A 41,192-nucleotide genomic window follows, 5' to 3' on the forward strand; every position below is an offset into this window, starting at 1 on the left:
CACACTGAGCGCCGAACGCTTCCAGTTGGCTAGGGCTGCGTATTCTACGCATTTCCCGTTTCGCGTCAAGGAGTATTTTCAACTTCTTGCTGCGATTGAATTAAGTGCCATTCTCAACAGAGAGTAACATACTCAATTCAACCTAACTCGCCAGCTTGCTTTCGCTGTCTGCCGTGTCAGTGGATGCGTATTATAGGGAGCAGGAGATTTTGTGCAAGGGCTTTTTAATGAAAAAAGATCGCATGGCGATCTTTTAAACGATGGTGATTCTTTTACGTGCAGAGTGCCGATTAATTGGGCTTTTTACTGCCTTTATCGATAAAACCTTGGATTAATGAGACAGCTTTGGCATCGTCCCAATCGACATAAGATCGAACAAAAGCTATCAATTGGCCCTGTTGATCGAGAATAAATGTCGCTGGAATCGTATCGAGCGGAAAAACATCCCCAAGACTTTGTGGCTGATCGTAGTAAGAGTTGAAATTTGGCATACCTAACGAGTTTAAGAACGGTTGAACCTGTTGCTTACCTTCTGCATCAATAGAGATAGGTAATAGTACGAAGTCTTCAGCTTTGAACTTAGTCGCTAGCCTTTCGATTGCTGGCAGCTCCCTTACACAGGGTGGACACCAGGTCGCCCACATGTTCACCATAATGATCTTACCTTTAAATTGACTGAAGTCGATGGTTTTACCATCGACGTCATTAAAGGTGACAGGCTCTATTGGGAAAGTCTTTGGCAAGACATTGATCAAATCAACGGTTGATTCCATCGGTTTAATCGTTTGCTGCATGCCGGGGTACGCATGCGCGACCCCACCAGCAAGTAACGAAAAGAGCGATGACAACATTAATGCCGTTATGACTTTATGCTTCATTTAGTATTACGCTTTAGCAAGGAATCTAACTCACGCTGATCTTCTTCGCTAATTTCATTCGGCACATTACCGCTGATGCGTTGTTTACGAATGAAGATAAAACCAATCACTAGCCCAATGAGTAACAAGCCAACGGGACCTAACCAAAGAATGTAGGTCTTGGTTTCCATCTTAGGCTTATAGAGTACAAACTCACCGTAACGGCTGGTCATAAACTCGATGATCTCATCATCTCCTTTGCCTTCGTCTACCATCTTGAACACTTCAAGACGCAGATCGCGCGCAACCGGTGAGTTTGAGTCGATCAAGTTTTGGTTTTGACACTGTGGGCAACGTAGTTCATGAGCCAAAGACAAACCGCGCTTTTGATTTTCAGGCGTTTTGAATTCGTAAGTATCAACCGGTGTTGCCATAACGGCGGTCGTCATGCTGAATAACAGCACTAGACTACTAATGATTTTTGTCAGCGTTCTCATGATGCGCCATCCTTCGCCGCTTCAGCTTGTAATTGTTGGATCATAGGGTAAAGGGTTTCGCTCCATACGCGTTGGTCGATTGGACCCGCATAACGGAAGCGGATAATACCGTTGTGATCAACCACAAAACTTTCAGGTGCACCATAGACGCCAAGGTCTAATCCTAAACGGCCATCTTTATCATAGATATTGACGTTGTAGGGGTCGCCCTGACGCTTCAACTCTTCTAATGCGGGAGCACGCTCATCGCGATAGTTGATCCCGTAAATTGGCAGAAGATTTTTACGCTTTAGCATCACTAAGAAAGGATGCTCATATTTACAAGATGGACACCAAGTCGCCCACACATTAAGTAATGACACCTTACCTTTTAATTGCTCATTCGTAATGATCTCAGCTGGTGTCTCTAAGCGTTCCAGTTGGAAAGCCGGAATAGGCTTTCCTTCCAGTGCCGAATCCAATTGCTGCGGATTCAGGAATAAACCTTTATATAGAAACACCCCCATGGCGAGAAATATGACCAATGGGATAAACAGAACCAACTTCTTCATACATTCCCCAATTATTGAGCCGTTGCCAATTTTGCCTTTTCGGCCGAAGGCGCGATGGCTGCAGTGACTTTCGCACGGTAACGTTTATCCGATGCCGCGAAGAATCCACCAATCATCATGAAAATTGCCCCAAACCATAACCAACGCACGAACGGCTTGTAGTTCAAACGAACCGCAAATTCAGTGCTGGTAATTGGATCGCCCATGGTCACATATAAGTCACGGAATAGACCCCAGTCGATACCCGCTTCTGTCATGTCCATAGTACGCACATTATATTGACGACGGTCTGGCTTGAGTAATGTCAGCAACTCATCACCTTTGTAGACTTCTATCTGTCCCTGCATTGCAGTGTAGTTAGGACCCACTACGTTTTTGGTCTCGAGATACTTAAAGGTATAACCCGCAAGCTCTTGGCTAATACCAGGTCCCATGCGAACACTTTTCTCAATCGAGTAATTCGACACCATAGTGGCGCCAATTACAGATACAGCAATACCAAGATGCGCGAAGATCATACCCAGCTGACTACGGCCCATACGGCTGATGCTGATATCACCTTCTTTCGACTTGACCATATTATAGGCCGCTCTAGCAGTCGCCAGGATAATCCAAGCCGCTGCCGCGATACCAAAGGCAACCCAAGTATTGAATACACCATCGACGATAAATGGCGTCACAATACCGATAGCCGCAGCAATCATTGCAGGGATCAATAGCTGACGCTTAAGCTCGCCTGCTTTCGATTTTTTCCAACGGATAATTGGACCAATACCCATAAAGCCGAATAAGACTAATACGATAGGCACAAACACAGCGTTGAAGTATGGAGGTCCTACAGAAATTTTACCCATGCCGAGTGCATCGATGAGCAATGGATAGAGCGTACCCAATAGCACAGTACCTGCGGCAACGGTCAGTAACACATTACAGACCAGTAGCATGGTTTCTTTAGACTTCAGCTCGAAACGGGCTGGACTGCTCATTTCACTGGCGCGGAAGGCAAACAGTGTCAATGAACCACCAATCGCTAAACCAAGTAACAACAGAATAAACATACCGCGGCTTGGATCGGCTGCGAATGAATGCACTGAGGTTAATACGCCAGAGCGAACAATAAAGGTACCAAGCAAACTTAAAGAGAAAGCGAAGATAGACAGTAATACCGTCCAGTTACGGAAGGCGCCGCGTTTCTCGGTCACAATCAAAGAGTGAACCAGCGCAGTACCCACTAACCAAGGCATGAAAGAAGCGTTCTCAACAGGATCCCAGAACCACCAACCGCCCCAGCCTAATTCATAATATGCCCACCAAGAACCTAACGCGATACCTCCTGTTAGGAAGATCCAAGCGGCTAAGGTCCAAGGACGCGTCCAACGAGCCCATGCAGAATCGAGACGACCGCTCATCAGCGCGGCAATCGCAAATGCAAAACTCACCGAGAAACCCACATAACCTAAATACAGCATAGGTGGATGGAAGATTAATCCCACATCCTGCAGCATTGGGTTCAAGTCACGGCCTTCGGCAGGGATCGGGAACAAACGTTCGAATGGACTAGAAGTAAGTAACATGAATAAGCTAAAGCCAATCACGATCAGCGCTAATACTGCCAGTACACGCGCAGTAAACACTTCCTCTAAACCTTTACTAAATAAGGCAACCGCTGCAGCCCAAGTCGATAAAGCAAACACCCAGAACAACAGTGACCCTTCATGACCGCCCCATACGGCCGAAATCTTAAAGAAGATAGGTAACTGAGAATTAGAGTGATGTGCCACATAGGCGACTGAGAAATCATCGACGGCAAAGCTATAGGCCAGCACGACAACCGATACAGTGATAAAAAAGAACATTCCGTACGTTAACGGCCAAGCATACCTAACAAGGTATTGATCTTTACGGGCAACACCTATTAGGGGGACGCTGATTAATAAGAAGGCAAAAGCCACCCCTATTATCAGCGCAAAGTGTCCAAGTTCTGGGATCATGGGTTTTCCTCAGTCTTCAATAATATGTTGATTTAGAAAGACTCTATCTCAACGCACAACATGTCATTCACGCAAATGCACGAAATTTTGCTCATTTTAGTATTTGCTATTGTTCCTGTCTGCCTCTTTCGTACAAAACTGGGTTACTTGTCTCATTCTCAATTTTAGAGGCTGATGAAAGTCACGGAAGAGGCTCAGTTCTGCATGTGACCGACAAATGACACTTAAGTTTCATACAAAATTTACAAGAAGAATCAATTTGTGAACCAGTGCCCAACTATAAGCTTTCAGTACTGGGATTACCTTATATTACTGTTCAATGAACAATCTTTACGTATAATCTTGCTTCCAAGCCTAGCGGTTACTCCGCTTTCTGCAAACTAAAGTGAATATAGAAACAATGACGACATTTTGGATTTTTATTGCGCTTGTTATGTTAGTCGGCCTTATGCTGATTTGGATCCCGCATTTCAGACAGCAGAAGTTGCTGAAAACTGAAGAAGCTGGAGTTCGTAAACAAACGAACCTTGAATTGTTCAATGAGCGCCTGGGCGTTCTTGAAAAAGAATTAAGCGAAGAGTTACTGGATCAAGCCGAATTCGATGCATTGAAAAAAGAGCTTGAAATCAGTCTACTCCAAGACATCAAACAAGCGAGCGATGATTCACTGGTCAACCAAATCAAGCCAAAGACGATTCTGTGGCCGTCGATCATGTCAGTTTGTTTGATTGTTATCTCAGGCTATCTCTATCAGCACTTAGGCGCCTTTGAGAATATTGAAACTGCCCAGCAACCTGCCAATCCCCATGCGGGAATGGATACGGCTCAAATCATGATGCAACGCGTGCAGATGATGGAGGCTCAAATTAAAGCCGAACCAGAGAACAGCCAACTGTGGTTCAGCTTAGGCCATGCTTATGTATCGGCAAACCAATATGATAAAGGGATTGCGGCTTTTGATAAAGTAATCGAATTGGTCGGAAAACATGCAGAATTGCTCGGTCCCAAAGCGACAGCTATGTATTACAAAGCGGGTCAACAAATGACACCGCAAATCCAAGCGATTATCGATGAATCTTTAGCTATGGATGCTCAAGATCCTTCAACGTTATTACTTGTAGGTATGGATGCCTTCTTTACGGCTGATTACAAGAAAGCCATCGCCTCTTGGCAAACTATCCTTGATAGCGATCGTGCCGATGTTGATCGCGCAGCCCTAATGAATGCTATCGAAACGGCTAACTTACGTATGCAGTCTGAAACGGCGGGCATGCCAAATGATGAAGCCCATAAGCAAGTGAAAGCAAGTGCGACCAAATCAGTCAATGTCACTATATCTATCTCTGCAGAACTTGCCGCTAAAGCCAGCCCTGAAGATACTATCTTTATCTTTGCCCGTGCAACTGAAGGACCAAAAGTCCCATTAGCGGCGACCAAAGTCAGTGCTAAGTCGCTCCCAATTACGGTGACATTAGATGACAGCAGCGGTATGGGTGGTGATAAGAAGTTGAGTGACGCTACCAATGTGGAAGTGATTGCTGTGCTTTCTAAACACGGTAATATCAAACCACAAGCTGGCGATCTTCAAGGTAAGATCAGCACAGTCGCTGTCGGCGATACCGCCAACCTAGTACTTGATACCCAAGTGCAATAAACCCAGTTTATTGCAGACATAAAAAAACCGGCTTTGGCCGGTTTTTTATTAACACTGAAAAAATTACTGAGCTTTAGACATAAACTCGATAGCTGCTTTGTAATCTTCGTCAGTACAATCGGTACACATACCGCCTGGTGGCATTGCGTTTAGACCAGTTTTCACACTGTGCAGTAGAGTATCCATACCCTTAGCTAAGCGTGGTTCCCATTCTGCAGCGTTATGCGCTTTTGGAGCACCAGCAACACCCATGCTGTGGCATACGGTACATGCCTTGTTGAAAATAGCTTCAGCTTCTTGAGCTGATACGTTGACTGACATAGTCAAAGCAGCGACTGCAGTCATTGCTAACAGTTTTTTCATGTTCAATGTTCCTAATGCAAATACGTACAAAGCTCGGCGCTGCCCTTACTTAGGCAGACTCATTATAGCCGACTAAGATTACTACAAACTTCAAGAAATCTCATCTTTTTGTGATTAGAATCTCAACACAAAATGAATCAGGCGACAAGGGTGACAAATTCGTTAATATATTAGCAAGTCGTAAAAAAGTTCGATAAATATTGCGGTTATTGGAACCACATCATATTGCTGACATCTAGTGCAAACCAAGGGTAAACCCCCAATAACGTTTGTGTTAGAATAACTTGTGTTTCCTTCCGGCTTGAGATAGAGGGTTCAGTGACAAATATAACTAAAGAAACCACATTAGTGTCAGCCAGCAAGCTGACCTGTATCCGCGAAGAACGCATCCTTTTTGATGAGTTAAGTTTTGATATTAATGCCGGTGATATTGTTCAAATTGAAGGCCCTAACGGCGCGGGCAAAACCAGTTTATTACGCATATTGGCAGGTCTTTCTCGCCCCTATGCCGGACAAACCTTTTACAGAAATGAAGACATAAACCGCAGCCGTGATGAATACAATGAAGATCTCTTGTATCTCGGCCATTTAGCGGGAGTGAAATGCGAGCTTACCGCCGAAGAAAACCTTAATTTCAATTTAAGAATCAGTGGCTATGATGACTTTGATACCTCAGCCATTTTAGCCAAAGTGAACTTAACTGGTTTTGAAGAGGCGCTTGCCGGACATTTATCCGCAGGCCAGCATCGCAGAACTGCGCTATCTAGATTGTGGCATAGCAATTGTAAAATTTGGATCCTTGACGAACCTTTTACCGCGATCGATAAAAAAGGCGTCGAAGAGCTGGAGCAATTATTTATTCAGCATGCGGATAATGGCGGGTGTGTGATCCTCACAACTCACCAAGATATGGGCATTATCAAAGATGATAGGCTTCGTAAAATTCGTCTAGATTATCGCTTCATATAAGGTCAGGCTAAATGAAAAGAGGCATCAGTTTTACCCAGGCATTTTTCACCTTGCTGCAGCGAGATCTTAAAATTGCCATTCGTCACCGCGGCGACATTTTTAACCCACTGCTATTTTTTATTATGGTTGTGACCTTATTCCCTCTGGGAATTGGCCCAGAGCCACAAATGTTAGCCCGTGTGGCTCCCGGGATAATTTGGGTTGCAGCGTTATTAGCCTCTATGTTGTCACTTGAAAGACTGTTCAAAGCGGACTTTAGTGATGGCAGCTTAGAGCAAATGTTATTGAGCCCACAGCCATTAGCCATTCTGGTATTAGCCAAAGTGTTAGCCCATTGGATTTTAACCGGTGTGCCACTGATTATTATTGCGCCACTGTTAGCGGTGCTACTCAATTTAGATGGCAATAGTTATGGTGCGTTAATATCGACCCTTGCGCTAGGCACGCCAGTATTGTCGCTATTAGGTGCCATTGGTGTGGCATTAACCGTCGGCCTTAGAAAAGGTGGCGTGTTACTCAGCTTACTTATTTTGCCCTTGTATATTCCGGTTCTCATTTTTGCAACGAGTGCCATAGACGCGGCAGGAATGAATTTACCCTATGACGGCCAGCTCGCTATAATAGGCGCTATGCTGGTCGGATCGTTAACCTTAGCACCTTTTGCAATTGGTGCATCTCTGCGAGTGAGTACTAACTAAAATGTGGAAATGGTTACACCCTTACGCGGATCCTGAACGCGCATATAAGTTATCAGGAACATTATTTCCATGGTTTGCGATCCTAGCAGGTCTGTTTATTGCTGTAGGCACAACATGGGGATTAGCCTTTGCGCCGACGGATTACCAACAGGGTGATAGCTATCGCATTATCTTTATCCATGTCCCCGCGGCCTCTATGTCGATGGCAGCTTACATGGGTATGGCGACAGCAGCCTTTATCGGTTTAGTGTGGCAGATCAAACTTGCCGACTGGGCTGCGGCTTCGATTGCGCCTATCGGTGCAGTAATCACCTTTATTGCCCTCTTTACCGGTGCTGCATGGGGTAAACCTATGTGGGGCGCTTGGTGGGTATGGGATGCACGCTTAACCTCTGAGCTAGTATTACTGTTCCTATATCTAGGTGTTATCTCACTCTATGCCTCATTTGAGGATAAAGTGCTCGCGGCTCGTGCTGCAGGGATCCTAGCGATCGTGGGTGTAATTAACATCCCTATTATCAAATACTCAGTTGAATGGTGGAGCTCATTACATCAGCCATCAACTATCCGCATTACCGAGAAATCGACTATGTCGACGGAAATGCTCTATCCACTGTTAATCAATATGCTTGGCTTCGGTCTCATGATTGGTGCCATCACTATTGTGCGATTCAGAGCAGAAATTTTAGCAAGAAATGGCATGCGCCCTTGGGTGCGTGAACTAGCTAAGGCTGAGGAGGTCAAATAATGCAATTCGATTCAATCAGTGATTTTTTTAATATGGGCGGCTATGCATTCTATGTGTGGCTATCCTACGGAGTGACCTTCTTCTGCCTCTCGACGCTTATCATTACCAGCGCACGCCAAAAGCGTAAGGTGTTAATTGAGATAGCGAAGAAGATGGATAGAGAAGAACGCCTAAAAGAAACTAGGAGTACTAAATCGTGAACCCAAGACGCAAAAAAAGACTGACGTTAGCAGTGGCATTAATCGGTGGTGTTGCCGCGATTACTTCGCTTTTGCTTTATGCGCTGAACTCCAACTTAAACTTATTCTATACACCGTCTGAAATTGTCCACGGCAAAACAGATACTGGCGTCAAACCAGAAATTGGCCAACGCATTCGTGTCGGCGGCATGGTAACAGTCGGTTCTATGGTGCGAGACCCTAAGAGCTTACATGTGCAGTTCGCAGTGCATGACTCTCTAGGCGGCGAAGTACTGGTCACCTATGACGATCTACTGCCCGATCTATTCCGTGAAGGACAAGGTATTGTGGCGCAAGGCGTGCTAAGTGCTGATGGTAAGCTAGAAGCGACTGAAGTACTGGCTAAGCATGATGAAAACTACATGCCGCCAGAAGTTGCCGAAGCCATGGGCCAAAAGCACGAAAAGTTGGATTACAGCCAACAAAAGGCACCAGACACTAAGTAAGCGATTGATGAAGTAGCAACAGCATACACAATAAGCCTCCTAGCCTAATAACTAGTGAGGCTTTTTTATTATCTCAATCTAGATAATTAAAGGTGAACTATACTCAAGGCAGCTTCTAAACCTAAGACTGCGTATGATTCAAATAAGACAACTAAACTCTAGTTTGCAACACATTCTAAGCTTCCTGATTATCTGCTTGGTAGGCATCTCTCATGAAGCCAATGCAGCTAAAGTCGTTGTCATCGAAAGCTATCATCAAGGCTATCAATGGGACCAAGAATATAGCCGAGCGATTAATGACACGCTCAGCCCTTTACACGATGTTAGCTATTTCGAAATGGATACCAAGCGCATACCAAAGGAGCAATTTGCCGAAAGAGCTGATTTAGCGTGGAAGTACATCCAAAGCCAAGTACCTCAACTGGTTATTCTCGCCGATGATAATGCGGTTAACCTGTTACATCAGCGCCTCAATGACAGCTTAATCCCTGTCGTATATCTCGGGGTGAATATGAACCCAAGGGCCTATCATCTCAACGAGCACAAGCGATTTACAGGGGTCATAGAAAGACCGCTGCTACGACGCTCTCTGCTGCTCATTCAACGCATACTCCCACAGACTATACACCGCAAAATACTCGTGCTGTTCGATCAAGGTGTGACTTCAGACTCAGCCGCAGAATACATCAGCAAGCAACACTCTAGTATTTTGGGTGATATCGAAGTGAATCTGGTGCAATTGTCACAGCTAGCAGATTGGCAGCAACAGGTATTGACGGCGAAGGAGCAAGGCTATAACGCCATTGTCGTGGCGCTCTACCAAACAGTGAGGGATGCAGAAAATCGTTCTGTGGATGCGGATCAGCTCCTAAAATGGATATCAGAACATACACCGGTACCGAATTTCGGATTTTGGGGATTTAGCGTCTCCTCCGAGGGCAATATTGGAGGTTACGTACTCGATGGCTATCATCATGGCGAATTAGCAGCGAATATAGCGTTAAAAATACTGGCTGGCGAGAAACCCGAAAACATCTTTCCAGTGACGGATGATCTTGGGAAATACATGTTTAGTCAGCAAGGGTTGGCCAAATGGAATATATCCCTACCGAAAGACATAGAGAAAAATACTCTTTGGGTGAAGTAACGAAAAAAAGACATAAAAAAGCCGGGCATTGCCCGGCTTTTTAAAAGTGTAACCTTAATTACTCAGCAGCTTCAACATCAACAGCTTGAGCAGCTTCTGGACGGCCAACTAGCTCGATGTAAGCCATAGGGGCTTTATCACCAGCACGTAAACCGCACTTAAGGATACGGGTATAGCCACCAGGACGTTCCTGGTAACGTGGACCCAACTCAGTAAATAACTTACCAACGACTTCAGCGTCGCGAGTACGTGCAAACGCTAAACGACGGTTTGCAACGCTGTCACTCTTAGCAAGTGTTATCAGAGGCTCAACTACGCGACGCAGTTCTTTCGCTTTAGCCACAGTTGTCTTGATGATCTCATGACGAACTAGTGAACCGGCCATGTTGCGAAACATGGCTTGGCGATGACTGCTGTTACGGTTTAGTTGACGACCACTCTTACGATGGCGCATGACCTAATCCTTATAACCTAAATCTGTACAAACCTGAGACTTATAGGTCGTCTGCTAAACTAGCTGGAGGCCAGTTTTCCAAACGCATACCTAACGACAGTCCGCGAGAAGCTAAAACGTCCTTAATTTCAGTAAGAGACTTCTTACCTAAGTTAGGGGTCTTCAGCAACTCAACTTCAGTGCGCTGTACCAGATCTCCGATGTAATGAATCGCTTCGGCTTTCAAGCAGTTAGCCGAACGTACAGTTAGCTCTAAATCGTCGACAGGACGCAGCAGAATCGGATCGAATTCCGGCTTCTCTTCTTTCAGCTCTGGCTCAGTCACGTCACGTAATTCAACAAACGCATCTAGCTGTTCAGCTAAAATTGTTGCAGAACGACGGATAGCTTCCTCAGGATCGATAGTACCGTTTGTGGTCATATCGATAACGAGTTTATCTAAGTCAGTACGCTGTTCTACACGTGCTGCTTCTACATTGTAGGCAATACGCGCAACTGGCGAGAAAGAAGCATCAACCAGCAAGCGGCCGATTGGGCGATCATCGTCTTCAGTCTGTGCACGAGCAGATGCTGGTACATAGCCACGACCACGCTCAACGCGAATACGCATGCTGATATCATTGTTACCTGTCAGGTGACAGATAATATGATCAGGATTCACGATAGTGACATCACCATCATGCGTGATATCTGCTGCGATGACAGGGCCTGCGCCGGACTTGCTCAACGTAAGCATAGCCTCGTCTTTACCCTCGATAGTCACTGCTAACCCTTTCAGGTTTAACAAGATCTCAAGGATATCTTCTTGAACGCCTTCCTTACTGCTGTATTCGTGCAGTACACCGTCAATCTCGACTTCGGTAACCGCGCAGCCGGGCATAGACGACAATAGGATGCGACGCAACGCGTTACCTAAAGTGTGGCCGAAACCACGCTCAAGTGGTTCCAATGTAACCTTGGCACGTGTTGAGTTAACCTGCTCGATATCAACGAGACGCGGTTTAAGAAATTCTGTAACAGAACCCTGCATTGTGTCCTCTCTTGTTTGTTAGCCTTACTTAGAGTAAAGCTCGACGATCAGCTGTTCGTTAATTTCCGCAGACAAATCGCTACGTTCTGGAACGCGCTTGAAAGCACCTTCCATTTTCGCATTGTCGACTTCAACCCATGTAGGCTTCTCGCGTTGAGCTGCCACTTCTAAAGCCGCTTTAATACGAGCTTGAGTACGTGACTTCTCGCGGATGCTCACAACATCATTCGCAGACACTTTGAATGATGGAATGTTAACAACACGACCGTTAACCATAATTGATTTATGGCTTACTAGCTGACGTGATTCTGCACGAGTTGCACCGAAGCCCATACGATAAACGACGTTATCAAGACGGGTTTCTAAAAGCTGAAGCAGGTTTTCACCTGTGTTGCCTTTAGTACGTGCAGCATCTTTGTAATAGTTACGGAATTGTTTTTCTAACACACCGTAAATACGACGAACTTTTTGTTTTTCGCGTAACTGAGTACCGTACTCTGACAAACGTGGCTTACGAGCGCCATGTTGTCCAGGTGCAGTTTCCAGTTTACACTTTGAATCGATTGCTCTCACACCGCTTTTTAAGAAAAGGTCTGTACCTTCTCGGCGGCTGAGCTTGAGCTTGGGACCCAAGTATCTTGCCATGATCTTTCTCCAACTATCCTAACGAAACGGCGTTATACACGACGCTTTTTAGGAGGACGACAACCATTATGAGGGATCGGCGTCACATCGGTAATGTTGGTAATTTTATAACCAACAGCGTTCAGCGCACGAATGGCTGACTCACGACCTGGACCTGGACCCTTCACAAACACTTCAAGGTTTTTTAAACCGTAGTCTTGAGCAGCAGCACCTGCACGCTCAGCAGCCACCTGTGCAGCAAATGGAGTAGATTTACGTGAACCACGGAAACCTGAACCACCTGAAGTAGCCCATGACAACGCATTACCTTGACGATCTGTAATGGTGACAATAGTGTTGTTGAAAGAAGCATGGATATGAGCCATGCCATCTGCAACCTGTTTACGTACGCGCTTACGCGGAGAACGTGACGGAACTTTAGCCATTGCTTTACCTTCCCGTTACTTTCTAATAGGTTTACGTGGACCTTTACGCGTACGCGCATTGGTCTTAGTACGTTGCCCACGGAGAGGCAGGCTACGGCGATGGCGGAGACCACGATAACAACCAAGATCCATAAGACGCTTGATGTTCATTGAAATCTCACGACGTAAGTCACCTTCTACAATGTATTTGGCGACTTCTTCGCGTAGTATATCTATTTGAGCTTCGCTCAATTCCTTGATCTTAGCAGTTTCAGCGATTGCTGTAGCCGCGCAGATTGCTCTAGCGCGAGTACGGCCGATGCCGAAAATAGCAGTCAATGCGATGACTGTATGCTTTTGATCAGGAATGTTAATGCCAGCGATACGGGCCACTATGCACTCCTTAAAGTTAAAGGCCAACTGCGAAAAGCCCGAAAGGATACTCGACAGTCAACAGATTTGCAAACTAAATTTTGTTCAGCCCAATTCATGGGCTGAACAAATTACTTTTTAGCCTTGACGCTGTTTGTGTTTTGGTTCAACACAGATAACGCGTACAACGCCACTACGCTTGACGATCTTGCAGTTACGGCAGATCTTCTTCACGGAAGCTCGAACTTTCATTTCATCACTCCGTAAAGCTACTTAGCGACCAAAGCGATCTAAATTCGCTTTGTTTACTAGGTTAGCTTTCTTCATCACAGACTCATACTGATGAGACATCATATGCGTCTGAACCTGAGCCATGAAGTCCATGATCACGACTACCATAATTAGTAGTGAAGTACCGCCAAAATAGAACTGTACTTTCCACGCGATTAACATGAACTCCGGAATTAAGCAGATAAAGGTTATGTATAACGCGCCTGCCAATGTCAAACGGGTCATAACTTTATCAATGTAACGCGAAGTCTGTTCTCCAGGACGGATCCCAGGGATGAATGCGCCACTCTTCTTCAAGTTATCTGCTGTTTCGCGTGGGTTAAATACCAACGCAGTATAGAAGAAACAGAAAAAGATAATCGCTGTTGCATATAATAATGAGTAAAGCGGTTGTCCAGGCGACACAGCCAGTGAAAAATCACTTAACCATGACATGGATTCATTTTGACCGAACCACTGAGCCAGTGTTCCAGGGAACAAAATGATGCTTGACGCAAAAATTGGCGGAATAACACCTGCCATGTTTATTTTAAGCGGTAAGTGGGTACTTTGCGCAGCGAACACCTTACGGCCCTGCTGACGCTTAGCATAGTTAACGACGATACGACGCTGACCACGTTCCACAAACACTACAAAATAAGTCACAGCAAACACAATTACCGCGAGCAACAACAATACTAACACATTCAAGTCACCTTGACGCGCCTGCTCAGCCGTTTGGCCGATAGCGGAAGGTAATCCAGCAACAATACCTGCGAAAATCAAAATCGAGATACCGTTACCTATACCACGTTCGGTAATCTGCTCACCCAGCCACATAAGGAACATCGTTCCCGTCACCAAGCTCACAACCGCAACAAAGTAGAACCCAAATCCAATGTTGACCACAAGGCCTGGCACTAAGTTTGGTAACCCGGTTGCAATACCGACCGACTGGAATGTACCCAGCACTAAGGTACCCCATCTGGTATATTGACTGATTTTCTTACGTCCTGATTCGCCTTCTTTTTTCAATTCAGCGAGTGCAGGATGCACGACAGTCAACAATTGCATGATAATCGATGCCGAAATATACGGCATGATACCTAATGCAAAGATAGAGGCACGCGAAAGGGCGCCACCCGAGAACATGTTAAACATGCCCAGGATGGTCCCTTTTTGCTGAGCAAACAGCTCTGCTAATACAGCTGCGTCAATACCAGGAATTGGCACAAACGAACCGGCTCTAAAGACGATAATCGCACCAATCACGAACAGGAGGCGAGCTTTCAATTCTGAAAGTCCACCTTTCGCGCTTTTTAAATCAAGTCCTGGTTTTGCCATCGACGTATTATTCCTCGATCTTACCGCCGGCAGCTTCAATAGCTGCACGTGCACCTTTGGTTACCTTCAGACCTTTAACAGTCACAGGGCGCTCAATGGTACCTGAAAGAACAATTTTCGCAAACTGGATGTTGCGAGTTATAACATTCGCATCTTTCAGAGCGTTTAAGTCGATAACATCACCGTTAACTTTTGCCAGTTCGAGTACACGAACTTCAGCTGTTACCATAGCGCGACGCGAGGTAAAACCAAATTTAGGTAAACGGATTTTAAGTGGCATTTGACCACCTTCAAATCCTGGGCGTACACCGCCACCAGAACGAGACTTTTGGCCTTTATGACCACGACCCGCTGTTTTACCTAGACCTGAGCCCATACCACGGCCTACACGCTTTGGTGCATGCTTAGAGCCTGCAGCTGGAGATAGAGTATTTAAACGCATCTATTAATCCTCCACCTTAACCATGTAGTAGACCTTGTTGATCATACCGCGAACTGAAGGAGTATCTTCTAATTCAACAGTGTGACCAATGCGACGCAAACCAAGACCCGTTAGGGTTGCACGGTGCTTCGGTAAACGACCGATACCGCTTTTAGTTTGAGTAACTTTTACAGTTTTAGTTGCCATGGTGCATTACCCCCGAATTTCGTCAACATTCAGGCCACGCTTAGCTGCGATTTGCGAAGGTGACTTCATGTGCACCAAAGCATCGACAGTCGCGCGAACGATGTTGATCGGGTTAGTAGAACCGTATGCTTTTGACAGAACGTTATGAACGCCTGCTACTTCCAATACGGCACGCATTGCGCCACCGGCAATAATACCAGTACCTTGTGATGCAGGTTGCATGTACACAAGAGAACCAGTATGACGACCTTTAACTGGGTGATGCAGAGTACCTGCATTCAACTCAACGGTCACAATGTTACGACGAGCTTTTTCCATAGCTTTTTGAATCGCTGCTGGAACTTCACGTGCTTTGCCATAGCCATAGCCAATCTTACCGTTACCGTCACCCACTACTGTCAGTGCTGTGAAGCTAAAGATACGACCGCCCTTAACTACTTTAGAAACACGATTAACTGCAATCAATTTCTCTTGCAGATCGTCTTTTTGCTGAGCTTCTAATTTAGCCATTTTATAACCCCTTAGAACTTCAGGCCAGCTTCACGAGCTGCATCTGCTAAAGCAGCTACACGACCGTGATACTTGAAACCAGAACGATCGAACGCAACTGAAGTTACGCCTTTTTCGATCGCGCGCTCAGCAACAAATTTACCTACTGCTTTCGCTGCGTCTACGTTACCGGTACTCTTCAGTAGCTCTTTAACCGCTTTTTCTACGGTTGAAGCAGCTGCCAACACCTGAGCTTCAGGATTGATCACCTGAGCATAAATGTGACGCGGTGTACGATGTACAACCAGACGGTTCACGCCCAGCTCTTGGATCTTCTTACGAGCGCGAGTAGCGCGACGTAAGCGAGATGTTTTCTTATCCATATCGCGTTACCTACTTCTTCTTAGCCTCTTTACGGCGTACTACTTCGTCGTCATAGCGAACACCCTTGCCTTTATATGGCTCTGGTGGACGGTATCCGCGAATCTCAGCAGCGACTTGGCCAATTAACTGTTTATCAACGCCACGTAGGACGATGTCAGTTTGGCTAGGGCACTCTGCAGTAACGCCTGCGGGCAGTTTGTGTACTAACGGATGAGAGAAACCTAAAGTAAGGTCAATGTCAGAACCGACGAGTTTCGCACGGTAACCAACGCCAACTAACTTTAATTTACGCTCAAAACCTTGAGATACACCAACAACCATGTTGTTTACTAATGCACGAGTTGTACCAGCCTGTGCCCAAGCGTTAGAAACGCCTTCAACAGGGAGGAACTTAACTACGCCAGCTTCAATAACAACATTGACCGCATTGTTGATCACTCGAGTCAGACTACCTTTTCCGCCTTTGACGGTAAGGGTCTGTTCGTTCAAGGTCACCTCTACGCCAGCTGGAATAGATACTGGTGCTTTTGCTACACGAGACATTCCTAGCTCCTTAAGCTACGTAGCAGATAACCTCGCCACCCATGCCTGCAAGGCGGGCGGCACGATCAGTCATCAAGCCTTTAGAAGTGGACACAATTGCGACACCCAGACCGCCCATCACCTTTGGAAGTTCGTTTTTACCTTTGTAAATACGAAGACCAGGGCGACTTACACGCTGGATAGTCTCAACGACTGGTTGGCCTTGGAAATACTTTAAAGTAACTTCCAGTTCAGGCTTGGCTTCATCTGCTACGGCGTAATCAGCGATATAACCTTCATCTTTAAGTAGTTTCGCAATTGCGACTTTCAACTTAGCTGAAGGCATCTTCACCGATACGTGGTTAGCAGCTTGGCCGTTACGAATACGGGTTAACATATCCGCAATAGGATCTTGCATGCTCATATTAGCTTACTCCGTGACAAGTGCTTACCAGCTGGCCTTACGCAGGCCAGGAACTTCACCACGCATGGTTGCTTCACGTAATTTGATACGGCTTAAGCCGAATTTACGTAAGAAGCCATGAGGGCGACCAGTTTGATTACAACGATTGCGTTGACGCGCAGCGCTGGAATCACGTGGTAGAGCTTGCAGCTTAAGTACCGCATCCCAACGATCTTCGTCAGAAGAAGCTGGACTTGCAATGATAGTCTTAAGAGCCGCACGCTTTTCAGCGTACTTGGCCACGAGCTGTGCACGTTTAGCTTCACGTGCTTTCATTGATGTTTTTGCCATTACGCTACCCTTATTTCTTGAATGGGAAGTTAAAAGCGTCTAACAAAGCACGACCTTCTTCATCATTCTTCGCAGTAGTAGTGATAACAATATCCATACCACGAATCTTATCGATTTTATCGTAATCGATTTCTGGGAAGATGATCTGCTCACGCACGCCCATTGCGTAGTTACCACGGCCGTCAAACGCTTTAGCGCTTAAGCCACGGAAGTCACGAATACGTGGGATTGCGATATCGACTAAACGCTCTAAGAATTCCCACATACGCTCACCGCGTAGGGTAACTTTACAGCCAATAGGGTAGCCTTCACGGATTTTAAAACCAGCAACTGACTTACGAGCTACAGTCACTACTGGTTTTTGACCAGCGATTGCAGTCATATCACGGACAGCATGGTCCATGATTTTCTTGTCTGCAACAGCTTCGCCAACACCCATGTTTAGGGTGATTTTCTCAATCCGAGGGACTTGCATGACACTGGTATAACCGAACTTTTTAGCAAGTTCAGCGACAACAGTCTCTTGGTATTTATCATGCAGTTTCGCCATCGTTTACTCCAATTACTTAACGAGTTCACTGTTCGATTTGAAGAAACGAACTTTTTTGCCGTCTTCAAAGCGGAAACCAACGCGATCAGCTTTGCCAGTGGCAGAGTTGAAAATCGCTACATTTGATGCTTGTATCGGTGCTTCTTTCTCAACAATACCGCCAGCTACGCCCAATTGTGGGTTTGGCTTTTGGTGTTTTTTGACAAGATTGATGCCTTCAACAATCAATTTACCAGTAGGAAGGACTTGAGAAACTTTTGCACGTTTACCCTTGTCTTTACCTGCTAATACAATCACTTCGTCTTCACGACGTATTTTAGCTGCCATTTTGAAGCTCCTTACAGTACTTCTGGTGCCAGCGAGACAATTTTCATAAATTGCTCATTACGCAATTCACGTGTCACTGGTCCAAAGATACGAGTACCAATCGGCTGCAGGTTGTTGTTCAAAAGAACAGCTGCATTCCGATCGAAGCGAATGACAGAACCGTCTGGACGACGTACGCCTTTCTTAGTACGGACTACCACCGCGTTATACACATCGCCTTTCTTCGCTTTAGCGCGAGGAATCGCTTCTTTAACAGAAACTTTGATGATGTCGCCGATACCGGCATAACGACGATGAGAGCCACCCAAGACCTTAATACACTGAACTCTGCGTGCGCCGCTGTTACAAGCAACGTCAAGAGTCGATTGCATTTGGATCATTTTAAGTGCTCCGCTATCGTTACTACACAATTCCCACTATGGGACAATAAAAACACTCATTTTTGCTATTAATTTAGTCAAAAATGGCGCGCAAATATAACACCATAAAAGTGGAATGTATAGTATTAAAAAACAAACGGCCCCACATTCTGGAGCCGTTTACCTAAATACCTAATTAACTTAGGCCTTTGATACTACTTCAACCAGGGTCCAAGACTTAGTCTTAGACAAAGGACGACATTCGCGAATCGCTACTAAATCGCCTTCATTGCACTGATTAGTTTCGTCATGTGCATGGATCTTCGTCGTACGCTTAATGTATTTCCCATAAATTGGGTGTTTCACTTGGCGTTCGATAGCAACAGTAATGGACTTGTCCATTTTGTTGCTAGTTACACGACCCTGCAAAGTACGGATTTTATCAGACATTATGCACCCGCCTTAGAAGTAATAATGGTCTTAACGCGCGCAATGTTACGGCGCACCAATTTCAGTTGATTAGTCTGAGTCAACTGACCAGTGGCGTGTTGCATACGCAGGTTAAACTGCTCACGCAGCAGACCAAGTAGTTCAGCGTTCAGTTCTTCAACGCTTTTTTCTCTCAGTTCGCTCGCTTTCATTACATCACCGTCTTAGTTACGAAGGTAGTCTTAATTGGAAGCTTGGCAGCAGCCAAAGCAAACGCTTCACGAGCGATCACTTCAGAAACACCATTCATCTCATAAAGAACCTTACCAGGTTGAATCTGACATACCCAGTATTCAACGTTACCTTTACCTTTACCCATACGCACTTCAAGAGGCTTAGAGGTAATCGGCTTGTCCGGGAAAACTCGAATCCAAATTTGTCCCTGACGCTTAATGTGACGTGTCATGGCACGACGTGCAGATTCGATCTGACGGGCAGTTAAACGGCCACGGCCGACTGCTTTCAGACCAAAAGTACCAAAGCTAACTTCGGTACCGTTCGCTAGACCGCGGTTGCGGCCTTTGAACATCTTGCGAAACTTCATACGTTTAGGTTGCAGCATTGCCGGCTCTCCTATTTACCACGAGGCTTGCGCTTAGGTTGCTGCTGCTTCGGTTCTTCAATCTGTGGCAGCATTCCATCTAGAACTTCACCTTTGAAGATCCAAACTTTAACGCCAATCACACCGTATTGGGTGTGACTTTCAGATGTAGAATAGTCGATATCAGCACGCAAAGTATGTAAAGGTACACGACCCTCACGATACCACTCGTCACGCGCAATCTCAGCTCCGCCTAAACGGCCACTAACTTGTACTTTGATACCTTGAGCACCAATACGCATTGCGTTTTGAACTGCGCGCTTCATAGCACGACGGAACATTACGCGACGCTCTAATTGCTGTGCAATTGAGTCAGCAACTAATTTGGCATCTAGCTCAGGTTTACGGATCTCAGCGATGTTAATTTGAGCAGGAGTGCCAGCAAGTTTTGACACTGCAGCACGCAATACTTCAACGTCTTCACCTTTCTTACCGATCACAACACCTGGACGGGCAGTGTGAATGGTAACGCGGATGCTTTTCGCTGGACGCTCGATAACAATCTTAGATACTGAAGCAGCTTGTAATTTCTCTACAAGAAACTTACGCACTTCCCAGTCGCTGTTCAGGTTACTTGCGTAATCTGATTTATCTGCGTACCAGGTAGAGATCCAAGGCTTGGTGATACCCAGACGGATACCATTAGGATGTACTTTCTGTCCCATTGCTCTCTCCTAGCGATCTGATACAACCACAGTAATGTGGCTGGTACGCTTCATGATACGATCAGCGCGGCCTTTAGCACGTGGCATGATACGCTTCATAGTCGGGCCTTCATCTACGAAGACGGCTCCTACTTTAAGCTCATCAATATCCGCGCCTTCGTTGTGTTCGGCGTTTGCGATAGCTGAGTCAAGTACTTTTTTAACCAGTACGGCGGCTTTCTTGGGGCTGAAAGTCAAAATTTCGAGTGCCTTAGCAACAGGCAAACCACGAATTTGATCAGCAACCAGACGGGCCTTCTGCGCAGACGTACGGGCAAAACGATGTTTAGCTAAAACTTCCATCTTATTCCTCCCGTATTAACGCTTCTTCGCTTTCTTATCAGCGGCATGGCCACGATAAGTGCGAGTTGGTGAAAATTCACCAAGTTTGTGGCCGATCATTTCGTCAGTTACGAACACAGGAACGTGCTGACGACCATTATGGACAGCGATGGTCAAACCAATCATATTTGGAATGATCATAGAGCGACGTGACCAAGTCTTAATAGGCTTTTTGTCACCGGCTTCCATCGCTTTCTCTACCTTCTTCAGCAAGTGCAGGTCAATGAAGGGACCTTTCTTGAGAGAACGTGGCATGGCGAATCCTCTTACTATTTATTACGACGACGTACGATGTACTTGTCAGTGCGCTTGTTACTACGAGTTTTATAACCCTTAGTTGGCACACCCCATGGAGTCACTGGGTGACGACCACCAGAAGTACGGCCTTCACCACCACCGTGTGGATGGTCTACTGGGTTCATTGCAACACCACGTACTGTAGGGCGTATGCCTCTCCAGCGTTTAGCACCTGCTTTACCTAACTGGCGTAGCATGTGTTCGGCATTACCAACTTCACCAAATGTCGCGCGGCAATCAACTGGCACTTTACGCATTTCGCCAGAGCGAAGACGTAGAGTGGCATATGCGCCATCACGAGCAACAACTTGTACATAAGCACCTGCAGAACGAGCGATCTGAGCACCTTTACCAGGCTTCATTTCAACTGCGTGAACTACAGAACCTACTGGGATGTTGCGCAGTGGCATAGCGTTACCGGTTTTGATCTCGGCAGCAACACCAGACTGGATCTTATCGCCAGCTTGCATGCCTTTGGCAGCAAGAATATAACGACGTTCACCATCCGCATACAGTACTAACGCGATGTTAGCTGTACGGTTTGGATCGTATTCCAGACGCTCAATCTTTGCAGGGATACCATCTTTATCGCGTTTGAAGTCGATTAGACGATAATGCTGCTTATGACCACCACCTACGTGACGGACAGTGATACGGCCAGTATTGTTACGGCCACCACTTTTAGATTTTTTCGCCAACAGGCCAGCAAAGGGTTTACCCTTATGCAGGTCAGTGTTCACCACTTTAACAACGTGGCGACGACCTGGAGAGGTTGGCTTACACTTAATAACTGCCATGATAATTCTCCTTTGCTTACTCAGCGCCGCCGACGAAATCGATGTCAGCACCAGCAGCTAGAGTTACATAGGCTTTTTTCCAATCGCTACGACGACCAGTACGGCCACCAGTGCGTTTAGTTTTGCCTTTGCTTACTAAAGTGCGAACTGAATCAACTTCAACTTCAAATAGCTTAGCAACAGCAGCTTTAATTTCAGCCTTAGTTGCATCGATAGCTACGCGGAAAACAACAGTGTTGTGCTTCTCAGCGTTCACAGTGCTCTTTTCAGAGATGTGTGGAGCGAGAATAACTTTTAGCAAACGTTCTTCGCGGATCATCATGCTAGCATCTCCTCGATTTGCTTCACTGCGTCAGCAGTCACAAGCACAGTGTTGAACGCGATCAGACTAACTGGGTCAAGACCCGCTACGTCACGAACGTCAACTTTGTACAGGTTACGAGCTGCTAAGAATAAGTTCTCATCAACTTCTGCAGTCACAATCAGAACGTCTTCAAGGTTCATTGCTTTCAATTTAGCTTTCAGCTCTTTAGTTTTAGGAGCTTCAACACCGAAAGATTCAACAACAACCAGACGCTCTTGACGTACCAATTCAGACAGAATGCTTTTCAGCGCGCCGCGGTACATCTTTTTGTTAACTTTTTGGCTATGATCTTGGGTTTTAGCAGCGAATGTTACGCCACCGCCACGCCAGATTGGGCCTTTAACAGAACCAGCACGAGCACGGCCAGTTCCTTTTTGGCGCCAAGGCTTTTTGCCTGAGCCAGTTACTTCCGCACGAGTCTTTTGAGCACGAGTGCCCTGACGCGCGTTTGCAGCGTATGCTACAACTACCTGATGAACCAGTGCCTCGTTAAAGTCACGGCCGAAGGTAGTTTCGGAAACTTCAAGAGCGCTTTGCGCGTCTTTCAATACCAATTCCATTACTATCTCCTCAGACCTTAAGCTTTAACGGCAGGCTTGATAATCAAGTCGCCATTGGTAGCGCCAGGAACAGCGCCACGGACTAGTAGCAGGTTACGCTCAACATCTACACGAACTACAACTAGATTTTGAGTAGTAACACGCTCGGCACCCATATGGCCTGACATTTTTTTGCCTTTGAATACGCGACCAGGCGTTTGGTTCTGACCGATAGAACCATTCGAGCGGTGCGACAAAGAGTTACCGTGAGTCATATCTTGAGTACGGAAGTTCCAACGCTTAACGCCGCCTTGGAAGCCTTTACCTTTAGATTGACCAGTAACATCTACTTTCGCTACGTCTGCGAAAATATCAACATTTAGCTCAGCACCAACTTCAATGCCCTCGCCTTCACCGTCTACCAAACGCATTTCCCACAAACCACGACCGGCTTCAACGCCGCTCTTGGCAAAGTGACCTGCTTCTGGTTTAGTGATGCGATTGGCTTTTTTGGTGCCAGTTGTAACTTGAAGTGCACGGTAGCCGTCAGTTTCTAAAGTTTTCACTTGAGTAACACGGTTGCCTGCAACTTCAATTACAGTAACTGGTATTGAAACACCATCTTCAGTGAAGATGCGAGTCATACCAACTTTACGACCAATAAGACCGATAGCCATCTCTCAAACCTCTTCTTACTAGGATCTCAATTAACCCAAGCTAATCTGTACGTCGACACCAGCCGCAAGATCTAAACGCATTAACGCGTCTACAGTCTTTTCAGTTGGCTCTACGATGTCAACCAGGCGCTTGTGTGTACGTAATTCGTACTGGTCACGAGCATCTTTATTAACGTGCGGAGAGATCAAAATGGTATAACGCTCTTTACGCGTAGGTAGTGGAATTGGACCACGTACTTGAGCGCCTGTACGCTTAGCAGTTTCAACGATTTCCGCTGTAGATTGATCAATTAAGCGATGATCAAATCCCTTTAAGCGGATACGGATTCTTTGGTTCTGCATTGACCAGAGCTCCTAAAATGGACATATAAAAAATCACCCTCTAGCTTCTTCTATATAGAAAAGCAGAGCGAGATGATTTAACCGTTCGACTCCCAATCGGAGCCGCTATGATAATGATTAACTTAAGCGACTAATCATTTAATTCGTCAACCTAGGTCGACGAGGGGGCCATTATACCTATCTAAATCCGGATATCAAGCCCGCTGTGTAAATAGTCATCAAATAACTATTTAACTTCAGAGTGGCGAGCATTTTACACAAATTTGTGGATAAAACCAGCCCCTAAAACAAAAAAGGAAGCCGAAGCTTCCTTTTCAAACTAATCTCTATCGCTATTAAGCAATGATTTTAGCTACTACACCAGCACCTACTGTACGACCACCTTCACGGATTGCGAAGCGTAAACCTTCGTCCATCGCGATTGGGCAAATCAGAGTCACTACCATTTTGATGTTGTCGCCAGGCATTACCATCTCTACGCCTTCTGGCAGTTCGATAGTACCAGTCACGTCTGTTGTACGGAAGTAGAACTGTGGACGGTAGCCTTTGAAGAATGGAGTGTGACGTCCGCCTTCTTCTTTTGACAGAACATAAACTTCTGATTCAAAAGTAGTGTGTGGGTTGATTGAACCTGGTTTAGCCAATACTTGACCACGTTCTACGTCATCACGCTTAGTACCACGTAATAACACACCACAGTTCTCGCCTGCACGACCTTCGTCAAGCAGCTTACGGAACATTTCTACGCCAGTACACGTTGTTTTAGTCGTAGTGCGAACACCAACGATTTCAACTTCGTCACCCACTTTAACAATACCACGCTCAACACGGCCAGTTACTACAGTACCACGGCCAGAGATTGAGAATACGTCTTCGATTGGCAATAGGAACGGCTTATCGATGTCACGTTGTGGTTCTGGAATGTAAGAATCCAGTGCGTTAGCCAGTTCAATAATCTTAGCTTCCCACTCTGGTTGGCCTTCAAGCGCCTTCAGAGCTGAACCTTGGATTACTGGTAAGTCATCACCTGGGAAATCGTATTCTGACAGAAGTTCACGCACTTCCATTTCTACCAATTCCAGTAATTCTTCGTCATCTACCATGTCACATTTGTTCATGAACACGATGATGTACGGTACGCCAACCTGACGAGAAAGCAGGATGTGCTCACGAGTCTGTGGCATTGGACCGTCTGTTGAAGCTACTACTAAAATCGCGCCGTCCATCTGTGCAGCACCAGTGATCATGTTTTTAACATAGTCAGCATGGCCTGGGCAGTCTACGTGTGCGTAGTGACGAGTTGGAGTATCGTATTCGATGTGAGAGGTATTGATTGTAATACCGCGCTCACGCTCTTCTGGAGCGTTATCGATTTGAGAGAAGTCTTTAGCTTCGCCACCGTAGGTCTTAGCCAGTACGTGAGAGATAGCTGCAGTCAGTGTGGTTTTACCATGGTCAACGTGACCAATGGTGCCCACGTTTACGTGAGGCTTAATACGTTCAAATTTAGCTTTTGCCACGATATATTCCTTTCTTTTCAGAATAGTCCAGTCAGTGCTGGACCATAATAACATTTATGTCGTAACTGGATATTAGCTACGAGATTCAATAATCGCTTTTGCAATGTTTTGCGGTGCATCAGAGTACTTCAAAAACTCCATAGAGTATGAAGCGCGACCCTGTGTAGCAGAGCGCAAATCAGTTGCATAACCAAACATTTCAGAAAGAGGCACTACAGCATGGACTATTTTGATGCCACCAAAGCCATCATCCATCCCTTCAATCAAGCCACGACGACGGTTTAAATCACCAACGACGTCACCCATATAATTTTCAGGAGTAGTTACTTCGACTTTCATGCAAGGTTCGAGCAACGCCGGATTCGCTTCAAGCGCACCCTTTTTGAAGCCCATAGAACCTGCAATTTTGAACGCCATCTCATTCGAGTCCACATCATGATATGAACCGTCGAACAGAGTGACCTTCACGTCCAACACAGGGAAGCCAGCGAGAACGCCATTCTTCATCTGTTCTTGGATACCTTTATCAACCGCAGGAATGAATTCACGAGGAATCACACCTCCCACAACTGCATTGACAAATTCGTAACCAGCGCCTTCTTCATTAGGCTCTAGTTTTAACCAAACGTGACCGAATTGTCCACGACCACCTGATTGGCGTACAAATTTACCTTCAGCTTCTACTGATGCTCGGATAGTTTCGCGGTAGGCCACTTGTGGCTTACCTACGTTACATTCAACACCGAATTCGCGACGCATACGGTCAACGATGATGTCTAAGTGTAACTCACCCATACCCGAAATCAGAGTTTGTGATGATTCTTCGTCAGTTTCAACTCGGAATGATGGATCTTCCGCTGCAAGCTTTTGCAACGCGATACCCATTTTGTCCTGGTCTGCTTTTGACTTAGGCTCAACGGCAATGGTAATTACTGGCTCTGGGAACTCCATACGTTCCAAGATCACTCTATGATCGTTATCACAAAGCGTATCACCCGTAGTCACTTCTTTTAGACCAATCGCCGCTGCGATATCACCAGCACGGACTTCTTTCAGTTCAGTACGATCGTTTGCATGCATTTGCACCATACGACCTACGCGTTCACGCTTCTGTTTCACAGAGTTGTAAACGCCCGAACCTGATTCGAGTACGCCTGAGTACACGCGAATAAAGGTCAAAGTTCCTACGAATGGATCTGTAGCAATCTTAAATGCCAATGCAGCAAAAGGCGCATTGTCATCTGATGGGCGCTCTACTTCTTGGTCGTTCTCATCGATGCCCTTAATTGGAGGCACATCAATTGGCGCTGGCAAGAATTCAATAACCGCATCAAGTACCGCTTGAACGCCTTTGTTCTTAAATGCAGAACCACAAGTCGCTAAAACGATTTCATTATTTATAGTACGCTGACGTAGCGCCTTTTTAATCTCGTCTTCTGATAGCGTGCCTTCTTCAAGGTACTTATCCATAAGTTCATCCGAGGATTCGGCGGCTACTTCAACTAGATACTCATGCATTTCAGCCGCTTTAGCCGCTAACTCTGCAGGGATCTCCTCATAAGTGAAAGTCATACCCTGGTCTGATTCATTCCAGTTAATTGCTTTCATCTTGATTAAGTCGATCACGCCTTTGAAGTTTTCTTCTGCGCCAATATTCAATTGAATAGGCACACAAGTGGCTCCAAGACGAGTTCTAATTTGCTTCACTACACGTTCAAAGTCAGCACCTGCACGGTCCATCTTGTTGACAAATACTAAGCGTGGAACGCGGTATTTATCAGCTTGACGCCACACTGTTTCTGACTGAGGTTCAACACCAGATGAACCACAGAAAACGACAACAGCGCCGTCGAGGACGCGCAGAGACCGTTCAACTTCAATAGTAAAGTCAACGTGACCAGGGGTATCGATGATATTGATGCGGTGTTCAGTGAATTGAGCATCCATACCACGCCAGAATGTGGTTACCGCAGCCGAGGTGATAGTGATACCACGCTCTTGCTCTTGAACCATCCAGTCTGTGGTAGCGGCGCCGTCATGCACCTCACCGATTTTATGAGACAAACCGGTATAGAACAGAACACGTTCTGTTGTGGTGGTTTTACCTGCGTCAACATGAGCACAAATACCGATATTACGATAACGCTCAATTGGGGTTGTACGAGCCACGATTATACCCTCTCCACCAAGACCTAAGTCTTGGCAATATCAACAACTATGGTGTGGGCCTAAGCCCACACCATCATATTACCAACGGTAATGAGCAAAGGCTTTGTTAGCTTCAGCCATGCGATGCACGTCTTCACGCTTCTTAACAGCAGTACCTTTGTTTTCAGACGCATCCAGCATTTCACCTGCCAGACGTAAAGCCATAGATTTTTCACCACGCTTACGAGCAGCTTCAACTAACCAGCGCATCGCCAGTGCGTTACGACGCACAGGACGAACTTCACATGGTACCTGGTACGTAGAACCACCAACGCGACGAGATTTAACTTCGACTGATGGGCGAACGTTGTCCAGGGCTGCTTCAAGGATAGTCAGATGTGATTCGCTTTTCTTTTCAGCGACAACATCTAGTGCCTTGTAGATAATTTTTTCTGCAGTCGACTTTTTGCCGTCTTGCATAATGACGTTGATGAACTTAGCCAGCAACTCACTGTGAAACTTTGGATCTGGTAGGATTTTACGTTGTCCTACAACGCGACGTCTTGGCATAACAATTCTCCGTATGCTTCAGGGATTTCCAAAACTGGAATTCTCAAAATAAAACTAGCTTGGCCTTACTTAACGGATAAGTTAAGACTTAGGACGCTTAGCACCGTATTTAGAACGGCTTTGGCGACGTGAAGTCACGCCTGCACAGTCTAATGCGCCACGAATAGTGTGATAACGCACACCTGGTAAGTCTTTAACACGACCACCACGGATTAAGATCACGCTATGTTCCTGCAGGTTGTGGCCTTCACCGCCGATGTACGAAGTCACTTCGAAACCGTTAGTTAGACGCACACGAGCTACTTTACGTAGTGCAGAGTTAGGTTTTTTAGGGGTAGTTGTGTACACACGTGTACAAACACCACGTTTTTGCGGGCACGCATTCAACGCAGGCACGTTAGTCTTGTCGACTTTTGGCGCGCGTGGCTTACGTACCAACTGGTTTACAGTTGCCATGTATAGCTCCGAGTCAGTTGAATCAAACTCAACGATAAGGTGTGAAAAATCTATATCCCACAATGGTGGGACGCGGAATTTTAGAAAGGTAATGCCTGACTGTCAAGAAATAGCCAACTTTTGCGGCATATTATAAGAAAAAAGGCGCCTTAGGCGCCTTTTTATAACAAACTGATTACTTAATCTTGGCTACCAGCCAGGTTTAAGAGATCGGCCAAGTTCTGTTCGGCTTCACTTGCAGTGATCTTATTCACTACTACAGGTTCGTTTTTCTTCGCACGCGCTTCATTACGAGTCTTGTGATAAGCGTAACCAGTACCAGCTGGGATCAGTCGGCCAACGATAACGTTTTCTTTCAGACCACGTAATTGATCGCTCTTACCACCTACGGCGGCTTCGGTCAGTACGCGCGTAGTTTCTTGGAACGATGCTGCTGAGATAAAGGATTCTGTTGCCAGAGATGCTTTAGTAATACCCAGTAGCTCACGTTCGAAGGTCGCAGGCACTTTACCTTGGGCGATCAGTTCGCGGTTAGCGATCTTCACGCGTGACACTTCAGCTTGTTCCCCTTCGAGGAAGTCAGTGTCACCGGCAGAAGTGATAAGACACTTACGCAGCATCTGACGGATGATCACTTCGATATGCTTATCGTTGATCTTCACGCCTTGCAGACGGTAAACGTCCTGTACTTCGTTCACAATGTAGTTTGCTACATTGTGGATACCACGAAGACGCAGAATGTCGTGTGCCGCTTCTGGACCGTCAGCGATAACTTCACCACGTTCGACTTTTTCACCTTCGAACACGTTTAAGTTACGCCACTTAGGGATCATCTCTTCATAATGATCGCCGCCATCAGCAGGTGTAATCACCAAACGACGCTTACCTTTGGTCTCTTTACCAAACGAGATGGTACCAGAGATTTCCGCCAGAATAGCAGGCTCTTTTGGCTTACGCGCTTCGAACAAGTCAGCAACGCGTGGCAGACCACCGGTGATGTCGCGTGTTTTAGACGATTCCTGAGGAATACGAGCTAAAGCGTCACCCACATTGATTTGCGCGTTATCTTCCAAGTTAACGATCGCACTACCAGGTAAGAAGTACTGTGCTGGTACTTCAGTACCAGGGATCATCAAGTCAGCACCATTAGCGCCAAGCAGACGGATCATTGGGCGCATTTCTTTACCCGCAGTACCACGCTGACCAACGTCAAGGATCACGATTGATGACAGACCCGTTAGTTCGTCTGTTTGACGTGTCATAGTAACACCGTCAATCATGTCTACGAACTTGATACTACCCGCCACTTCAGAAATGATTGGGTGAGTATGTGGATCCCAGTTAGCGATAACATCGCCCGCTTCAACAGCGGCTTCTTCTAGCTTCTCGAGCACAGTACCGTATGGCACTTTATAACGCTCTTTCTCACGACCCAGCTCGTCAATAACGGCCAGTTCAGAAGAACGAGAAACGATAACCAGTTTGCCGTCACTGTTAGTAACATGCTTAGCATTATGCAGTTTCAATGAACCCGAGTTTTTCACTTGGACATTGTTTTCTGCAGACGCTCTCGATGCCGCACCACCGATGTGGAAGGTACGCATCGTTAACTGTGTACCTGGTTCACCGATAGATTGTGCTGCCACAACACCGATGGCTTCACCGTGGTTAATAATATGACCACGAGCCAAGTCACGACCGTAACAAGCTGCACACACACCGAAATCGGTATCACAAGAAATAACAGAACGTACAATGACTTCGTCAATTGAATGCTCTTCTAACTTGTCACACCATGCTTCGTCGAGTAGCGTGTTACGTGGTGCGAGTACGTCTTCAGTGCCTGGATAGAACACATCAATCGCAACTACACGACCCAGTACACGTTCACGTAACGGCTCAACCACATCACCACCTTCAATCAGCGGTTTCATGGTTAGACCTTCGTGAGTACCACAATCGTCTTCGATAACCACTAAATCTTGTGCAACGTCTACAAGACGACGAGTCAGGTAACCCGAGTTCGCTGTCTTCAATGCCGTATCGGCTAGACCTTTACGCGCACCGTGAGTAGAAATAAAGTACTGGAGTACGTTTAGACCTTCACGGAAGTTAGCGGTAATTGGCGTTTCGATGATTGAGCCATCTGGCTTAGCCATCAGACCACGCATACCCGCCAACTGACGGATCTGTGCGGCACTACCACGAGCGCCTGAGTCAGCCATCATATAGATGCTGTTAAACGAGGCTTGTTTCTCTTCAACACCATCACGGTTAATCACTGTCTCAGTTGACAGGTTTTCCATCATAGCTTTAGAAACTTTTTCGTTGGCACTTGCCCAGATATCGATAACTTTGTTGTAACGCTCACCGGCTGTTACTAAACCAGATTGGAACTGCTCTTGAATTTCAAGAACTTCCGCTTCTGCATCAGCAACTAAGGTGTATTTCTCGTCTGGAATAACCATGTCATCGATACCTACAGAGGCACCAGAGATGGTTGCAAAACGGAAACCGGTATACATCAATTGGTCAGCGAAGATAACAGTATCTTTCAGACCCAGTTGACGATAACAAGTGTTCAACAGTTTAGAGATCTGCTTTTTGCCCATGTTCTGGTTAACCAGATCAAATGACAAACCTGCTGGCAGAATAAGTGACAGCAGTGCACGACCCACAGTCGTATCAACGATACGGCGTTGTTCAGTACGTTCACCAGTGTCACCAATAATGGTTTCAGTGATACGTACTTTAACGCGGGCATGCAGTTCAGCAGCGCCAGTTGCGTAAGCTTTTTCAACTTCAGCAACAGACATAAATGCCATACCTTCACCACGGCCGTTAATACGCTCACGGCTGGTGTAGTACAGACCCAATACCACGTCTTGAGACGGTGTGATAACAGGCTCGCCGTTAGCTGGTGACAGGATGTTGTTGGTAGACATCATCAGGGCACGGGCTTCAAGCTGCGCTTCCAGTGTTAACGGTACGTGTACCGCCATTTGGTCACCGTCGAAGTCGGCGTTGTATGCCGCACAAACGAGTGGGTGTAACTGGATTGCTTTACCTTCAATCAGTACTGGTTCGAACGCTTGGATACCCAGTCTGTGCAGTGTTGGTGCACGGTTGAGCATCACTGGATGTTCGCGGATCACTTCATCCAGAACGTCCCATACTTCCGCCACTTCACGCTCAACCATCTTCTTAGCCGCTTTGATGGTAGTAGCTAAGCCACGACCTTCAAGCTTGCCATAGATGAATGGCTTGAACAGTTCCAGTGCCATCTTCTTAGGAAGACCACATTGGTGCAGACGTAGAGTAGGACCTACGGTAATTACCGAACGACCAGAATAGTCGACGCGCTTACCCAATAAGTTCTGACGGAAACGACCTTGCTTACCTTTGATCATATCGGCCAAAGATTTCAGAGGACGTTTGTTAGAACCGGTAATAGCACGACCACGACGACCGTTATCTAATAGCGCATCAACAGACTCTTGTAACATACGCTTTTCGTTGCGTACGATAATGTCTGGCGCAGCTAAATCTAACAGACGCTTCAAACGGTTGTTACGGTTGATCACGCGGCGATACAGGTCGTTAAGATCTGAGGTCGCGAAGCGGCCGCCATCGAGCGGAACCAACGGACGTAAGTCAGGTGGTAACACAGGCAGTACTTTTAAGATCATCCACTCAGGCTTGTTGCCTGAAGTGTAGAATGCTTCCATCAACTTAAGACGTTTAGTCACTTTCTTGCGACGAGTCTCAGAGTTGATTGAAGGCAATTCTTCACGCATTTGTTCGATTTCTTTCGCTAAATCGATAGCACGTAACAGTTCAAGCACTGCTTCGGCACCCATTTTAGCTTCGAACTCATCACCGTATTCTTCTAATGCATCCAGATAAGTTTCTTCTGTCAGCATTTGGCCACGTTCAAGGCTGGTCATGCCAGGCTCGATCACGACAAATGATTCAAAATACAGTACGCGTTCGATATCACGCAGCGTCATATCCAGCATTAAGCCAATACGTGACGGTAGTGATTTTAAGAACCAAATGTGCGCAACTGGGCTAGCCAGTTCGATGTGACCCATACGCTCACGACGTACTTTAGTTTGGGTTACTTCAACGCCACACTTTTCACAAATAACACCACGGTGCTTCAAACGTTTGTACTTACCGCACAAACATTCGTAATCTTTGACTGGGCCAAAGATACGCGCACAGAACAGACCTTCACGCTCAGGCTTGAAGGTACGGTAGTTGATGGTTTCTGGCTTCTTAACTTCACCAAAAGACCAAGAACGGATCAGATCAGGCGATGCCAGACCAATTTTGATGCCGTTAAATTCTTCAGTCTTGCTTTGCTGTTTCAGAAACTTTAATAAGTCTTTCACGTTTCTCTCCTGAAGGAGTTAAACCGGGTGCTCCGCTCGCACGGAGCACCATTCTGTTTGCCAAACGCGGCTAAAGGCCTGCGCTTATGCCTGATCCAACTCGATATTAATACCGAGTGAACGGATCTCCTTCAGTAACACGTTGAAGGACTCTGGCATGCCAGGTTGCATCTGATGGTTACCGTCGACGATGTTCTTATACATCTGAGTACGACCGTTAACGTCATCCGATTTAACAGTGAGCATTTCTTGAAGCGTATAAGCGGCACCGTATGCTTCTAGTGCCCACACTTCCATCTCACCGAAACGCTGACCACCGAACTGAGCTTTACCGCCCAGTGGTTGTTGAGTCACTAAGCTGTACGAACCGGTAGAACGGGCGTGCATCTTGTCATCAACTAAGTGGTTCAGTTTGAGCATGTACATGTAACCAACAGTTACTTGACGCTCAAATTCGTTACCGGTACGACCATCAAACAACTTCAACTGACCAGAGGTTGGCAAACCTGCAAGTTCAAGCATCTGCTTGATCTCTTTCTCTTTAGCACCATCGAATGCAGGAGTTGCAATCGGGATACCGCCTTTCAGGTTAGTCGCAAGACGTAATACTTCATCATCAGTGAATGAATCGATATCGACGCGCTGTTGCACTTCGTCACCTAATTCATAAACTTGTTTGATGTAGCCACGAACTTCAGCCAGCTCACGCTGTTCTTCAAGCATCGCAGTGATCTTGTTACCAATACCTTTGGCAGCGGCGCCCATATGGACTTCAAGTACCTGACCAATGTTCATACGTGATGGAACACCTAGTGGGTTCAATACGATGTCTACTGGGTTACCTTGTTCGTCATACGGCATGTCTTCGATTGGGCAAATCTTAGAGATAACACCCTTGTTACCGTGACGACCCGCCATCTTGTCACCAGGTTGGATAGTACGCTTAACAGCTAAGTAAACCTTAACGATCTTGAGTACGCCTGGAGCCAAGTCATCACCTTGGGTGATCTTGCGACGTTTGATTTCAAACTTCTTATCGAAGTCAGCTTTCAGCTCTTCATGCTGTTCAGCCAATTGCTCAAGTTCAGTTTGTTTAGTTTCATCGTCAATGACTTGAATCAAAACATCTTTACGTGGCAAGGCAGCAATTTGCGCGTCAGTGAAACCAGCACCGATTAACAAGTTACGCGCACGGCTCAATACACCTTCTTCAAGGATCTTGAACTCTTCGCCTAAGTCTTTACGAGCTTGGGCAATGTGCATCTCTTCGATTTCAACTGCACGCTTGTCTTTCTCAACGCCGTCACGGGTAAATACCTGAACGTCGATGATAGTACCCTTAACAGAGTTAGGTACACGCAGTGAACTGTCTTTAACGTCAGACGCTTTCTCACCGAAGATAGCTCGCAATAACTTCTCTTCTGGCGTTAGCTGTGTTTCGCCTTTTGGCGTCACTTTACCAACCAGAATATCGCCGCCCTTCACTTCTGCACCAATGTAAACGATACCTGACTCGTCGAGTTTCGACAGAGCAGACTCACCTACGTTTGGAATATCAGCCGTGATTTCTTCGCTACCCAACTTAGTATCACGAGCAATACAAGACAGCTCCTGAATATGGATAGTGGTGAAGCGGTCTTCTTGCGCTACGCGCTCAGAAATTAAGATCGAATCTTCGAAGTTGTAACCGTTCCAAGGCATGAACGCGATACGCATGTTCTGGCCAAGGGCTAAGTCACCTAAGTCAGTAGACGGACCGTCTGCTAACACGTCACCGCGAACCACTGGCTCACCAACTGAACAACAAGGACGTTGGTTGATACAAGTGTTTTGGTTAGAACGGGTATACTTAGTCAGGTTATAAATGTCGATACCGGCTTCGCCTGGGCGCAGCTCATCTTCATTTACTTTAACAACGATACGGCTCGCATCAACGTAGTCAATGAAGCCACCACGCTTAGCAACAACCACAACACCTGAGTCAACAGCGAGTGTACGTTCAATACCAGTACCTACTAGCGGCTTTTCAGAGCGCAGTGTTGGTACGGCTTGACGTTGCATGTTCGCACCCATCAATGCACGGTTAGCATCATCGTGTTCTAAGAACGGGATGAGCGACGCAGCAACTGAAATGATCTGTTGTGGCGAAACGTCCATATACTGGATGTCAGCAGCGCGCATAAAGGTAGATTCACCTTTATGACGACAAGCAATTTGCTCTTCTGCCATACGACCGTTCGCGTCAACTTCAATGTTCGCCTGTGCGATCACATAACGACCTTCTTCGATTGCTGACAAGTATTCCACTTCGTCAGTAATCACGCCGTCGATAACCTTGCGGTATGGCGTTTCTAGGAAGCCGTATGAGTTAGTACGGGCAAAGCTTGCTAATGAGTTGATTAGACCAATGTTTGGACCTTCAGGGGTCTCAATTGGACATAAACGACCATAATGCGTTGGATGTACGTCGCGGACTTCGAAGCCTGCACGTTCACGAGTCAAACCACCAGGGCCAAGAGCAGAAATACGGCGCTTATGCGTTACTTCTGACAGCGGGTTGTTTTGGTCCATGAATTGTGACAGCTGAGATGAACCGAAGAACTCTTTCACTGCAGCAGAAATTGGCTTAGCGTTAATCAAGTCTTGTGGCATCAGCTCGTTCAGATCGCCTAAAGATAGACGTTCACGCACGGCGCGCTCAACACGGACTAAACCTACGCGGAATTGGTTTTCAGCCATTTCACCGACGCTACGAATACGACGGTTGCCTAAGTGATCGATATCATCGACTTCGTCGAAACCGTTACGGATATGAATGATATTCTTCATTACCGCGACGATGTCTTCTTTAGACAATACACCGCTACCTTCGTCATCAGGAATGCTGAGACGACGGTTGAACTTCATACGACCGACTTTAGACAGGTCATAACGCTCTTCACTGAAGAACAAGTTCTGGAATAGTGCTTCGGCAGCATCTTTGGTTGGTGGCTCGCCAGGACGCATCATACGATAGATCTCAACCAGCGCTTCTAAGCGGTTAGTGGTTGAATCGATACGCAGCGTATCTGAAATATAAGCACCATGATCTAGCTCGTTGATATACAAGGTGCTGAGTTCTTTAATACCGGCCAATGATAATTTAGCTAGATCTTCTAGGCTAATTTCACTGTTGGCAGAGACTAAAACTTCCCCTGTATCCGGATCGATATAATCCTGAGCAGCATATTTGCCCACGATATATTCAACTGGCACTTCGAGCTCAGTGGTATTGGTTTTTTCTAATTGGCGAATGTGGCGCGCAGTGATACGACGACCGGCTTCAACCAATACAGAACCTTCAGCATCCTTGATGTCATAGCTGGCAGTTTCGCCACGCAGACGCTCAGGAACCAAGGCCATAACCAGAGTATCTTTCTTGATCTTGAACTCAACGCGTTCAAAGAATAGATCGAGGATCTCTTGAGTAGAATACTCTAATGCACGTAACATGATGGTCGCAGGCAATTTGCGGCGACGGTCAATACGCACAAATAGTGCATCTTTAGGATCGAATTCAAAGTCAAGCCATGAACCACGGTAAGGAATAATACGTGCGTTATACAGCACCTTACCTGATGAGTGGGTTTTACCACGGTCATGATCAAAGAACACGCCTGGAGAACGATGTAATTGAGATACGATTACACGCTCAGTACCATTGATAACAAAAGTACCGTTATCCGTCATCAATGGGATATCACCCATGTAGACTTCTTGTTCTTTAATATCTTTTACTGTGCCCGCCGCTGCTTCACGGTCATACAACACCATGCGTAATTTAACGCGTAGTGGAGCTGAGTACGTAACACCACGGATCTGACACTCTTTCACATCAAAAACAGGCTCGCCAAGCTTATAGCTGACGTATTGCAGTTCTGAATTACCAGAAAAGCTCTTGATGGGAAAAACGCTACGGAAGGCGGCTTCTAAACCGCGCTCACCGGTAGGATCTTGATCGGTGAACTTCTTAAAAGAGTCTAGCTGGATAGACAATAAATAAGGGATATCCAAAACTTTTGGACGCTTACCAAAGTCTTTGCGAATACGCTTCTTTTCAGAATAGGAGTAAACCATGGGTTTCCTCTGCTTACGAGATGTGACCAAGACTGAATAAATAACTTATGTTATTAAATTCAGCACGTTTGCCCATCACCGTTGATGGCAAGAACCTAACCAGTAATCTCTGCTAGGGACTGCAAAATTTGGCGACAAACGGTGAAAAAAAATCGCCAGCGCATATAGCGCAAAAAAGGCCGACGGTTAAAAAACCGCCAGCCTCCACCCAAGTGGCTTGGGTGAGCAAGCTAAATAATAGCTTACTTGATTTCTACAGAAGCACCAGCTTCAGTAAGTTCTTTCTTCAGAGCTTCAGCTTCTTCTTTAGAAACGCCTTCTTTAACTGCTACTGGAGCAGCTTCAGACATAGCTTTAGCTTCTTTCAGGCCTAAACCTGTTGCGCCACGGATTGCTTTAATAACAGCAACTTTGTTGTCGCCGTGAGCAGTCAGAACTACGTTGAATTCTGTTTGTTCTTCAACAACAGCAGCTTCAGCACCGCCAGAAACAACGGCAGCAGCAGCAGAAACGCCGAACTTCTCTTCCATTGCTTCAATTAGTTCAACAACTTCCATTACAGACATAGCTGCAAAGGCTTCTAAGATTTGGTCTTTAGTGATAGACATAACAAATGTTTCCTATTGTTCTGAATTCAATTTTATTAAGCAGCCAGCTTGAAATTAAGCGGCTTCTTGTTTTTGATCGCGCAGGGCGGCCAGTGTACGAACGAACTTGCCAGCAGATGCTTCTTTCATAGTCATCATTAACTGAGCTAGTGCTTCTTCGTATGTTGGCAGTTTCGCCAAACGATCAATTTCAGCTGCAGGGATGAAATTCCCTTCAAAGGCTGCGCCTTTAACTTCGAAGTTAGCTTGTTCTTTAGCAAAGTCTTTTAAAAGACGTGCTGCAGCACCTGGGTGCTCTAAAGAAAAAGCGATCAAAGTTGGGCCAGTGAACGTCTCTGCTAGGCACTCAAAAGCAGTACCTTCAACAGCACGACGAGCCAATGTGTTACGTACTACACGTACATATACACCAGCTTCGCGAGCTTTTTTACGCAGACCGGTCATAGCACCTACAGTCACACCGCGAGAATCAGCGGCAACTGCAGATAGCGCACCTTTGGCAGCTTCGTTGACTTCAGCAACAATCGCTTTTTTGTCTTCGAGTCTTAATGCCATTGGCTTTACTCCTGGATTCTACCTAGGGTATTCCCTAGTATTTACCATACTAAATACTTATGTATTTAGTGACTTACGGTGCAGATTATCCAGTAAAAAAATTTAGCTGGGGCCTGACACCGTCTACGCAGGAAATTAAGTTATTTTTACAAAAAACACCTGCGGTCTTGGACGGAAACCTGAGTTAAACACCGCCTAAACGGAGGATAAAACAGGCTTCAACCCACAAAGTGCGCGCATTATAGACTAATGCACGCGCTTTGTAAAATTATACGGTTGTTTCAAGCGTAGCTTGATCAACTGCAACACCTGCACCCATAGTGGTAGAGATGCTGATCTTTTTCACGAAAATGCCTTTAGCAACTGCAGGCTTAGCCTTTTTCAGTGCTGACACTAACGCTTCCAAGTTTTCTTTCAATTGAACTGGTGTGAAATCCACTTTACCGATAGTAGTGTGGATAATACCGTTCTTGTCGTTACGGTAACGAACTTGACCAGCCTTGGCATTCTTAACAGCTTCAGCAACGTTTGGCGTTACTGTACCTGTTTTAGGGTTAGGCATTAAACCACGTGGGCCTAAGATTTGACCTAACATACCAACAACGCGCATTGCATCTGGAGATGCGATAACCACGTCAAAGTTCATTTCACCGGCTTTGATTTTCTCAGCCAGATCATCCATACCAACTAGCTCAGCGCCAGCTGCTTTAGCAGCTTCAGCATTTGCACCTTGTGTAAATACTGCAACGCGAACGTCACGACCAGTACCGTGTGGCAACACTGTTGCACCACGAACGTTTTGGTCAGATTTACGTGGGTCGATACCCAGGTTAACTGCTACGTCTACACTTTCAACGAATTTTGCAGTTGCTAATTCTTTTAACAGAGCAACAGCTTCGTTGATATCGTAGCTTTTAGTACCGTCAACTTTCTCGCGAATTACGCGCATGCGTTTAGTTAGCTTTGCCATTATATTAATCCTCTACAACCAAACCCATTGAACGCGCAGTACCTTCGATTGAGCGAGTCATCGCTTCAATGTCAGCACCAGTCATATCGGCAGCTTTAAGTTCAGCAATTTCTTGAACTTTAGCGCGAGCGATAGTACCCACTTTCTGAGTGTTTGGACGTGGAGAACCTGATTTCAGGCCTGCAGCAGTCTTCAGTAAGTAAGACGCTGGAGAAGTCTTGGTTTCAAAAGTGAATGAACGGTCACTGTATACAGTGATCACGACTGGAATAGGCATGCCTTTTTCCATTTTTTCTGTACGGGCGTTAAACGCTTTACAGAATTCCATGATGTTCACACCTTTTTGACCCAAAGCTGGACCAACTGGTGGTGACGGGTTCGCAGAACCTGATTTTACTTGTAGCTTAATATAAGCATCAATCTTCTTTGCCATCTGACATTTCCTCAGTTTGGGTTCAAACGCGCATCAGCGACATGCTGACGTGCTCCCCCGAAAACAACGGGGACGAATTATATAGAAATTCGCCCCCGTTGCCAAACGGATTTTGTATTTTATTTAATCAGCCTTTTTCAACTTGACTGAAATCAAGTTCAACAGGCGTAGAACGACCAAAGATCATTACTGATACTTTTACGCGGCTCTTGTCATAATCCACTTCTTCAACGGTACCGTTAAAGTCAGCAAATGGACCATCACACACACGAACCAATTCACCTGGCTCAAATATGGTTCTATGAGTCGGTGACGCTGTCGTTTCTTGTAAGCGACGCAGAATTGCATCCGCTTCTTTATCTGAAATTGGGGCAGGACGATCAGACGTTCCGCCAATAAAGCCTAAAACACGCGGGATGCTTTTGACTAAATGCCAGCTGTCATCGTTCATTTCCATCTGGACTAACACATAGCCAGGGAAAAATTTACGTTCGCTCTTGCGACGCTGACCTGCACGCATTTCAATGACTTCTTCAGTCGGAACCAATACTTCACCGAAGTATTCTTCCATGCCGTGCATCTTAATGTATTCAATCAGTGACTTACAAACTCGGCCTTCATAGCCTGAGAATGCCTGCACTACATACCATCTTTTTTTAGCTTCTTTAGCTTCAGTCATTCGAGGTGCCTATACGCCAGTGATAAAATTGACAATTCGCATTAACACAGCATCCATACCCCAAAGGATAAGAGCTAAGATACCTGTTGCTGCAAGGACAATAAAAGTGGTGTTTAGCGCTTCTTGACGCGTCGGCCATACAACCTTGCGCACTTCGATATGCGCTTCACGGGCAAAAGCTAACGCTTTTTTACCTTTTACAGTCTGGAGCGCAATAAAACCAGCAATAGCGAATGCAACGATAACACTAAGCGCACGTATGACGGCACTGGCTTCGCTATACATTTGATTGCCAATAACAGCAGCGGCTAGCAATACAATCACTAAACCCCACTTCACGATATCCAGAGAATTGTTCTGGTTTTCAGTATTTGTTGTCATCGGTTTTTCCGTTACTCAATACGGCCTGAGCTTAGAGCACATTAATTGACGGGCATAATTCCCACATCATACTCTGCATTTCCGAACACCCTTAGAAACGCAAAATAGCATAAGCTCAGGGTCAAAAATCGGCCATAGATTGTATTCTTATTCGACTTTGTAAGCAAGGATGCGAATCCCATGCAAACCACAAAACCTATGAAATAATCCACTTAAACAAAAAAGGAAGCCGAAGCTTCCTTTTCAAACTAATCTCTATCGCTATTAAGCAATGATTTTAGCTACTACACCAGCACCTACTGTACGACCACCTTCACGGATTGCGAAGCGTAAACCTTCGTCCATCGCGATTGGGCAAATCAGAGTAACTACCATTTTGATGTTGTCACCAGGCATTACCATCTCTACGCCTTCTGGCAGTTCGATAGTACCAGTCACGTCTGTTGTACGGAAGTAGAACTGTGGACGGTAGCCTTTGAAGAATGGAGTGTGACGTCCGCCTTCTTCTTTTGACA

52 protein-coding genes and 1 pseudogene are annotated in these 41,192 nt (G+C 46.0%); 7 read left to right on the forward strand and 46 right to left on the reverse strand.

Annotated features, from left to right (window positions below; genetic code table 11):
• Window positions 1-290 precede the first annotated feature (290 nt).
• From MO387_RS18550 to MO387_RS18565, 4 genes are read right to left on the reverse strand one after another with little or no spacing between them, the layout of a single operon-like run.
• Window positions 291-878: a TlpA disulfide reductase family protein gene (locus MO387_RS18550; protein WP_107949750.1), complete on the reverse strand. Its 588-nt coding sequence runs from the start codon at window positions 876-878 to the stop codon at window positions 291-293.
• Window positions 875-1,354, reverse strand: coding sequence for a heme lyase NrfEFG subunit NrfF (gene nrfF, locus MO387_RS18555; protein ID WP_107949752.1), 480 nt, complete (start codon window positions 1,352-1,354; stop codon window positions 875-877). The genes MO387_RS18550 and nrfF overlap by 4 nt, the downstream gene beginning before the upstream one ends.
• A complete protein-coding gene (locus MO387_RS18560) occupies window positions 1,351-1,905 on the reverse strand; it encodes a DsbE family thiol:disulfide interchange protein (RefSeq protein WP_006079711.1) in 555 nt (184 codons plus the stop codon). Before MO387_RS18560 ends, nrfF begins: the two co-directional genes overlap by 4 nt.
• Before the next feature lie 11 nt (window positions 1,906-1,916).
• A complete protein-coding gene (locus tag MO387_RS18565; protein WP_107949755.1) occupies window positions 1,917-3,896 on the reverse strand; it encodes a heme lyase CcmF/NrfE family subunit in 1,980 nt (659 codons plus the stop codon).
• A 400-nt stretch (window positions 3,897-4,296) separates the two neighbouring features.
• Here MO387_RS18565 and ccmI point away from each other — a divergent pair, with 400 nt between their 5' ends.
• On the forward strand, window positions 4,297-5,550 hold the full coding sequence (gene ccmI, locus MO387_RS18570; RefSeq protein ID WP_107949756.1) for a c-type cytochrome biogenesis protein CcmI: 1,254 nt from the start codon (window positions 4,297-4,299) through the stop codon (window positions 5,548-5,550).
• Window positions 5,551-5,613: 63 nt separating this feature from the next.
• On the opposite strand, the gene MO387_RS18575 is transcribed toward ccmI, so the two are convergent.
• Window positions 5,614-5,913: a c-type cytochrome gene (locus MO387_RS18575; protein ID WP_006086491.1), complete on the reverse strand. Its 300-nt coding sequence runs from the start codon at window positions 5,911-5,913 to the stop codon at window positions 5,614-5,616.
• A gap of 318 nt (window positions 5,914-6,231) precedes the next feature.
• Between MO387_RS18575 and ccmA the strand changes: the two genes are divergently transcribed.
• From ccmA to MO387_RS18605, 6 genes are all read left to right on the forward strand, one after another.
• Window positions 6,232-6,882 carry a cytochrome c biogenesis heme-transporting ATPase CcmA gene (ccmA, locus tag MO387_RS18580; RefSeq protein ID WP_071940703.1) on the forward strand — a complete coding sequence of 217 codons (651 nt, stop codon included), beginning with the start codon at window positions 6,232-6,234 and terminating at the stop codon, window positions 6,880-6,882.
• A gap of 11 nt (window positions 6,883-6,893) precedes the next feature.
• Window positions 6,894-7,580: a heme exporter protein CcmB gene (gene ccmB, locus MO387_RS18585; protein WP_006079706.1), complete on the forward strand. Its 687-nt coding sequence runs from the start codon at window positions 6,894-6,896 to the stop codon at window positions 7,578-7,580.
• Between the two features lies 1 nt (window position 7,581).
• Window positions 7,582-8,328, forward strand: coding sequence for a heme ABC transporter permease (locus tag MO387_RS18590; RefSeq protein WP_006079703.1), 747 nt, complete (start codon window positions 7,582-7,584; stop codon window positions 8,326-8,328).
• The gene (gene ccmD / locus MO387_RS18595; protein ID WP_011982116.1) at window positions 8,328-8,528 is read left to right on the forward strand and encodes a heme exporter protein CcmD; all 201 of its coding nucleotides are present in this window, start codon (window positions 8,328-8,330) and stop codon (window positions 8,526-8,528) included. Before MO387_RS18590 ends, ccmD begins: the two co-directional genes overlap by 1 nt.
• Complete coding sequence (gene ccmE, locus MO387_RS18600; protein WP_006079699.1) at window positions 8,525-9,013, forward strand: cytochrome c maturation protein CcmE; 489 nt, start codon at window positions 8,525-8,527, stop codon at window positions 9,011-9,013. The genes ccmD and ccmE overlap by 4 nt, the downstream gene beginning before the upstream one ends.
• Before the next feature lie 196 nt (window positions 9,014-9,209).
• Window positions 9,210-10,160, forward strand: coding sequence for an ABC transporter substrate binding protein (locus MO387_RS18605; RefSeq protein WP_234420973.1), 951 nt, complete (start codon window positions 9,210-9,212; stop codon window positions 10,158-10,160).
• Between the two features lie 58 nt (window positions 10,161-10,218).
• On the opposite strand, the gene rplQ is transcribed toward MO387_RS18605, so the two are convergent.
• From rplQ to tuf (MO387_RS18810), 41 genes and pseudogenes are all read right to left on the reverse strand, one after another.
• Window positions 10,219-10,614, reverse strand: coding sequence for a 50S ribosomal protein L17 (rplQ, locus tag MO387_RS18610; RefSeq protein ID WP_006083573.1), 396 nt, complete (start codon window positions 10,612-10,614; stop codon window positions 10,219-10,221).
• 40 nt (window positions 10,615-10,654) lie between these two features.
• Window positions 10,655-11,644: a DNA-directed RNA polymerase subunit alpha gene (gene rpoA, locus MO387_RS18615; RefSeq protein WP_006083574.1), complete on the reverse strand. Its 990-nt coding sequence runs from the start codon at window positions 11,642-11,644 to the stop codon at window positions 10,655-10,657.
• Window positions 11,645-11,668: 24 nt separating this feature from the next.
• A complete protein-coding gene (gene rpsD, locus MO387_RS18620; RefSeq protein WP_006083575.1) occupies window positions 11,669-12,289 on the reverse strand; it encodes a 30S ribosomal protein S4 in 621 nt (206 codons plus the stop codon).
• Window positions 12,290-12,321: 32 nt separating this feature from the next.
• Window positions 12,322-12,714: a 30S ribosomal protein S11 gene (rpsK, locus tag MO387_RS18625; protein WP_006083577.1), complete on the reverse strand. Its 393-nt coding sequence runs from the start codon at window positions 12,712-12,714 to the stop codon at window positions 12,322-12,324.
• A 15-nt stretch (window positions 12,715-12,729) separates the two neighbouring features.
• A complete protein-coding gene (rpsM, locus tag MO387_RS18630) occupies window positions 12,730-13,086 on the reverse strand; it encodes a 30S ribosomal protein S13 (RefSeq protein ID WP_006083578.1) in 357 nt (118 codons plus the stop codon).
• A gap of 117 nt (window positions 13,087-13,203) precedes the next feature.
• A complete protein-coding gene (gene rpmJ / locus MO387_RS18635; protein WP_006083579.1) occupies window positions 13,204-13,317 on the reverse strand; it encodes a 50S ribosomal protein L36 in 114 nt (37 codons plus the stop codon).
• A 21-nt stretch (window positions 13,318-13,338) separates the two neighbouring features.
• A complete protein-coding gene (gene secY, locus MO387_RS18640) occupies window positions 13,339-14,679 on the reverse strand; it encodes a preprotein translocase subunit SecY (RefSeq protein ID WP_006083580.1) in 1,341 nt (446 codons plus the stop codon).
• Between the two features lie 7 nt (window positions 14,680-14,686).
• Window positions 14,687-15,121 (reverse strand): 50S ribosomal protein L15, encoded by a 435-nt coding sequence (gene rplO / locus MO387_RS18645; RefSeq protein WP_006083581.1) that lies wholly within the window; start codon window positions 15,119-15,121, stop codon window positions 14,687-14,689.
• A 3-nt stretch (window positions 15,122-15,124) separates the two neighbouring features.
• Window positions 15,125-15,307: a 50S ribosomal protein L30 gene (gene rpmD / locus MO387_RS18650; protein ID WP_006083582.1), complete on the reverse strand. Its 183-nt coding sequence runs from the start codon at window positions 15,305-15,307 to the stop codon at window positions 15,125-15,127.
• Between the two features lie 6 nt (window positions 15,308-15,313).
• Window positions 15,314-15,817 carry a 30S ribosomal protein S5 gene (gene rpsE / locus MO387_RS18655; protein WP_006083583.1) on the reverse strand — a complete coding sequence of 168 codons (504 nt, stop codon included), beginning with the start codon at window positions 15,815-15,817 and terminating at the stop codon, window positions 15,314-15,316.
• Between the two features lie 11 nt (window positions 15,818-15,828).
• Complete coding sequence (gene rplR, locus MO387_RS18660; RefSeq protein ID WP_006083584.1) at window positions 15,829-16,179, reverse strand: 50S ribosomal protein L18; 351 nt, start codon at window positions 16,177-16,179, stop codon at window positions 15,829-15,831.
• A gap of 10 nt (window positions 16,180-16,189) precedes the next feature.
• Window positions 16,190-16,723, reverse strand: a complete 534-nt coding sequence (gene rplF, locus MO387_RS18665; RefSeq protein WP_006083585.1) for a 50S ribosomal protein L6 — start codon at window positions 16,721-16,723, stop codon at window positions 16,190-16,192.
• 10 nt (window positions 16,724-16,733) lie between these two features.
• Window positions 16,734-17,126: a 30S ribosomal protein S8 gene (gene rpsH, locus MO387_RS18670; protein WP_006083586.1), complete on the reverse strand. Its 393-nt coding sequence runs from the start codon at window positions 17,124-17,126 to the stop codon at window positions 16,734-16,736.
• Between the two features lie 24 nt (window positions 17,127-17,150).
• Entirely contained in the window at window positions 17,151-17,456 is a 306-nt protein-coding gene (gene rpsN, locus MO387_RS18675; RefSeq protein ID WP_006083587.1) for a 30S ribosomal protein S14, read from the reverse strand.
• A 10-nt stretch (window positions 17,457-17,466) separates the two neighbouring features.
• A complete protein-coding gene (rplE, locus tag MO387_RS18680) occupies window positions 17,467-18,006 on the reverse strand; it encodes a 50S ribosomal protein L5 (protein ID WP_006083588.1) in 540 nt (179 codons plus the stop codon).
• 12 nt (window positions 18,007-18,018) lie between these two features.
• The gene (gene rplX, locus MO387_RS18685; RefSeq protein WP_006083589.1) at window positions 18,019-18,333 is read right to left on the reverse strand and encodes a 50S ribosomal protein L24; all 315 of its coding nucleotides are present in this window, start codon (window positions 18,331-18,333) and stop codon (window positions 18,019-18,021) included.
• A gap of 11 nt (window positions 18,334-18,344) precedes the next feature.
• A complete protein-coding gene (rplN, locus tag MO387_RS18690; RefSeq protein WP_006083590.1) occupies window positions 18,345-18,713 on the reverse strand; it encodes a 50S ribosomal protein L14 in 369 nt (122 codons plus the stop codon).
• 180 nt (window positions 18,714-18,893) lie between these two features.
• Window positions 18,894-19,142, reverse strand: coding sequence for a 30S ribosomal protein S17 (gene rpsQ, locus MO387_RS18695; RefSeq protein ID WP_006083591.1), 249 nt, complete (start codon window positions 19,140-19,142; stop codon window positions 18,894-18,896).
• The gene (gene rpmC, locus MO387_RS18700) at window positions 19,142-19,333 is read right to left on the reverse strand and encodes a 50S ribosomal protein L29 (RefSeq protein WP_006083592.1); all 192 of its coding nucleotides are present in this window, start codon (window positions 19,331-19,333) and stop codon (window positions 19,142-19,144) included. Before rpmC ends, rpsQ begins: the two co-directional genes overlap by 1 nt.
• A complete protein-coding gene (gene rplP / locus MO387_RS18705; protein ID WP_006083593.1) occupies window positions 19,333-19,743 on the reverse strand; it encodes a 50S ribosomal protein L16 in 411 nt (136 codons plus the stop codon). The genes rpmC and rplP overlap by 1 nt, the downstream gene beginning before the upstream one ends.
• Before the next feature lie 11 nt (window positions 19,744-19,754).
• The gene (rpsC, locus tag MO387_RS18710) at window positions 19,755-20,447 is read right to left on the reverse strand and encodes a 30S ribosomal protein S3 (protein ID WP_006083594.1); all 693 of its coding nucleotides are present in this window, start codon (window positions 20,445-20,447) and stop codon (window positions 19,755-19,757) included.
• Window positions 20,448-20,456: 9 nt separating this feature from the next.
• Window positions 20,457-20,789, reverse strand: coding sequence for a 50S ribosomal protein L22 (gene rplV, locus MO387_RS18715; RefSeq protein ID WP_006083595.1), 333 nt, complete (start codon window positions 20,787-20,789; stop codon window positions 20,457-20,459).
• 15 nt (window positions 20,790-20,804) lie between these two features.
• Window positions 20,805-21,083 (reverse strand): 30S ribosomal protein S19, encoded by a 279-nt coding sequence (gene rpsS / locus MO387_RS18720; protein WP_006083596.1) that lies wholly within the window; start codon window positions 21,081-21,083, stop codon window positions 20,805-20,807.
• 14 nt (window positions 21,084-21,097) lie between these two features.
• Entirely contained in the window at window positions 21,098-21,922 is an 825-nt protein-coding gene (gene rplB, locus MO387_RS18725) for a 50S ribosomal protein L2 (protein ID WP_006083597.1), read from the reverse strand.
• A gap of 16 nt (window positions 21,923-21,938) precedes the next feature.
• Window positions 21,939-22,241, reverse strand: a complete 303-nt coding sequence (gene rplW / locus MO387_RS18730; RefSeq protein WP_025008843.1) for a 50S ribosomal protein L23 — start codon at window positions 22,239-22,241, stop codon at window positions 21,939-21,941.
• Window positions 22,241-22,846 carry a 50S ribosomal protein L4 gene (gene rplD, locus MO387_RS18735; RefSeq protein ID WP_006083599.1) on the reverse strand — a complete coding sequence of 202 codons (606 nt, stop codon included), beginning with the start codon at window positions 22,844-22,846 and terminating at the stop codon, window positions 22,241-22,243. The genes rplW and rplD overlap by 1 nt, the downstream gene beginning before the upstream one ends.
• 17 nt (window positions 22,847-22,863) lie before the next feature.
• Entirely contained in the window at window positions 22,864-23,502 is a 639-nt protein-coding gene (gene rplC / locus MO387_RS18740) for a 50S ribosomal protein L3 (protein ID WP_006083600.1), read from the reverse strand.
• Window positions 23,503-23,532: 30 nt separating this feature from the next.
• A complete protein-coding gene (gene rpsJ, locus MO387_RS18745; RefSeq protein ID WP_006083601.1) occupies window positions 23,533-23,844 on the reverse strand; it encodes a 30S ribosomal protein S10 in 312 nt (103 codons plus the stop codon).
• A 335-nt stretch (window positions 23,845-24,179) separates the two neighbouring features.
• Entirely contained in the window at window positions 24,180-25,364 is a 1,185-nt protein-coding gene (gene tuf, locus MO387_RS18750; protein ID WP_006087508.1) for an elongation factor Tu, read from the reverse strand.
• 72 nt (window positions 25,365-25,436) lie between these two features.
• Window positions 25,437-27,533: an elongation factor G gene (gene fusA, locus MO387_RS18755; protein WP_107949761.1), complete on the reverse strand. Its 2,097-nt coding sequence runs from the start codon at window positions 27,531-27,533 to the stop codon at window positions 25,437-25,439.
• Between the two features lie 78 nt (window positions 27,534-27,611).
• The gene (gene rpsG / locus MO387_RS18760) at window positions 27,612-28,082 is read right to left on the reverse strand and encodes a 30S ribosomal protein S7 (protein ID WP_006083604.1); all 471 of its coding nucleotides are present in this window, start codon (window positions 28,080-28,082) and stop codon (window positions 27,612-27,614) included.
• A gap of 81 nt (window positions 28,083-28,163) precedes the next feature.
• Window positions 28,164-28,538, reverse strand: a complete 375-nt coding sequence (gene rpsL / locus MO387_RS18765; RefSeq protein ID WP_006083605.1) for a 30S ribosomal protein S12 — start codon at window positions 28,536-28,538, stop codon at window positions 28,164-28,166.
• A 179-nt stretch (window positions 28,539-28,717) separates the two neighbouring features.
• Window positions 28,718-32,935 carry a DNA-directed RNA polymerase subunit beta' gene (rpoC, locus tag MO387_RS18770; protein ID WP_107949763.1) on the reverse strand — a complete coding sequence of 1,406 codons (4,218 nt, stop codon included), beginning with the start codon at window positions 32,933-32,935 and terminating at the stop codon, window positions 28,718-28,720.
• Window positions 32,936-33,019: 84 nt separating this feature from the next.
• Window positions 33,020-37,051 (reverse strand): DNA-directed RNA polymerase subunit beta, encoded by a 4,032-nt coding sequence (rpoB, locus tag MO387_RS18775; protein ID WP_107949766.1) that lies wholly within the window; start codon window positions 37,049-37,051, stop codon window positions 33,020-33,022.
• A gap of 242 nt (window positions 37,052-37,293) precedes the next feature.
• Complete coding sequence (rplL, locus tag MO387_RS18780) at window positions 37,294-37,659, reverse strand: 50S ribosomal protein L7/L12 (protein WP_006083608.1); 366 nt, start codon at window positions 37,657-37,659, stop codon at window positions 37,294-37,296.
• Between the two features lie 54 nt (window positions 37,660-37,713).
• Complete coding sequence (rplJ, locus tag MO387_RS18785) at window positions 37,714-38,214, reverse strand: 50S ribosomal protein L10 (RefSeq protein ID WP_006083609.1); 501 nt, start codon at window positions 38,212-38,214, stop codon at window positions 37,714-37,716.
• 268 nt (window positions 38,215-38,482) lie between these two features.
• The gene (gene rplA, locus MO387_RS18790; protein WP_006083610.1) at window positions 38,483-39,184 is read right to left on the reverse strand and encodes a 50S ribosomal protein L1; all 702 of its coding nucleotides are present in this window, start codon (window positions 39,182-39,184) and stop codon (window positions 38,483-38,485) included.
• Between the two features lie 4 nt (window positions 39,185-39,188).
• A complete protein-coding gene (gene rplK / locus MO387_RS18795; protein ID WP_006083611.1) occupies window positions 39,189-39,617 on the reverse strand; it encodes a 50S ribosomal protein L11 in 429 nt (142 codons plus the stop codon).
• Between the two features lie 127 nt (window positions 39,618-39,744).
• Window positions 39,745-40,296 (reverse strand): transcription termination/antitermination protein NusG, encoded by a 552-nt coding sequence (nusG, locus tag MO387_RS18800; protein WP_006083612.1) that lies wholly within the window; start codon window positions 40,294-40,296, stop codon window positions 39,745-39,747.
• Window positions 40,297-40,305: 9 nt separating this feature from the next.
• Window positions 40,306-40,677, reverse strand: a complete 372-nt coding sequence (gene secE, locus MO387_RS18805; RefSeq protein ID WP_006083613.1) for a preprotein translocase subunit SecE — start codon at window positions 40,675-40,677, stop codon at window positions 40,306-40,308.
• A 264-nt stretch (window positions 40,678-40,941) separates the two neighbouring features.
• Window positions 40,942-41,192: pseudogene (tuf, locus tag MO387_RS18810) on the reverse strand (elongation factor Tu); the annotation flags it as partial.

The sequence above is a fragment of the Shewanella sp. N2AIL genome (genome assembly GCF_022690845.1).
Classification (GTDB): Bacteria; Pseudomonadota; Gammaproteobacteria; order Enterobacterales; family Shewanellaceae; genus Shewanella; species Shewanella baltica.

Coding starts and splice junctions, on each gene's coding strand:
- rplW (WP_025008843.1), bottom strand. CDS start 22,241: ATGATCCGCGAAGAACGTTTGCTAAAAGTTATTCTCGCTCCACACATC.
- rpsJ (WP_006083601.1), bottom strand. CDS start 23,844: ATGCAGAACCAAAGAATCCGTATCCGCTTAAAGGGATTTGATCATCGC.
- rpsE (WP_006083583.1), bottom strand. CDS start 15,817: ATGGCTAAATTAGAAGCTCAGCAAAAAGACGATCTGCAAGAGAAATTG.
- rpoA (WP_006083574.1), bottom strand. CDS start 11,644: ATGCAGGGTTCTGTTACAGAATTTCTTAAACCGCGTCTCGTTGATATC.
- rpoB (WP_107949766.1), bottom strand. CDS start 37,051: ATGGTTTACTCCTATTCTGAAAAGAAGCGTATTCGCAAAGACTTTGGT.
- secY (WP_006083580.1), bottom strand. CDS start 14,679: ATGGCAAAACCAGGACTTGATTTAAAAAGCGCGAAAGGTGGACTTTCA.
- rplA (WP_006083610.1), bottom strand. CDS start 39,184: ATGGCAAAGCTAACTAAACGCATGCGCGTAATTCGCGAGAAAGTTGAC.
- MO387_RS18575 (WP_006086491.1), bottom strand. CDS start 5,913: ATGAAAAAACTGTTAGCAATGACTGCAGTCGCTGCTTTGACTATGTCA.
- rpsG (WP_006083604.1), bottom strand. CDS start 28,082: ATGCCAAGACGTCGCGTTGTAGGACAACGTAAAATCCTACCAGATCCA.
- rplV (WP_006083595.1), bottom strand. CDS start 20,789: ATGGAAGTTTTAGCTAAACATCGTTTTGCCCGTACGTCTGCGCAGAAG.
- rplJ (WP_006083609.1), bottom strand. CDS start 38,214: ATGGCATTAAGACTCGAAGACAAAAAAGCGATTGTTGCTGAAGTCAAC.
- rplL (WP_006083608.1), bottom strand. CDS start 37,659: ATGTCTATCACTAAAGACCAAATCTTAGAAGCCTTTGCAGCTATGTCT.
- MO387_RS18565 (WP_107949755.1), bottom strand. CDS start 3,896: ATGATCCCAGAACTTGGACACTTTGCGCTGATAATAGGGGTGGCTTTT.
- secE (WP_006083613.1), bottom strand. CDS start 40,677: ATGACAACAAATACTGAAAACCAGAACAATTCTCTGGATATCGTGAAG.
- rpsS (WP_006083596.1), bottom strand. CDS start 21,083: ATGCCACGTTCTCTCAAGAAAGGTCCCTTCATTGACCTGCACTTGCTG.
- MO387_RS18560 (WP_006079711.1), bottom strand. CDS start 1,905: ATGAAGAAGTTGGTTCTGTTTATCCCATTGGTCATATTTCTCGCCATG.
- nusG (WP_006083612.1), bottom strand. CDS start 40,296: ATGACTGAAGCTAAAGAAGCTAAAAAAAGATGGTATGTAGTGCAGGCA.
- rpsL (WP_006083605.1), bottom strand. CDS start 28,538: ATGGCAACTGTAAACCAGTTGGTACGTAAGCCACGCGCGCCAAAAGTC.
- rpsN (WP_006083587.1), bottom strand. CDS start 17,456: ATGGCAAAAACATCAATGAAAGCACGTGAAGCTAAACGTGCACAGCTC.
- rpsC (WP_006083594.1), bottom strand. CDS start 20,447: ATGGGACAGAAAGTACATCCTAATGGTATCCGTCTGGGTATCACCAAG.
- MO387_RS18590 (WP_006079703.1), top strand. CDS start 7,582: ATGTGGAAATGGTTACACCCTTACGCGGATCCTGAACGCGCATATAAG.
- ccmD (WP_011982116.1), top strand. CDS start 8,328: ATGCAATTCGATTCAATCAGTGATTTTTTTAATATGGGCGGCTATGCA.
- MO387_RS18550 (WP_107949750.1), bottom strand. CDS start 878: ATGAAGCATAAAGTCATAACGGCATTAATGTTGTCATCGCTCTTTTCG.
- rpsD (WP_006083575.1), bottom strand. CDS start 12,289: ATGGCAAGATACTTGGGTCCCAAGCTCAAGCTCAGCCGCCGAGAAGGT.
- rplE (WP_006083588.1), bottom strand. CDS start 18,006: ATGGCGAAACTGCATGATAAATACCAAGAGACTGTTGTCGCTGAACTT.
- rplF (WP_006083585.1), bottom strand. CDS start 16,723: ATGTCTCGTGTAGCAAAAGCACCAGTATCTATTCCAGCTGGCGTAGAG.
- rpsH (WP_006083586.1), bottom strand. CDS start 17,126: ATGAGCATGCAAGATCCTATTGCGGATATGTTAACCCGTATTCGTAAC.
- rplP (WP_006083593.1), bottom strand. CDS start 19,743: ATGCTGCAACCTAAACGTATGAAGTTTCGCAAGATGTTCAAAGGCCGC.
- rplN (WP_006083590.1), bottom strand. CDS start 18,713: ATGATCCAAATGCAATCGACTCTTGACGTTGCTTGTAACAGCGGCGCA.
- ccmI (WP_107949756.1), top strand. CDS start 4,297: ATGACGACATTTTGGATTTTTATTGCGCTTGTTATGTTAGTCGGCCTT.
- ccmB (WP_006079706.1), top strand. CDS start 6,894: ATGAAAAGAGGCATCAGTTTTACCCAGGCATTTTTCACCTTGCTGCAG.
- rplB (WP_006083597.1), bottom strand. CDS start 21,922: ATGGCAGTTATTAAGTGTAAGCCAACCTCTCCAGGTCGTCGCCACGTT.
- rplR (WP_006083584.1), bottom strand. CDS start 16,179: ATGGATAAGAAAACATCTCGCTTACGTCGCGCTACTCGCGCTCGTAAG.
- rpsK (WP_006083577.1), bottom strand. CDS start 12,714: ATGGCTAAAGTTCCGTCACGTTCTCCGCGTAAGCGCGTACGTAAACAG.
- rplX (WP_006083589.1), bottom strand. CDS start 18,333: ATGGCAGCTAAAATACGTCGTGAAGACGAAGTGATTGTATTAGCAGGT.
- rpsQ (WP_006083591.1), bottom strand. CDS start 19,142: ATGTCTGATAAAATCCGTACTTTGCAGGGTCGTGTAACTAGCAACAAA.
- rplC (WP_006083600.1), bottom strand. CDS start 23,502: ATGGCTATCGGTCTTATTGGTCGTAAAGTTGGTATGACTCGCATCTTC.
- rpmJ (WP_006083579.1), bottom strand. CDS start 13,317: ATGAAAGTTCGAGCTTCCGTGAAGAAGATCTGCCGTAACTGCAAGATC.
- rplK (WP_006083611.1), bottom strand. CDS start 39,617: ATGGCAAAGAAGATTGATGCTTATATTAAGCTACAAGTAAAATCAGGT.
- nrfF (WP_107949752.1), bottom strand. CDS start 1,354: ATGAGAACGCTGACAAAAATCATTAGTAGTCTAGTGCTGTTATTCAGC.
- rplQ (WP_006083573.1), bottom strand. CDS start 10,614: ATGCGCCATCGTAAGAGTGGTCGTCAACTAAACCGTAACAGCAGTCAT.
- rplO (WP_006083581.1), bottom strand. CDS start 15,121: ATGCGTTTAAATACTCTATCTCCAGCTGCAGGCTCTAAGCATGCACCA.
- rplD (WP_006083599.1), bottom strand. CDS start 22,846: ATGGAATTGGTATTGAAAGACGCGCAAAGCGCTCTTGAAGTTTCCGAA.
- rpmC (WP_006083592.1), bottom strand. CDS start 19,333: ATGAAAGCGAGCGAACTGAGAGAAAAAAGCGTTGAAGAACTGAACGCT.
- rpmD (WP_006083582.1), bottom strand. CDS start 15,307: ATGGCAACTAAAACTGTAAAAGTTACTCAAACTAAAAGCGGTATCGGT.